The organism is Teichococcus aestuarii (assembly GCF_003116135.1).
Lineage (GTDB): Bacteria > Pseudomonadota > Alphaproteobacteria > Acetobacterales > Acetobacteraceae > Pseudoroseomonas > Pseudoroseomonas aestuarii.
In genome coordinates this window covers 166,375-220,303 of sequence record NZ_PDOA01000007.1, presented here as the reverse complement: position 1 = coordinate 220,303, position 53,929 = coordinate 166,375, and the positions used below count along the sequence as shown (strand labels likewise).

53 protein-coding genes (2 of these 53 running past the window's edge) are annotated in these 53,929 nt (G+C 72.2%); 20 read left to right on the top strand and 33 right to left on the bottom strand.

What is annotated here, in order from left to right:
- The 7 genes from CR165_RS12870 to CR165_RS12840 all read left to right on the top strand — a co-directional run.
- Positions 1-651 carry the 3' portion of a GntR family transcriptional regulator gene (locus tag CR165_RS12870; RefSeq protein ID WP_181378143.1) on the top strand. It extends 75 nt beyond the left edge of the window, so 651 of the gene's 726 nt are visible here — the last part of the coding sequence; the start codon falls outside the window, past its left edge; it ends in the stop codon at positions 649-651.
- A gap of 69 nt (positions 652-720) precedes the next feature.
- The gene (locus CR165_RS12865; RefSeq protein WP_109517391.1) at positions 721-3,147 is read left to right on the top strand and encodes a CaiB/BaiF CoA transferase family protein; all 2,427 of its coding nucleotides are present in this window, start codon (positions 721-723) and stop codon (positions 3,145-3,147) included.
- A gap of 63 nt (positions 3,148-3,210) precedes the next feature.
- On the top strand, positions 3,211-4,185 hold the full coding sequence (locus CR165_RS12860; protein ID WP_109517390.1) for a Bug family tripartite tricarboxylate transporter substrate binding protein: 975 nt from the start codon (positions 3,211-3,213) through the stop codon (positions 4,183-4,185).
- Between the two features lie 146 nt (positions 4,186-4,331).
- Positions 4,332-5,000 carry a haloacid dehalogenase type II gene (locus CR165_RS12855; protein WP_109517389.1) on the top strand — a complete coding sequence of 223 codons (669 nt, stop codon included), beginning with the start codon at positions 4,332-4,334 and terminating at the stop codon, positions 4,998-5,000.
- 47 nt (positions 5,001-5,047) lie between these two features.
- On the top strand, positions 5,048-6,391 hold the full coding sequence (locus CR165_RS12850; protein WP_109517388.1) for an NAD(P)/FAD-dependent oxidoreductase: 1,344 nt from the start codon (positions 5,048-5,050) through the stop codon (positions 6,389-6,391).
- Positions 6,392-6,398: 7 nt separating this feature from the next.
- A complete protein-coding gene (locus CR165_RS12845) occupies positions 6,399-7,664 on the top strand; it encodes an NAD(P)/FAD-dependent oxidoreductase (protein WP_245906386.1) in 1,266 nt (421 codons plus the stop codon).
- Positions 7,665-7,947: 283 nt separating this feature from the next.
- Positions 7,948-9,612: a peptide ABC transporter substrate-binding protein gene (locus CR165_RS12840; protein WP_109517386.1), complete on the top strand. Its 1,665-nt coding sequence runs from the start codon at positions 7,948-7,950 to the stop codon at positions 9,610-9,612.
- Between the two features lie 39 nt (positions 9,613-9,651).
- Here CR165_RS12840 and CR165_RS12835 read toward each other — a convergent pair whose 3' ends face one another.
- The 5 genes from CR165_RS12835 to CR165_RS12815 are packed head-to-tail and all read right to left on the bottom strand — an operon-like array spanning position 9,652 to position 14,306.
- A complete protein-coding gene (locus tag CR165_RS12835; RefSeq protein WP_109517385.1) occupies positions 9,652-10,389 on the bottom strand; it encodes an MOSC domain-containing protein in 738 nt (245 codons plus the stop codon).
- Positions 10,386-11,390, bottom strand: a complete 1,005-nt coding sequence (locus CR165_RS12830) for an ABC transporter ATP-binding protein (protein WP_109517432.1) — start codon at positions 11,388-11,390, stop codon at positions 10,386-10,388. The genes CR165_RS12835 and CR165_RS12830 overlap by 4 nt, the downstream gene beginning before the upstream one ends.
- Positions 11,391-11,398: 8 nt before the next feature.
- Positions 11,399-12,445: an ABC transporter ATP-binding protein gene (locus CR165_RS12825; protein ID WP_109517431.1), complete on the bottom strand. Its 1,047-nt coding sequence runs from the start codon at positions 12,443-12,445 to the stop codon at positions 11,399-11,401.
- Positions 12,446-12,459: 14 nt separating this feature from the next.
- On the bottom strand, positions 12,460-13,353 hold the full coding sequence (locus CR165_RS12820; RefSeq protein ID WP_109517384.1) for an ABC transporter permease: 894 nt from the start codon (positions 13,351-13,353) through the stop codon (positions 12,460-12,462).
- On the bottom strand, positions 13,350-14,306 hold the full coding sequence (locus CR165_RS12815; RefSeq protein ID WP_109517383.1) for an ABC transporter permease: 957 nt from the start codon (positions 14,304-14,306) through the stop codon (positions 13,350-13,352). Before CR165_RS12815 ends, CR165_RS12820 begins: the two co-directional genes overlap by 4 nt.
- Positions 14,307-14,621: 315 nt before the next feature.
- Between CR165_RS12815 and CR165_RS12810 the strand changes: the two genes are divergently transcribed.
- Positions 14,622-15,245, top strand: coding sequence for a cupin domain-containing protein (locus tag CR165_RS12810; RefSeq protein ID WP_109517382.1), 624 nt, complete (start codon positions 14,622-14,624; stop codon positions 15,243-15,245).
- 23 nt (positions 15,246-15,268) lie between these two features.
- On the opposite strand, the gene CR165_RS12805 is transcribed toward CR165_RS12810, so the two are convergent.
- From CR165_RS12805 to CR165_RS12790, 4 genes are all read right to left on the bottom strand, one after another.
- On the bottom strand, positions 15,269-15,766 hold the full coding sequence (locus CR165_RS12805) for an Lrp/AsnC family transcriptional regulator (protein WP_109517381.1): 498 nt from the start codon (positions 15,764-15,766) through the stop codon (positions 15,269-15,271).
- A gap of 87 nt (positions 15,767-15,853) precedes the next feature.
- The gene (locus CR165_RS25995) at positions 15,854-16,723 is read right to left on the bottom strand and encodes a GNAT family N-acetyltransferase (RefSeq protein ID WP_109517380.1); all 870 of its coding nucleotides are present in this window, start codon (positions 16,721-16,723) and stop codon (positions 15,854-15,856) included.
- Between the two features lie 89 nt (positions 16,724-16,812).
- Positions 16,813-17,658 carry a GNAT family N-acetyltransferase gene (locus tag CR165_RS12795; protein WP_109517379.1) on the bottom strand — a complete coding sequence of 282 codons (846 nt, stop codon included), beginning with the start codon at positions 17,656-17,658 and terminating at the stop codon, positions 16,813-16,815.
- 103 nt (positions 17,659-17,761) lie between these two features.
- Positions 17,762-18,238, bottom strand: coding sequence for a DUF1203 domain-containing protein (locus CR165_RS12790; protein WP_109517378.1), 477 nt, complete (start codon positions 18,236-18,238; stop codon positions 17,762-17,764).
- Positions 18,239-18,380: 142 nt separating this feature from the next.
- Here CR165_RS12790 and CR165_RS12785 point away from each other — a divergent pair, with 142 nt between their 5' ends.
- Positions 18,381-19,232, top strand: coding sequence for an SDR family oxidoreductase (locus tag CR165_RS12785; RefSeq protein WP_109517377.1), 852 nt, complete (start codon positions 18,381-18,383; stop codon positions 19,230-19,232).
- Between the two features lie 37 nt (positions 19,233-19,269).
- On the opposite strand, the gene uxuA is transcribed toward CR165_RS12785, so the two are convergent.
- Genes uxuA through CR165_RS12750 form a run of 7 tightly spaced genes read right to left on the bottom strand, consistent with a single transcriptional unit; the run spans position 19,270 to position 26,647 of the window.
- Entirely contained in the window at positions 19,270-20,490 is a 1,221-nt protein-coding gene (gene uxuA, locus CR165_RS12780) for a mannonate dehydratase (RefSeq protein WP_109517376.1), read from the bottom strand.
- Between the two features lie 28 nt (positions 20,491-20,518).
- Positions 20,519-22,003: a mannitol dehydrogenase family protein gene (locus CR165_RS12775; protein WP_109517375.1), complete on the bottom strand. Its 1,485-nt coding sequence runs from the start codon at positions 22,001-22,003 to the stop codon at positions 20,519-20,521.
- A gap of 56 nt (positions 22,004-22,059) precedes the next feature.
- Entirely contained in the window at positions 22,060-23,337 is a 1,278-nt protein-coding gene (locus tag CR165_RS12770) for a TRAP transporter large permease (protein ID WP_109517374.1), read from the bottom strand.
- Positions 23,337-23,837 (bottom strand): TRAP transporter small permease, encoded by a 501-nt coding sequence (locus tag CR165_RS12765; protein ID WP_109517373.1) that lies wholly within the window; start codon positions 23,835-23,837, stop codon positions 23,337-23,339. Before CR165_RS12765 ends, CR165_RS12770 begins: the two co-directional genes overlap by 1 nt.
- A gap of 58 nt (positions 23,838-23,895) precedes the next feature.
- Positions 23,896-24,888, bottom strand: coding sequence for a TRAP transporter substrate-binding protein (locus CR165_RS12760; protein WP_109517372.1), 993 nt, complete (start codon positions 24,886-24,888; stop codon positions 23,896-23,898).
- Between the two features lie 26 nt (positions 24,889-24,914).
- Positions 24,915-25,934: a Zn-dependent oxidoreductase gene (locus CR165_RS12755; protein WP_109517371.1), complete on the bottom strand. Its 1,020-nt coding sequence runs from the start codon at positions 25,932-25,934 to the stop codon at positions 24,915-24,917.
- Between the two features lie 26 nt (positions 25,935-25,960).
- Positions 25,961-26,647: a GntR family transcriptional regulator gene (locus CR165_RS12750; RefSeq protein WP_109517370.1), complete on the bottom strand. Its 687-nt coding sequence runs from the start codon at positions 26,645-26,647 to the stop codon at positions 25,961-25,963.
- A gap of 149 nt (positions 26,648-26,796) precedes the next feature.
- Between CR165_RS12750 and CR165_RS12745 the strand changes: the two genes are divergently transcribed.
- Positions 26,797-27,723, top strand: coding sequence for an alpha/beta hydrolase family protein (locus CR165_RS12745; RefSeq protein WP_109517430.1), 927 nt, complete (start codon positions 26,797-26,799; stop codon positions 27,721-27,723).
- Between the two features lie 3 nt (positions 27,724-27,726).
- Here CR165_RS12745 and CR165_RS12740 read toward each other — a convergent pair whose 3' ends face one another.
- From CR165_RS12740 to CR165_RS12730, 3 genes are all read right to left on the bottom strand, one after another.
- Positions 27,727-29,625 (bottom strand): TRAP transporter permease, encoded by a 1,899-nt coding sequence (locus tag CR165_RS12740; protein ID WP_109517369.1) that lies wholly within the window; start codon positions 29,623-29,625, stop codon positions 27,727-27,729.
- A 7-nt stretch (positions 29,626-29,632) separates the two neighbouring features.
- Positions 29,633-30,622, bottom strand: a complete 990-nt coding sequence (locus CR165_RS12735; RefSeq protein WP_181378141.1) for a TAXI family TRAP transporter solute-binding subunit — start codon at positions 30,620-30,622, stop codon at positions 29,633-29,635.
- A 148-nt stretch (positions 30,623-30,770) separates the two neighbouring features.
- Positions 30,771-31,484 carry a GntR family transcriptional regulator gene (locus CR165_RS12730; RefSeq protein ID WP_219929739.1) on the bottom strand — a complete coding sequence of 238 codons (714 nt, stop codon included), beginning with the start codon at positions 31,482-31,484 and terminating at the stop codon, positions 30,771-30,773.
- Between the two features lie 148 nt (positions 31,485-31,632).
- Between CR165_RS12730 and CR165_RS12725 the strand changes: the two genes are divergently transcribed.
- On the top strand, positions 31,633-32,628 hold the full coding sequence (locus CR165_RS12725; protein ID WP_109517367.1) for a Bug family tripartite tricarboxylate transporter substrate binding protein: 996 nt from the start codon (positions 31,633-31,635) through the stop codon (positions 32,626-32,628).
- Between the two features lie 7 nt (positions 32,629-32,635).
- Here CR165_RS12725 and CR165_RS12720 read toward each other — a convergent pair whose 3' ends face one another.
- Positions 32,636-33,352 (bottom strand): hypothetical protein, encoded by a 717-nt coding sequence (locus CR165_RS12720; RefSeq protein WP_109517366.1) that lies wholly within the window; start codon positions 33,350-33,352, stop codon positions 32,636-32,638.
- A gap of 102 nt (positions 33,353-33,454) precedes the next feature.
- Between CR165_RS12720 and CR165_RS12715 the strand changes: the two genes are divergently transcribed.
- Positions 33,455-34,240, top strand: coding sequence for a GGDEF domain-containing protein (locus CR165_RS12715; protein WP_109517365.1), 786 nt, complete (start codon positions 33,455-33,457; stop codon positions 34,238-34,240).
- Between the two features lie 14 nt (positions 34,241-34,254).
- Here the strand turns inward: CR165_RS12715 and CR165_RS12710 are convergent, their stop codons facing one another.
- Complete coding sequence (locus tag CR165_RS12710; RefSeq protein WP_109517364.1) at positions 34,255-35,364, bottom strand: NAD(P)/FAD-dependent oxidoreductase; 1,110 nt, start codon at positions 35,362-35,364, stop codon at positions 34,255-34,257.
- 128 nt (positions 35,365-35,492) lie between these two features.
- Here CR165_RS12710 and CR165_RS12705 point away from each other — a divergent pair, with 128 nt between their 5' ends.
- Positions 35,493-36,392: a LysR family transcriptional regulator gene (locus tag CR165_RS12705; protein WP_109517363.1), complete on the top strand. Its 900-nt coding sequence runs from the start codon at positions 35,493-35,495 to the stop codon at positions 36,390-36,392.
- On the opposite strand, the gene CR165_RS12700 is transcribed toward CR165_RS12705, so the two are convergent.
- The 8 genes from CR165_RS12700 to CR165_RS12665 are packed head-to-tail and all read right to left on the bottom strand — an operon-like array spanning position 36,389 to position 42,460.
- Complete coding sequence (locus CR165_RS12700; protein WP_109517362.1) at positions 36,389-37,312, bottom strand: PfkB family carbohydrate kinase; 924 nt, start codon at positions 37,310-37,312, stop codon at positions 36,389-36,391. The genes CR165_RS12705 and CR165_RS12700 overlap by 4 nt on opposite strands.
- 25 nt (positions 37,313-37,337) lie before the next feature.
- Complete coding sequence (locus tag CR165_RS12695) at positions 37,338-38,153, bottom strand: transporter substrate-binding domain-containing protein (protein ID WP_109517361.1); 816 nt, start codon at positions 38,151-38,153, stop codon at positions 37,338-37,340.
- A gap of 31 nt (positions 38,154-38,184) precedes the next feature.
- On the bottom strand, positions 38,185-38,937 hold the full coding sequence (locus tag CR165_RS12690) for an amino acid ABC transporter ATP-binding protein (RefSeq protein WP_109517360.1): 753 nt from the start codon (positions 38,935-38,937) through the stop codon (positions 38,185-38,187).
- A complete protein-coding gene (locus CR165_RS12685) occupies positions 38,934-39,608 on the bottom strand; it encodes an amino acid ABC transporter permease (RefSeq protein ID WP_109517359.1) in 675 nt (224 codons plus the stop codon). Before CR165_RS12685 ends, CR165_RS12690 begins: the two co-directional genes overlap by 4 nt.
- Before the next feature lie 10 nt (positions 39,609-39,618).
- On the bottom strand, positions 39,619-40,302 hold the full coding sequence (locus CR165_RS12680) for an amino acid ABC transporter permease (protein WP_109517358.1): 684 nt from the start codon (positions 40,300-40,302) through the stop codon (positions 39,619-39,621).
- 19 nt (positions 40,303-40,321) lie between these two features.
- Positions 40,322-41,209: an NAD(P)-dependent oxidoreductase gene (locus CR165_RS12675; RefSeq protein WP_109517357.1), complete on the bottom strand. Its 888-nt coding sequence runs from the start codon at positions 41,207-41,209 to the stop codon at positions 40,322-40,324.
- Between the two features lie 40 nt (positions 41,210-41,249).
- Positions 41,250-41,696 (bottom strand): ribose 5-phosphate isomerase B, encoded by a 447-nt coding sequence (gene rpiB, locus CR165_RS12670; RefSeq protein ID WP_109517356.1) that lies wholly within the window; start codon positions 41,694-41,696, stop codon positions 41,250-41,252.
- A complete protein-coding gene (locus CR165_RS12665) occupies positions 41,693-42,460 on the bottom strand; it encodes a FadR/GntR family transcriptional regulator (RefSeq protein WP_109517355.1) in 768 nt (255 codons plus the stop codon). The genes rpiB and CR165_RS12665 overlap by 4 nt, the downstream gene beginning before the upstream one ends.
- 161 nt (positions 42,461-42,621) lie before the next feature.
- On the opposite strand from CR165_RS12665, the gene CR165_RS12660 reads away from it, so the two are divergent.
- Positions 42,622-44,223 (top strand): ABC transporter substrate-binding protein, encoded by a 1,602-nt coding sequence (locus tag CR165_RS12660; protein WP_109517354.1) that lies wholly within the window; start codon positions 42,622-42,624, stop codon positions 44,221-44,223.
- 18 nt (positions 44,224-44,241) lie between these two features.
- Here the strand turns inward: CR165_RS12660 and CR165_RS12655 are convergent, their stop codons facing one another.
- A complete protein-coding gene (locus CR165_RS12655; RefSeq protein ID WP_109517428.1) occupies positions 44,242-45,204 on the bottom strand; it encodes an alpha/beta hydrolase fold domain-containing protein in 963 nt (320 codons plus the stop codon).
- A gap of 64 nt (positions 45,205-45,268) precedes the next feature.
- Positions 45,269-46,444 (bottom strand): amidase, encoded by a 1,176-nt coding sequence (locus CR165_RS12650; RefSeq protein WP_109517353.1) that lies wholly within the window; start codon positions 46,442-46,444, stop codon positions 45,269-45,271.
- A gap of 167 nt (positions 46,445-46,611) precedes the next feature.
- Between CR165_RS12650 and CR165_RS12645 the strand changes: the two genes are divergently transcribed.
- A complete protein-coding gene (locus tag CR165_RS12645; protein ID WP_109517352.1) occupies positions 46,612-47,484 on the top strand; it encodes a manganese catalase family protein in 873 nt (290 codons plus the stop codon).
- A 58-nt stretch (positions 47,485-47,542) separates the two neighbouring features.
- Complete coding sequence (locus CR165_RS12640) at positions 47,543-47,992, top strand: DUF892 family protein (protein ID WP_109517351.1); 450 nt, start codon at positions 47,543-47,545, stop codon at positions 47,990-47,992.
- A gap of 49 nt (positions 47,993-48,041) precedes the next feature.
- Here the strand turns inward: CR165_RS12640 and CR165_RS12635 are convergent, their stop codons facing one another.
- Complete coding sequence (locus CR165_RS12635) at positions 48,042-48,869, bottom strand: ornithine lipid ester-linked acyl 2-hydroxylase OlsC (RefSeq protein WP_109517350.1); 828 nt, start codon at positions 48,867-48,869, stop codon at positions 48,042-48,044.
- 324 nt (positions 48,870-49,193) lie between these two features.
- On the opposite strand from CR165_RS12635, the gene CR165_RS12630 reads away from it, so the two are divergent.
- The 3 genes from CR165_RS12630 (at position 49,194) to CR165_RS12625 (ending at position 52,400) form a co-directional block, all read left to right on the top strand.
- Positions 49,194-49,505, top strand: a complete 312-nt coding sequence (locus CR165_RS12630; RefSeq protein WP_146201898.1) for a hypothetical protein — start codon at positions 49,194-49,196, stop codon at positions 49,503-49,505.
- 107 nt (positions 49,506-49,612) lie between these two features.
- A complete protein-coding gene (locus tag CR165_RS25040) occupies positions 49,613-49,771 on the top strand; it encodes a hypothetical protein (protein WP_181378140.1) in 159 nt (52 codons plus the stop codon).
- A 133-nt stretch (positions 49,772-49,904) separates the two neighbouring features.
- Entirely contained in the window at positions 49,905-52,400 is a 2,496-nt protein-coding gene (locus CR165_RS12625; RefSeq protein WP_109517348.1) for a glucose/quinate/shikimate family membrane-bound PQQ-dependent dehydrogenase, read from the top strand.
- A 51-nt stretch (positions 52,401-52,451) separates the two neighbouring features.
- Here the strand turns inward: CR165_RS12625 and CR165_RS12620 are convergent, their stop codons facing one another.
- The gene (locus tag CR165_RS12620; RefSeq protein WP_109517347.1) at positions 52,452-53,621 is read right to left on the bottom strand and encodes a zinc-dependent alcohol dehydrogenase; all 1,170 of its coding nucleotides are present in this window, start codon (positions 53,619-53,621) and stop codon (positions 52,452-52,454) included.
- Positions 53,622-53,849: 228 nt separating this feature from the next.
- Here CR165_RS12620 and CR165_RS12615 point away from each other — a divergent pair, with 228 nt between their 5' ends.
- Positions 53,850-53,929 carry the start of a pirin family protein gene (locus CR165_RS12615; RefSeq protein WP_109517346.1) on the top strand. 892 nt of this gene lie beyond the right edge of the window, so 80 of the gene's 972 nt are visible here — the first part of the coding sequence; the start codon lies at positions 53,850-53,852; its stop codon lies off the right edge, out of view.

Sequence of the window (53,929 nt, the reverse complement as noted above, 5' to 3'; positions counted from 1 at the left end):
CGCACCGAGCTGATGCGCAGCCGCTTCCGCCCCGGCGAGAAGCTGAAGCTGCGGGACCTGGCGCAGGAGCTGGGCGTCAGCGCCACGCCGGTGCGGGACGCTCTGGCGCGGCTGGTGAGCGAGGGCGCGCTGGAGCAGTTCGACCACCGCTCGGTGCGCGTGCCGGTGCTGTCCGACGAGCGCTTCCGCGAGATCGCCGAGCTGCGCGGCGAGCTGGAGGGCAAGGCCGCAGCCCGCGCCGCCGAGCGCGCCACCCCCGCCGATGCCGAGCGCCTTGCCGCCATCCATGCCCGCATGACCGAGGCACGGCTCAGCGGCGAGGGCGTCGCGATGCTGGTGGAGAATGAGCGCTTCCACATGGAGATCTGCGCGCTCGCCAACATGCCGGTGCTGGCGCGCATCATCGAGGGGCTGTGGCTGCAATGCGGGCCGCTGGTGGCGGGGCTGCGGCAGGTGCGCTTCCTGCACCACCCGGACGCGCATCCGCACAACGACATCATCCGCGCGATGCGCACGCAGGACGGGGCGCTGGCGCGGCTCGCCATCCAGCGGGACATCAGCGTCTATGCCGAGGTGCTGCTGCGGCGGCTGCCGGAGATCAATGTCGGGGCGCTGCCGCGGCCGCGCCCGGTGCTTGACGCGGCGGATTAGGCGGGATTTAGTTGTCACAAATCACAAAATAGGCCGCCCGCCTCGCACCGCGGCCTCGGGAGGATGCGCATGCCCCGGCCGCCGGACGCCCCCCTGCCCTTCGCGCATCTGCGCGTGCTGGAGCTGGGCGAGGGCGTCGCCCTCTCCTACCTCGGCAAGCTGTTCGCCGATTTCGGTGCCGAGGTGCTGAAGCTGGAGCCACCGGGGGGCGATGCGCTGCGCCGCGAGCCGCCCCTGGTGGAGAGCGGGGAGGGCGCGGAATCGGCGCTCTTCGGTTGGCTCAGCACCAACAAGCGCAGCCTCACCGCCGATCTCGCCGGCCATGCCGGGCTGGAGCGCGCCCGCGCCCTGCTGCCGGGCTGCGACGTGCTGCTCGACGGCCGCGCCCCGGCGGCGCGGGAAGGCACGCGCCTCGGGCTCGACCAGCCGCATCTGGTCGCCGCCGAGATCTCCTGGTTCGGCGAGAGCGGACCCTACCGGGATCTCGCGGCCACCGATGCGGTGGTGCGCGCGCTGGCGGGCGTCTTCGCCTGCACCGGCCCGGCGGAAGGGCCGCCCTCCCTGCTGGGCGGCATCGCCGGGGCGGTGACGGGCGCGCTCGCCGCCTTCAACGCGGTGGCCGCCGCGCTGTGGTCCGGCGCCGGGCGCCGGCTGGAGATCAGCCTGCACGAGGCCAACATCGCGGTGGCCGAGTACCAGGCGGCGCAGAGCGTCACCAACCCGGAGGTGGAGCGGCGCTACGGCGTCAACCGCTTCGCGCCCAGCTCCCCCCTCGGGGTGTATCGCTGCCGCGAGGGCTGGCTCGGCGTCACCATCGTGACCCCCGCGCAGTTCCGCGCCTTCTGCGAGATGGTCGGCCTGCCGGAGCTGGCGGAGGACCCGCGCTTCGTCATCGGGCTGGACCGGCTGCGCCATGCCGATGCGCTGGAGGCCCTCTTCGCGCCGCGCCTCGCCGCGCGCAGCGCCGAGGAGTGGTTCGCCGAGGCCATCCGCCGCCGCTTGCCCTTCGCCGTGGTGCCGGAGATGGCGGCGCTGCTGGCCACCCCCACCCATCGCGCGCGCGATGCCTTCGGCACGGTCACGCTCGGCGCGGCGCGCTTCGAGGGGCCGACGCTGCCGCAGCGCCTGACGCGCACCCCGCCCCTGCCTGGCGGCCCTGCCCCGCGTGCCGGGGCGGATGACGGCCGGCTGCCCCCGCCCGCCTCACGCCCCCGGCCTACGCTGAAGCCGGCACCCCTGCCGCTCGCGGGGCTGCGCATCCTGGACCTTTCCATGGGCTGGGCCGGACCGCTCTGCACCCGCCAGCTGGCCGATCTCGGCGCCGAGGTGATCAAGGTGGAGGCGTGCCAGTATCCGGACTGGTGGCGCGGCGTCGATCCGCGCCCGGCTTTCTTCGCCGAGCGGCGCTACGAGAAGGATGTGCGCTTCGGCATCCTCAACCGCAACAAGGCCGGCATCACGCTCGACCTCGCCACGCCCGAGGGCAAGGCGCTGCTGAAGCGGCTGGTGCGCGACGCCGACGCGGTGGTGGAGAACTATGCGCGCGAGGTGCTGCCCAAGCTTGGGCTCGATTATGCCGCCCTCTCGGCCGAGCGGCCGGGGCTGGTGATGCTCTCCATGCCCGCCTTCGGGCTGGAAGGGCCCTGGCGCGATGCCCGCGCCTATGGCTCCACGCTGGAGCACGCCTCCGGCCTGCCCACCGTCTCCGGCGCGCCGGACTGGCCGCCCACCACCAACCAGCTCGCCTATGGCGACCCGATCGGCGGGCTGAACGGGGCCGCCGCGCTGCTGGTGGCGCTGCTGCACCACCGCCGCACCGGCGAGGGACAGCAGATCGACCTCGCCCAGGTGGAGTGCCTGTTCCCCCTGGCGGCGCCCTGGATCGTCGCCACCTCGGCCACCGGCACGCCCGGGCCGCGCCTGGGCAACCGCCACCCCACCCAGGCGCCGCACGGCGCCTTCCCCTGCGCGGAGCAAGGCTGGGTGGTGGTGGCCACGCAGGATGATGCCGCCTGGCCCGCCCTGGCCCGCACCATCGGCCGCCCCGACCTGGCCGGCGACCCCGCCCTGGCCACCGCCGAGGGCCGCCGCGCCCGCGAGGCGGAGCTGGAGGCGGCGCTCGCCGCCTGGACACGGCCGCGGGCGCCAGAGGCCGCCATGCAAGCGCTGCAGGCGGCGGGCGTCGCCGCCGGCGCGGTGCTGTGGCCCAGCGCGCTGAAGCGCGACCCGCACCTCGCCGCGCGCGGCTTCTGGCAGGTGGTGGAACGGCCGCATCTTGGCCGGCACGAGCAGCCCTCCGCCCCCTTCCGCGAGGCCGGGCGCGGCCCGTACCCGGTGCAGCGCCCGGCGCCGACGCTGGGGCAGGACAATGCCGCGGTGCTGGGCGGGCTGCTCGGCCTCGGCGCGGCGGAGCTGGCGCGGCTGGAGGCGGCGCGGATCATCGGCCAGGAGGCGGTGCCGGTCTCGGAGCGCCGCGCCCGCGCGCCCGCCGGCTGAAGGAGGCTTTTCGGACACGGCCCCCCGCAAGCCGCGAGAGAGGGCCGGCACGGAGGAGGAAGCATGTCCATCACCCTGGCCCGTCGGGCGCTGCTCGGCGCCCTGGCCCTGCCTGCCCTGGCCACCCCGCGCGCGCGGGCCGAGGCGGCGCCGTTCCCCAGCCGCCCGGTGCGGCTGATCTATCCCTTCGCCCCCGGCGTGGGCGACGGGCTGGCCCGGGCCGTGGCCGAGGCCGCGCGCGAGACGCTGGGCCAGCCCATCGTCGTGGAAAACAAGCCCGGCGCCAACACCATGATCGGCGCCGAGGCGGCGGCGCGGGCGGCGAAGGATGGCTACACGCTGGGCTGGGTCGCCACCAGCACCCTGGCGCTGAACCCGCATTTCTACCCCAACATCACCTACCAGCCGGCCGATTTCGCGCCGCTCACGCTGGTCTACCGCGCGCCGGTGGCCTTCGCCGCCGCGGCGGAGGTGCCGGGCGGCGGCCTGGCCGGCACGCTGGCCTGGCTGAAGAACAACCCGGGCCAGCCCTTCGGCAGCGTCGGCAATGGCAGCACGCCGCATCTGGTGATGGAGATGCTGCAGGGGCGCACCGGCCTGCGCATGGTCAATGTCGCCTACCGCGGCGAGCAGGCCGCGCTGGCCGACCTGATGACGGGCCGCATCCCCTTCTATGCCGGCTCGCTGAACACGCTGCTGCCGCATATGGAGAACCGGCGCTTCCGCGTGCTGGCGCTCTCCGCCCCCGAGCGCCTGGCGGCGACACCGGAGGTGCCCACCTTCCGCGAACTGGGGCATCCCGACCTCGTGCTGCGCTACTGGCACGGCATCTGCGCCCCCGCCGGCACGCCGCCGGAGGTGCAGCGCATCCTGGCCGAAGCCCTGCGGAAGGCGGTGCGGAGCGAGATGGTGCGGCAGCGCGCCACCCCCGACATGACGCTGGACCCGCTGACCCTCGAGGAGTTCGCGCGCCTCATCCGCACGGATCACGAGAGCTATGGCCGCCTGATCCGCGAGCGGAACATCAGCGTCGGCTGAGCAGCCGCACAATGTGCCGGCGGGGCGGGGCGAAACGGCACGATCTTCGCTCCGCCCGGCGGCGACGGCGCTTCCATGCCCGGCGGCGCCTCCTAGCATAGCGGCATCGGACAACCCGGCGGCGCCGGACCGGAAGGATGCCCCTGATGCCCCTGCGGCCCAAGTTCATCACCTTCGACTGCTACGGCACGCTGACGAATTTCCAGATGGGCCCGGTGGCCCGCGCGCACTTTGCCGGCCGCGTGCCGGAGGCGCGCATGGAGGCGTTCCTGCGGGACTTCACCGCCTACCGGCTGGACGAGGTGCTCGGCGCCTGGAAGCCCTATGCCGAGGTGCTGGAGAACGCCATCCGCCGCGCCTGTGCCCGGCACGGCATCGGCTGCGAGCCGGGCGATGGCCGCGTCTTCTACGACGCCATACCGGGCTGGGGCCCGCACGCGGACGTGCCGGCGCCGCTGACGCGGGTGGCGAAGGAATTCCCCCTCGTCATCCTCTCCAACGCGATGGACGAGCAGATCCACCACAACGTGGCGCTGCTGGAGGCGCCGTTCCACGCCGTCTTCACCGCCGAGCAGGCGCAGGCCTACAAGCCGCGCATGCAGGCCTTCGAATATATGCTGGGCCAGCTCAACGCCCGGCCGGAGGAGCTGCTGCACGTCTCCTCCTCCTTCCGCTACGACCTGATGACGGCGCACGACCTCGGCATCCGCGACAAGGCCTGGGTCAACCGCGCGCACGAGCCACGTGGCAACGCCTTCTACGGCTTCCATGAAATCCCGGACATCGGCGGGCTGCCGGGGCTTCTCGGCCTCTGAGAAAGCCGCCACCCTCTCCGCCACGAACACAGGAACGGTCCCGCCCCATGTCGCCTCCCGTCGATCCCGTCGCCAGTGACACCGCCCTGCCGCAGGAGGTGGATGTCGCGATCATCGGCGGCGGCATCGCCGGCGTCTGCGCCGCCTACTTCCTGGCCCAGGCCGGGCAGCGCGTGGCGCTGCTGGAGAAGGGCGTGATCGCCGGCGAGCAGTCCAGCCGCAACTGGGGCTGGTGCCGGGTGCAGAACCGCGACGAGCGAGAGATCCCCGTCATGCTGAAGAGCATGGAGCTGTGGGACACGCTGCCGCGCGAGGCGGGCATCGATGTCGGCTTCCGCCGCACCGGGCTGACCTATGTCACGCGCAGCGAGGCGGAGCTGAAGAGCTGGCGCCGCTGGGTGGAGATGGCGCGCGGCTACCAGGTGCACAACCAGATCCTCACCGCCGCCGAGGCGGAAGCGAGGAACCCGCACCACGCCCCGGGCGGCGGCTGGATCGGCGGCGTGCATTCCCCGCGCGACGGCATGGCCGAGCCGCGCAAGGCCGCGCCCGCCATCGCCGCCGCGGCGCGCCGCCTCGGCGCGACCATCCACCAGCGCTGCGCGGTGCGCGGGCTCGACATCCAGGGCGGCCGGGTCGCCGGCGTCATCACCGAGCACGGCACGCTGCGCGCGGGCGCGGTGCTGCTGGCGGGTGGCGCCTGGTCGTCGATGCTGCTGCGCCGGCACGGCATCGACCTGCCGCAGTCGAGCATCCGCTCCACCGTCTTCCTCACCGAGCCGGCGGCGGAGGTGACGCCCGGCGGCCTCTACACGCCGGACGTGACGATCGGCCGGCGGGAGGATGGCGGCTACATCATCGCCGCCAACAACCGCGGGCAGATCGAGATCACGCCGCAGGGCATCCGCTACGCGCGCAAGTTCTGGCCGACCCTGGTGGCGCGGCGGAAGATGGTGAAGTTCGGCCTCGGCGGATCCTTCTTCCGCGGCCCGCAGGCGATCACCGGGCGCTGGCGGATGGACCGCCCCACCATCTTCGAGGCGGAGGACATGCGCACCCTCGACCCCACGCCGAACGCGGCCATCGTGGCGCCGGCGCTGGCGCAGCTCGGCCGCTCCTACCCGGCGCTGGCGGGGGTGAAGATGGCGAAGCTGTGGGGCGGCTGGATCGATTCCACGCCGGACGCCGTGCCGGTGATCGGCGCGGTGGACCCGCTGCCGGGGCTGTTCCTCTCCACCGGCTACAGCGGGCATGGCTTCGGCATCGGCCCCGGCGCGGGGCGGCTGGCAGCCGATCTCGTTCTGGGCCGCGCCCCCGTGGTGGACCCCACGCCCTTCCGCTACGCGCGGCTCGTCGATGGCTCGCGCATCCAGAAGCCGGGGATGATGTGACGTGAGGATGCTGCCCTACTGGCTGGACACCGCCCCGCCCTTCACCGGCGCGGAGCCGGGCCCGGCCGAGGGTGGCGTCGATGTCGCCGTCATCGGCGGCGGCTTCACCGGCCTCTCCGCCGCGCTGCACCTGGCGCGCAAGGGCGCCAGCGTGGCGCTGCTGGAGGCCGGGCGCGTCATGGGCGCGGCCTCGGGCCGCAATGGCGGGCATGTCAACAACGGCACGGCGCACGACTTCGCCGGCCTCGCCGCCAGCCTCGGCCTCGACCACGCCCGCCGCCTCTACCACGCCTTCGACGATGCGGTGGACACGGTGGAGCGCCTCGCCCGCGAGGAGCAGATCGCCTGCGACTTCCGCCGCTGCGGCAAGATCAAGCTGGCGGCGAAGCCCGCGCATTACGAGAAGATGGCGCGCGGCTTCGACCTGCTGCACCGCGAGGCCGATGCGGAGACCGAGCTGGTGCCGCGCGAGCGGCTCGGCGCCGAGATCGGCTCGGAGCGCTTCTTCGGCGGGCTGGTGTTCCGCCGCAGCGCGCAGATGCATGTCGGCCGCTTCGGCACCGGGCTGGCCGAGGCGGCGCGCCGCCAGGGCGCGCGCATCTTCGAGAACACGCCGGTGCTCTCCCTGAAGCGGCAGGCGGGCGGGCACGCGGTCGCCACGGCGCGCGGCACGCTGCGGGCGCGGCAGGTGCTGCTGGCCACCGGGGCGAGCCGGCTCGGCCCCTTCTACTTCCGCCGCCGGCTGGTGCCGCTCGGTTCCTTCGTCATCGTCACGGAGCCGCTGGGCGCGGCGCGGCTCGCCGCCCTCATGCCCACGGGCCGCAACGGCACCACCACCCGCATCATCGGCAACTACTTCCGCACCACGCCGGACGGGCGGCTGGTCTGGGGCGGGCGGGCGCGCTTCGCCCTGCCCTCCCGCGCCTCGGACGCAAGGAGCGGCCGCGTGCTGGAGCGCGGCCTGCACGAGACCTTCCCGCAGCTCGGCCGCGTCGGCATCGACTATTGCTGGGGTGGCATCATCGACGCGACGCAGGACCGGCTGCCGCGCGCCGGCGAGCAGGACGGGCTGTTCTATGCCACCGGCTACAGCGGCCATGGCGTGCAGATGTCGGTGCACATGGGGGGCGTGATGGCCGCGGTGATGGATGGCAGGCCGGAAGCCAACCCGTTCCGCGGCCTGGCCTGGAAGCCGGTGCCCGGGCATTTCGGCCCGCCCTGGTTCATGCCGCTGGCCGGCCTCTACTACCGGCTGCAGGACCGGATTTCCTGAGGGCGCGCGGCGGCAGGGCCTGCCGCGCCGCCGGCCGGAATCGGTATTTTCTTCGCAACGATCCGCCGCAATCGGCATGATCCTGGCCGCACGCGCGGCGCACAATCGCCGCGTTGCAGATGCAAGCCGGCGGCAAGCCCGGCGGCCTCTGCGGGGGACGATCCCGTCACGCCGCGCCGCCTCCGTGGCCGTGCGGCGCGTGTCGGGCACAGGGCAAGAACGAGCGCGCTCCCGGCCGCGGCTTGCGGCCCGGCCGCGGGCGCCACAGCGGGGGCTGACCATCATGGACAACATCCGGAACATCCTGTCACGCCCGGCGCTGGGCCGGCGCGGGCTGCTGGCGCTGGGCGCGGGCGCCACGCTGGCGGGCAACGGGGCGCGGGCGCAGCGCGCCGTGCCGCCGCCGCCTGCCACCCGCAAGGGGCAGGCGGTCGTCGGCATCTCGCAGGAACCCACCGTCTTCAACCCGCTGATGCCCGGCATCGAGGTGGACGAGACGGTGTGGATGAACGTGTTCAGCACGCTGTGGTACCCGGAGCCGGACGGCACGCTGGTGCCGGACCTGGCGGTGGAGGTGCCCTCCACCGCGAATGGCGGCATCAGCGAGGATGGCCTAGCCTGGACGGTGAAGCTGCGCGAGGGCGTCGTCTGGCACGATGGCGCGCCCTTCACCGCCGAGGATGTGCGCTACACGCTGGAGCTGATCAACAACGCCGCCTTCCGCACCCGCACCCGCCAGGGCCACAGCCTGGTGCGCGAGATCGTGGTGAAGGGGCCGCACGAGATCGCCTGGCGGATGGAGAAGGCCTATGCGCCCTATCTGGCGCTGCTCTCCAACACCTACATCGTGCCCCGGCACATCCTGGAGAAGGCGGCGGACCCGAACACGGCCCCCTTCAACGCGGCGCCGGTCGGCACCGGACCGTTCCGCTGGAGCAGCCGCGTGCCGGGCGACCACATCCAGCTCGCGGCCAATGAACGCTACCACGGCAAGGGGCCCTACCTGGAGCGGGCCATCCTGAAATACATCCCGGACCAGACGGCGCTCTACGCGCAGTTCCGCACCGGACAGGTGGACCTGATCATCGGCACCGGCATCCCGGCCAATTTCTACGCCGAGGCGGTGAAGCTGCCGGGCCGCAAGGTGACGACCATCCCGAACGCCTCGCTCGAGGTGCTGATGCCGAACCTGGAGCTGCCCGCTCTCTCCGAGAAGGCGGTGCGGCAGGCGCTGTACCACGCCATCAACAAGAAGGGCATCATCGACATCATCTACTACGGCCTGCACAAGCCGACCGAATCCTTCGCCCCCCGCGAATCCTGGGCCTACAACCCGGACCTTCCGGCGCACAGCTTCGACATCGGCCGCGCCAACGCGCTGCTGGACGAGGCGGGCTGGGCGCGCGGCGGCAACGGCATCCGCCAGAAGAACGGCGTGCCGCTGGAATTCGCCGTCTCCACCACCACCGGCGCGGCGCTGCGCGAGCAGTGCCAGCAGCTGATGATGCAGGACTGGCAGAAGATCGGCGTCTCCATGAAGATCAACAACATGGCGGCGGCGGTGATCTGGGGCGAATTCTATGTGCGCTCCAAGTTCCAGTCGCTGCTGGTGGGCACCGCCTTCCGCACCGGCATCGACCCCGACCCGGCGACGCGCTTCGCCAGCGACGCCATCCCCGTGCGCGGCGGCAGCGGCGGCAACTACATGCAGTGGGTCAACCCGGAGGTGGACAGGCTGCTGATCGAGGGCCAGACGAGCTTCGACCAGGCACGCCGCAAGGCGGTGTATTTCCGCCTGCAGGAGATCGTGCGCGAGGAGTTGCCGATCCTGCCCATCTTCCAGTACGCGCCGGTGGAAGGCACCAAGGACCAGCTGATCGGCTACCGCCCCAACATCAACGCGCGCCAGAACACCTGGAACATGCGCGAATGGTACTGGGCCACGTAAGGCCGCGTGCGGGCCGGGAGGCGCTCCCTCCCGGCCGCGTCAGGCGGAGGCCGCTTCCGGCAGCGTCACGGCATCGCCCGCCGTGATGGGGCCGGGCCGCACCACCTCACAATAGAGGCCGAGATCGCGCCCGAAGCGGTGCAGCAGGGCGCGCAGCACCTCGCGGTCGTCCGGCAGGCCCGGCTGCTCCAGCGTGGTGAAGGCGCAGCGGGCACAGGGGATGGTGCCGCGCAGCACGGCGCCGCCGAGCTGGAACTCCCGCCCGACCCAGCCATATTCCGGGATGCCCTGCACATCCTCCGGCGTGTCGATCAGGATGTTGGGGCGGAAGCGCCGCTCATCCAGCACGCTGGCCGGAATGGCGGCCTGCAGGGTGCGCAGCGCGGCGGTGGTCAGCAGATGCAGCGGCGCCCGTGCGTAGCGCGGCCGCGGCCCCGCCTCGCCTTCCCCGGCATAGGGGCGGATGGCGGCGGGGAAGCCATAGAGGGCGGAGAGCGGCGCGAGACCGCCCGGATCGTCGATGCCGGCCCAGCCCTGCCCATCCGTGCTGATCTCCACCGCGCCATCCGCCGCGCGGCGGGAGAAGGCGCGCGGCAGCGCCATCCATTCGCGCTTCCGGCCGGGATAGGCGATCTCGCCCGTCCCGGCATGGAACACGCCATGGGTGCGGTCGCCCGCCGCGCCAGAGGGCAGCAATTCCATCCGCTCCAGCCGCTCGCCGCCCATCGAGCTGACCGGGTAGCGCCACAGCGCCGAGACGCGCCCGGCGGCGCTCATGCGTCGAGCCCCGTCGGCGCCACGAGGTGCAGGTCGTCGCGGATGCAGGCCTTGAGATGGCCCGGCGCCACCTCGCGCAGCGCCGGCACCGCGCCCGCGCAGGCCGGCAGGGCGTAGCGGCAGCGCGTGCGGAAGCTGCATCCCGACGGCGGATCGAGCGGGCTCGGCATGTCGCCCGCCAGCATGATCCGCTCCCGCTGGATGGTGGGGTCGGGGATCGGCACGGCGGAGAGCAGCGCCTCGGTATAGGGGTGGCGCGGCATGGTGAAGAGGGCGCGCGTCGGCGCCACCTCGACCAGCCGGCCGAGATACATCACCGCGATGCGGTCCGAGATGTGCCCGACCACGGCGAGGTCGTGCGAGATGAAGAGGATGGTGAGGCCGAGCCGCTCCTTCAGCTCCAGCAGCAGGTTCACCACCTGCGCCTGGATCGAGACGTCGAGCGCCGAGACCGGCTCGTCGGCGATCAGCAGCTGCGGCTGCATGATCAGCGCGCGGGCGATGCCGAGGCGCTGCCGCTGGCCGCCCGAGAACTCATGCGGGTAGCGCGCCGCGTGCGACGGCAGCAGCCCGACCAGCGCCAGCGTCTCCGCCACGCGCTGCCGCCGCGCCGCCGCGGACAACTCCGGCGCATGGATCTCCAGCGGCGCGCCGACGATGTCCTCCACGGTCATCTTCGGGTTGAGCGAGGCGTAGGGGTCCTGGAAGACGAGCTGCATCTTCTGGCGGAAGGGCCGCAGCGCATCGCGCGAGAGGCTGGTGATGTCGTCGCCGGCGAAGCGGATCTGGCCGGCGGTCGGCCGGGCCAGCCGCAGCACGGTGCGGCCCACCGTGCTCTTGCCGGAGCCGGATTCGCCCACCAGGCTCAGCACCTCGCCGTGCCGGATGTCGAAGGAGACGCCATCGACGGCCTTCACCACCGCCCGCTTGCGGAACAGGCCCGGGCGCGGCCCGTCGAACCATTTGCGCAGGTCGCGCACTTCCAGCAGGGGGGCGGTCATGTCCGGGATCATGCCGCCTCCCCCGTCAGGGCGGACCAGCGCACGCAGCGCACCTGGTGGCCGGGCAGCGCCTCCTGCAGGGGCGGTATGGCGGTGTCGCAGCTTCCCGGCAGGAAGGCGCCGCAGCGGGGGCCGAAGCTGCATCCCGGCGGCGGTTCCAGCGGGTCCGGCACGGTGCCGGGGATGGCAGCCAGCTTCTCCCGCCCCAGCCCCGCGAAGTCGAGCCGCGGCACGGAGCGCAGCAGGCCGCGCGTGTAGGGCATCAGCGGCGCCCGGAAGAGCGGGCGCACCGCCGCCTGCTCCACCACGCGGCCGGTGTACATCACCATCACCCGGTCGGCGATCTCGGCGACGACGCCGAGATTGTGGGTGATGAAGATGACGGCCATCCGCGTGCGTTCCTGCAGGCGGCGCAGCAGGTCGAGGATCTGCGCCTGGATGGTGACGTCGAGCGCCGTGGTCGGCTCGTCGGCGATCAGCAGGCGCGGCTCGCAGGCCAGCGCCATGGCGATCATGACGCGCTGGCGCATGCCGCCCGACATCTCGTGCGGGAAGGCGCCGAGCCGCCGGCGCGCATCGGGGATGCCGACCAGGTCCAGCAGGTCGGCCGCCTTGCCGAGCGCGGCGCGGCGGCTGAGCCCCTCGTGGAAGCGGATGGATTCCGCGATCTGGTCGCCGACGCGGTGCACCGGGTTCAGCGAGGTCATCGGCTCCTGGAAGATCATCGCCGCGTCGCGCCCACGCACGCCGCGCATCTCCGCCTCGGGCAGAGCGACGAGGTCGCGCATCGTGCCGTCCCGGCCGCGCAGCAGCACCTGGCCGCTGATCGAGCAGAAGGGCGGCTTCGGCGTGAGGCGCAGGATGCCGAGGCTGGTGACGCTCTTGCCCGAGCCGGATTCGCCCACCAGCGCCAGCGTCTCGCCGCGCCGGACGCGGAAGGAGACGTCGCGCACCGCCGGGATCTCGCCGGCCGGGGTGTGGAAGGAGATGTTGAGGCCGCGCACCTCGAGGACGTCGTCCTCGCCGGCGGCCGGGCGGGCGGGGGCCTGTGTCATGGTGGCCGTCTCCATCACCGGCCATCCATGCGCGGGTCGAGCGCGTCCCGCAGCCCGTCGCCGATGAAGTTGAAGCTGGTGACCGCGAGGGTGATGGCGGCGCCCGGCAGGATGGCGAGCCAGGGTGCGCTGGTGAGGTAGCTCTGCGCGCTGTCGAGCATGTTGCCCCAGCTCGGCGTCGGCGGCTGGATGCCGTAGCCGAGGAAGCTGATGTAGGATTCGGCGAGGATGGCGTGCGCCACGTTCAGCGTGGCGGCGACGACGATGGGCGCAATGGCATTGGGCAGCAGCTCGCGGAACATCACGCGCCGGTCGCTGGCGCCCAGCGCCTCGGCGGCCACGGCGAAGTCGCGCGCCCGCAGCGCGCGGATCTGCGCCTCGACGATGCGCGCCACCTCCATCCAGGAGGTGACGGCGATGAGGATGATGATGGAGCTGACCGAGGCGTTGATCAGCGCCGAAATGGCCAGCAGCAGGAAGATGCTGGGGAAGCACAGCATGGCGTCGACGAAGCGCATCAGCACCGTGCCCAGCACGCCGCCGTAATAGCCCGACACAATGCCCACGGTGATGCCGATGACCATGCTGATGGCCATGGCCGAGAAGCCCACCAGCAGCGAGATGCGCCCCGCCATCAGCAGCCGCGCCAGCATGTCGCGCCCCAGCGCGTCGGTGCCCAGCACATGCGCGCCGGAGAAGGGTGGGGCGAAGCGCTGCATGATGTCGATATAGGTATCGGTGAAGGGCAGCAGGTAGGGGCCGATGGCGCAGGCCAGGGTGAGGAAGAGGATGATGCCGGCGCCGAACACCGCCAGCTTGTGGCGGGCGAAGCGGCGCAGCGCGCCGCCACGGCGGCGGGCGGGCTGGGGCGGGGCGGCGGGCGCCACCACGCTGCTCGATGCGCTCATGTGGGGTTCGCTCCGAGGCGGGGGTCCGCGACATGGTAGAGGAGGTCGGCCAGCAGGCTGCCCAGCAGCACCAGCACGGCGGTGAACATCAGGATGCCCATGACCACCGGATAGTCGCGGTAGTTGATGGAATCGAGGAACAGACGGCCCATCCCTGGCCAGGTGAACACCGTCTCCGTCACCAGCGCGCCGCTGAGCAGCGTCGGCAGGTGCAGGCCGGTGATGGTGATCATCGGCAGCAGCGCGTTGCGCACGGCATGGTGGATCAGGATGCGCCGCTCCGGAATGCCCTTGGAGCGCGCGGTGCGGATGTAGTCCTGGTGGATCACGTCGAGCATCGAGGAGCGCATGTAGCGGCTCCACACCGCCGTGCTCACCAGCGCCAGCACCATGCAGGGGCCGATCAGGTGGTGGATGCGGTTGGCCAGGGATTCATCGCCGATCGTGTAGCGGTTGCCCGAAGGCAGCCATTCGAGGCCGACGGAAAACACGTAGATCACCACCAGGCCGAACCAGAAGGTCGGGATGGACAGGGCGATCATGGCGCCGATGGTCGCCAGCCCGTCGAACAGCGAGTAGCGGCGGATGGCGCCGAGGATGCCGACCCAGGCGCCGATCGCCATGGCCAGCAGGGTCGAGGTCAGCATCAGCTCCAGCGTCGCGCCCAGATGCGAGCCGATGACGGAGAGCACCGGCTGCTGGTCGCGGTAGGAAACGCCCCAATCCCCCTGCAGCATCCGCCACAGCCAGTCGAGATACTGGATCGGCAGCGGCCGGTTCAGGCCGAGCTGCTCCGCGACGCGGTCGAGATCCTCCTGCGTCATGTCGCCGCCGGCGGCGAATTGCGAGAGCGGGCCGCCGGGCGCCAGATGCAGGATGGCGAAGCCGATCATCGAGACAAGCAGCAAAAGGCCGGCACCCTGCAGCAGGCGGCGTATCACGTAGCTGCTCATCGTCCGGGCATTCCACTATCCAGGGTTGGCCACGCGGCATGGCGGGCCGCATCGCGGTTCGCGCGGTGTCGCAACAAGGCGGAGACGCTGCTCAAGCCCGTTTCCTTCGGCATGGCGTTGCGCCGCGTGACACAGGCCTCCCCCGCCTTCCGCCCCTCCGCGCGCATCCGGCGCAGATCGGCCCGAAAGACGGAATGGATCGTTTCATTATATTGAAACACCGGTCAAGCCGTGTTCTGCATCCCTGGCGCGGCAAAATGGCGGAAGCGCCCGATTCGCGACTCTCCCGCCGCGCAGAGGAAAGGATCGCACGGGATGACAGTGGCGGAGACAGCAGCGCTGGGCGCGGATGGCGCGGTGCGCATCGGCATCCGGCTGCGCGCGCTGCGTGCCGAGCAGGGGCTGACCATCCCCGCCCTGGCGGCGAAGGCCAGCCTCTCCGCCGGGCTGATCAGCCAGATCGAGCGCGGCCAGTCCAATCCCTCGATCAAGACGATCCAGCGCCTGACCTTGGCGCTCGGGGTCAATCTCTGGGCCTTCCTCGGCGCGGCGGAAGCCGAGCCCGGCGGCGAGCCCGGCCCGGAGGCGGCGGAGACGCCTCCCTTCGTGCAGCGCCGCGCGCAGCGCCCGCGGATGCTGGTCGGGCCGTCGCGGATGGTGAAGGAGCTTCTCTCGCCACGCGGCGAGCGCGGGCTGCGCTTCCTGATGGTGACGCTGCCGCCCGGCGCCGCCGCCGAGGAGATGCTGACCGGGCCGGGCGAGAAGGGCGGCTATGTCGTCTCCGGCCGCGTCGTGCTGACGGTGGACGGGCAGCAGGCGGAGCTGGCCGAGGGCGACAGCTTCCAGTTCGACAGCCGCCAGCCGCACGGCCTCGCCAACCGCTCCGGCCGCGAGGCCACGATCCTCTGGATCATGAGCATCCTGCAGCCGGACCCCTGAGCGGGCGCCTCATTCCGCGCGCCTCATTCCGTCCGGTTGAGGAAGCCCTCCAGGTCGTGGTGCTGCTTCACGAAGACCGGCTTCATCACGACGTAGGAGAAGTACTTCTCCACGCCGATGTTCATCGCCAGCATCCGCTCCATCGTCTCCTGGTAGTGCTGGATGGAGAAGGCGACGAACTTGATCAGGTAGTCGTAGCCGCCGCTGACGAGGTAGCACTCCGTCACCTCGCTCATCTGCCGCACGCGGGATTCGAAGCGGGAGAAATCCTGGCTGCGGTGGTCGGCCAGGGTGATCTGCGTGTAGATGATGACGGTGCTGCCGAGCTTCTGCAGCTGCACCTGCGCGCTGTAGCCGGTGATGTAGCCCGCCTTCTCCAGCCGCTTGACGCGCGCCAGGCAGGGGCTGGCGGAAAGCCCTACCGCCTCGGCCAGCTCGACATTGGTGGCGCGGCCGTTCTTCTGCAGATGCGACAGGATGCGGATGTCGATGCGGTCCAGCTTGGGGGCGCCAGGCACCATGCGGCGTGTTTCCGGTTGTCGGGGAGACCCTCCGGGGGCCAGGCCCGACTCTAGCGAGGCGGCGGCGCGGCTGACAAGGCCGCGGCCTCAGCCGAGGCTCTGGCTGGCCAGCGCGTAGCAGCGCGGCGCATCCGCCGCCGGGCGCGGCACATCGCCCAGCGCCATACCGGTGACGATGCCGGCATCGTCGAGGCCGAGCGCCTCCAGCCAGGCCGGCAGGCCGCTCTCCGCCGGCACGTCCAGGCGCACGAACTGCCCCTGCTGCACGCCCAGCCAGTGGCCGATCAGCGCCTTCGCCGTCGCCTCGTCCGGCGCCACCACGGGGCCGATCACCTGGCCCTGGCCGAAGCGGCGCAGCAGCGCGAAGCCCGCCACCTCCCCCTCGCGGTCCAGCGCCACGCCCTTGGCGCCGTCCAGCAGCGCCCCGACCAGCGCGGGACGGGGGAGCCCTGTCGCCGCCGCATCGAGCGCCGCCAGCGCCGGGTGGTCCCGCCGGCCGATGGGCCGCAGCCGGTGGCCTGGCGGCAGCGGCACGAGGCCGATGGAGAAGGAGGCGCCCTGGTACTGCCGCACCACGCCGGTGGGCGTGAAGCCCAGCGCGGTGTAGAGCGGCAGCCCCGCCGGCGTGGCGTTGAGCAGGATGCCGGGCCGCTCCAGCCGCGCCACCAGCGCCTGCATCAGCAGCCGGGCCAGCGCCGCGTCGTAGCCGGGCGGTTCGGCCAGTACCATGCCGATGCGCGCGAAGCCGGCGCCAAGGCTCCAGCCCATGGCGGTGCCGACCAGCCGCCCGCCGCGCTCGGCCGCCAGACCCTCGCCGAGGCGGCGCAAAAAGGCCCAGTCCTCCAGGCGGTGCGGCCAGCGCATCCGCGCGCTCAGCCGCTGCGCGGCGGGCAGGTCCTCCGGCGCCAGGGGGCGCAGCGTGGCGGCCGGCGTCCCGCTCTGGGCTGTTGTCGTCATGCCTCGCGCCTCCTGCCGTGATCCTGCCAGCATAGCCGCCCGTGGCTGCCGCGCACCCCCTGCCGGGCGTCCGGCGCCGCCCGCCGCCTTCAGCCCAGCGACTGGCTGACCAGCCCGTAAACACCAAGCTCCGGCGAGCGTGCCGGCGGCGCGCCGCGCATCATGCCAATGACGCCGCTCACCTCGGGCAGGCCCTGCGCCGCCAGCCAGGCGCCGAGGCCGCTTTCCGGGGGCACGTCGAGCCGCAGGAAGCGCCCTGTGCGCGCCGCCAGCCAGTGGCCGATCAGCGCCCGCGCCGCCGCCACGCCGGGCGCCACCACCGGCCCCACCACCTCGCCCCGGCCGAAGGGGCGGATCAGCGCGAAGCCCGCCGCCCGCCCGGCCCGCTCCAGCACCACCCCCTCGGCCAGCGGCAGCACGGCGTGCAGCAGGGCGGCGCGCGCCATGCCGGTGGCCTCGGCGTCGAGCGCCAGCAGGTCCGGCACGTCCTCCGGGCGCAGCGGCCGCAGGCGGAAGCCGGGCGGCGGCGCTTCCCCGCCCGCGGCCACGACCAGGCCATTGTGCTGGCGAATCTCCCCCACCGGCCGGAAGCCCAGGCTGCGATAGAGCGGCAGGCCGGGCTCGGTGGCATGCAGCAGCACCCGGCAGCCCTCGCCCAGGCGGTCCAGCACGCCCTGCGTCAGCCGGCGGCCGATGCCCCGGCCCTGCAGGGCATCGTCCACGATCACCAGGCCGAGCGTGGCGAAATCCGCGCCATGCCGCCAGCCGAAGGCGGTGCCGGCCAGCCGGCCCTCCACCTCGGCCGCCAGCGCCTCGCCCAGGGCCAGGGCGAAGGCCCAGTCCTCCACCCGGTGCGGCCAGCGCAGCGCGGCGGTGAGGGCCTGCGCCGCCGGCAGGTCGTCGGGCGTCAGCGGGCGCAGCGAGAAGGCGGCCATGCAGGGGTGTCCTCGTCCATCCATCCGGGGGATGGCGCCGATCCTGGCCCACGCCGCGCGGCAGGAGCTTCCGTTCTGCGCGGCAAATCGGCAGCTTCCACCGCTAGCCCAGCCGCTCCACCGCGGTCAGCAGGCAGCCGGGGCGGGCGGTGTGGATGTTGACGAAGCGGGTGCGCGGATCCTCCAGGGCGCGCGCCAGCGGCGCGGCCACCGCCGCGCCCTCGCAGACATGGCCGAGATCGTAGAGGCACAGCTCCGCCGCGTCATAGGCGCGGATCGAGACCAGCCCGTTGGCCAGCACGATGGGGGCGATCTCGTCCTCCGCCGCGTAGCGCGGGCATTCATCCGCGTGCAGGAAAATGGGGCTGGGCGTCCAATAGGTGCCGAGCGGGTGCGGCAGGTCGTAGCTGCCGAGCAGCATCGTCTCGCCGGGCAGGCCGAGGCGCAGGCAGTGGCGGCAGGGAAAGCCGGGGCCGTCCACCGCCCGGCGGTGCAGCGTCAGGCCGCGGTCGTCGCGGCCGGTCTGGCGGAAGCGGCGCGCCGTCCCGGTCGGCATCGGCACGCAGCGGAAGCGGGGCATGGGGTCTCTCCCGGAGGTCTGGAGCCGGGAGGATGGCGCCCGGGCGGGGCCCCCGGCCATCCGGCCATTGCGCCGGCATGCGGCCGGAACTCTCGCGCGGCGCGCTGGTTAGCCACGCAGCCCCTATGCGAGGAAGACCGACATGACCATCGAGAACCCCCTGCCGAAGCAGCAGCAGGAGATGCCCGGCAGCACCGAGGCGATGCGCCCGCGCCCGGACCATGGCGAGGAAAGCTACAAGGGCAGCGGCAAGCTGCAGGGCCGCGCGGCGCTCATCACCGGCGCAGATTCCGGCATCGGCCGCGCTGTCGCCATCGCCTATGCGCGCGAGGGGGCGGACGTGCTGATCTCCTACTACAACGAGGAGGAGGATGCGCGCGAGACCGCCCGCTGGGTGGAGCAGGCGGGGCGCAAGGCCGTGCTGGTGGCGGGCGACATCAAGCAGGAGGCGCATTGCCAGGCGCTGGTGCAGCGCGCGGTCCAGGAATTCGGCCGGCTCGACATCCTGGTGAACAACGCCGCGCACCAGGCGACCTTCTCCGGCATCGAGGACATCAGCGCGGAGGAGTGGGACGTCACCTTCCGCACCAACATCTACAGCCAGTTCTACCTGTGCAAGGCGGCGATGCCGCACCTGAAGCCGGGCGCCGCCATCATCAACACCAGCTCGATCAACGCCAAGACCCCCTCGCCCAGCCTGCTGGCCTATGCGACGACGAAGGGCGCCATCGCCAACTTCACGGCCGGGCTGGCGCAGCTGGTGGCGGAGAAGGGCGTCCGCGTGAACGCCGTGGCGCCCGGCCCGATCTGGACGCCGCTGATCCCCTCGACGATGGATGGCGAGACGGTGCAGAGCTTCGGCGAGAACACGCCGATGGGCCGCCCCGGCCAGCCGGCGGAACTGGCCGGCGCCTATGTGCTGCTGGCTTCCGACGAGGGCAGCTACATCAGCGGCGCGCTGATCCCGGTGACCGGCGGCCGCCCGATGCTCTGAGGCCCGGCGGGGGAGGCCTCCCCCGCCCTTCCCGGCCTCAGACCGGCAGGTTCTTCACCGCGGCAAGGGCCGCGATGACGCCACGCAGTTCGGCCAGCCCGCGCATCCGGCCGATCGCCGGGTAGCCCGGGAAGGTCGGCTTGCCGACATCGTCCAGCAGCTCGTGCCCGTGGTCCGGGCGGAAGGGGATGCGCCAGTCGGCGATGCCGGCCTCCTGGCGGCGCTTCTGCTCGGTGAGCAGCGCCTCGACCACGGCCACCATGTCCACGTCGCCGCCGAGATGGTCGGCCTCCATGAAGGAGCCGTCCGGCTCTTTGGCCACGTTGCGCAGATGCGCGAAGCGGATGCGGTCCGCGAAGCGGCGGGCGATGGCCGGCACGTCGTTGCCCGGCCCCGCGCCAAGCGAGCCGCTGCACAGGGCGCCAAGCGAGCCGCTGCACAGGGTCAGCCCGTTGGCCGGGCTGTCCACCATGGCCAGCAGGTCCGCGATGTCCTGCTCGTTGGAGACGATGCGCGGCAGGCCGAAGAGCGGGCGCGGCGGATCGTCGGGGTGCATGCAGAGGCTGATGCCGACCTCTTCCGCCGTGGGAATCACCTCCTGCAGGAAGCGCTTCAGGTTGGCCTGCAAATCGGCGCGCGTCATCTGGCCGTACTCGGCCAGGATGCGGCGCAGGCCGGGGATGTCGTAGCGGTCGAAGGCACCGGGCAGGCCAGCCATGATGGAGGCGAGCAGCGTGTCCTTCTGCGCCGGGGTGGCGGTGTCGACCCATTCCTTGGCATGGGCCAGCAGCTCGGGCGCCACGCCTTCCGCCGCGCCGGGGCGCTCCAGCATGAACACGTCGAAGGCGACATACTGGTGCGCGTTGAAGCGCAGCGCCGTGCCGCCGCCGGGCAGCGGATGCGCCAGTTCGGTGCGCGTCCAGTCCAGCACCGGCATGAAGTTGTAGCAGATGACCTTGACGCCGCAGGCGGCGAGGTTGCGCATCGAGGCGCGGTAGTTCTCGAAGAGCGCCGCGCAGTCGGCATCGCCGCGGCGGATCTTCTCATGCACCGGCAGGCTTTCCACCACGCTCCAGGAGAGGCCGAGCGAGGCGTCCTCCGCCAGGATCGCCTTGCGCTTCTCGATCTCCTCCACCGACCAGACCACGCCATAGGGGATGTGGTGCAGCGAGGTGACGATGCCGCGCGCGCCGGTCTGCCGGATGTGGTTCAGCTTCACCGCGTCGTCGGGGCCGAACCAGCGCCAGGTCTCTTCCATGGGGGAAATCCCTCCTTGCGGGATCGTGTCAGGCCGAGGCGGCGGCGCGGGCGCCGGCGCTCAGCAGGGTTTCATAGGCCGTGGTGACGGCGCTGACGAAGGCCGGGTCGGCCGGCAGGTCGGTACCGAAGAGGGCCTCCACCGCCAGCAGCGCGGCGATGCGCGCGGCGGGCACGGTGCCGGCGGCATCCAGCCGTGCGCGCAGCGCGGCGGCCATTGGGTCGCGCACGTCGATCGGCGCGCCCGTCTCGTCCGTGCCGCCGGCGTAGCGCGCCCAGGCGGCGATGGCGAGCGCCAGGGCCGGGATGGGCAGCCCCGCGGCCCGCCGCTCCCGCACCGTGGAGAGCAGGCGCTGCGGCAGCTTCTGCGAGCCATCCATCGCGATCTGCCAGGTGCGGTGCCGGATGGCGGGGTTGCCGAAGCGCGCCAGCAGCGCTTCGGTGTAGGCTTCGAGATCCTGGCCGGGCGGCGGCGGCACCATGGGCCGGATCTCGGCCCAGAGCCGCCGAAGATAGGCGGCGAAGACCGGGTCCGAGACGGCGTCGACGATGGTCTCGTGCCCGGCGAGGTAGCCGAGATAGGCCAGCGCCGAATGCGCGCCGTTCAGCAGGCGCAGCTTCATGTGCTCGAAGGGCGCCACATCGGCCACGAGCTGGGCGCCCGCCATCTCCCAGGCCGGGCGCCCGGCGGGGCCGAAGCGGTCCTCGATCACCCATTGGCGGAAGGGCTCGTGCCCCACCGGCGCATGATCGGCCAGGCCCGTGGCGGCCTCGGCGGCGGCGAGGTCGGCCTCCGCGAGGGCGGGCACGATGCGGTCCACCATGGTGGCGGGGAAGCGCACCTCGGCGGCGATCCATTCGGCGAAGGCCGGGTCGCGCCGCGCCGCGAAATCGCGCACCAGCCCGGCCACCAGGGCGCCATTATGCGGCAGGTTGTCGCAGCACAGCACGGTGAAGGGTGCCTGCCCCGCCTCCCGGCGGCGGCGCAGCGCGGCGGCGAGGAAGCCCACCGCGCTGCGCGGCGCTTCGGGGTTCTCCAGGTCGTGCGCGATGTCGGGGTGGGCGAGGTTCAGCCGGCCCGTGGCGGGGTCGTGGCAGTAGCCCTTCTCCGTCACGGTCAGGCTGACGATGCGCGTCTCCGGGTCGGCCAGACGCGCCACCACGGCGGCGGGGTCCTCGGGCGCCACCATCACGCCCAGCAGGCAGCCGACGATGCGCGCCCGCTCGCCGTCCGGCCCGCGTTCCAGCGTGGTGTAGAGGCCGCCCTGCGGCGCCAGCCGGTCCCGCTGGTCCGGCCGCTGGAGGGAGACGCCGAGGATGCCCCAGTCGCCGCCGGCCTGGTTCAGCACATCCTCGGTGTAGTGGGCGCCATGGGCGCGGAAGAAGGCGCCGAGGCCGAGATGCACGATGGCGGGGCGCAGCGCCGCGCGGTCGTAGCGCGGCAGCAGCACGGCGCCGCCCGGCGCGAGGCGGCCGAGGGTCGCGGGGGAGAGGCGGGGCGCGGCTTCGGTCATCGGGGCACCGGAGGGAAGGAGGTGGGACGGCGGCCCCGGCGGGACCGCCACGCGGCTCACTTGAAGTAGAGGCTCGGCAGCCAGAGCGAGATGCCGGGGATGAAGCTGACCAGCATCAGCACGATGATGTTGCAGATCAGGAAGGGGATGATGGCCCGGCTGACCGCGCCCAGCGATACCTTGGCGATGTTGGCGGCGACGAAGAGGCAGACCCCCACCGGCGGCGTCGTCAGCCCGATCATCAGGTTCAGCACGACGACGATGGCGAAGTGGATCGGGTCGATGCCGACCGCCGTGGCCACCGCCAGCAGCGGCGGGAAGAGGATGATCAGCGCCGCGATCGTCTCCATGAAGGTGCCGACGATCAGCAGCAGCACGTTCACCATCAGCAGGATGAGGTACTTGTTGTCGGTGACCGAGAGCATGGCCTCGGCGATGCGCTGCGGAATCTGCTCGCTGGTCAGGATCCAGCCGAACACGTTGGCGAAGCCCACCAGCAGGATCAGCGCGCCGGAGCCGATGGCGCTCTCCAGCAGGATGCCGGGGATGTCGCGCAGGGTGAAGCCCTTGTAGATGAACAGCCCGACGACGAAGGCGTAGAGCGCCGCGACCACCGAGGCCTCGGTCGGCGTGAACAGGCCGCCCACGATGCCGTAGAGGATGACGGCCGTCATCAGCAGCGCCCAGAAGGCGCCGCGGCTGGAACGCAGGATCTCGCCGAAGCCGGCCCACTGACCCTTCGGGTAGCCGCGCCGGCGCGACAGGATGTACACCGTGATCATCATGCCGAGGCCGAGCAGCAGCCCGGGGATGGCGCCGGCCAGGAACATCTTGCCGACCGAGAGGCCGGAGAGGGTGCCGACGATGATCATCGGCACGCTGGGCGGGATGATCGGGCCGACGGTGGAGGCGGCGGCGGTGACGGCGGCGGCGAAGGGCGCATCGTAGCCCGAGCGGCGCATGGCCGGGATCATCACCGAGCCGATCGAGGCCGTCTCGGCGACCGCGGTGCCGGAGATGCCGGCGAAGATCATCGAGCCCGTGACGTTGGCAAGCCCGAGGCCGCCGCGGATGTGGCCGACCAGCGAATTGCCGAAGCGCACGATCTGGTCGGTGATGCCGCCGCCATTCATCAGGTTGCCGGCCAGCACGAAGCCGGGGATGCAGAGCAGCACGAAGCTGTCCATGCCCGCATAGGTGAACTGCGCCACCACCGAGAGGTCGATGTCGGCGCCGATCAGGTAGACGGCGCCGGCGAGGCCCAGGGCGATGCCGACCGGCGCGCCCAGCACCAGGCAGAGGGCGAAGGTGGCGAAGAGCAGCGTGACGAGCATCAGGTGAGCTCCCCGTGCGAGGCGGGCGGGGTCTCGGCATGGCCGAGCAGCCGGAAGGCGGAGAAGAGGGCCAGCGACACCGGGATCAGCAGCATCACCGCGTAGATCACGATCATCGGCATGTCGATGGAGCGGGCGCGCTCGCCCATGCTGAAGGTCACGTAATCCCAGGCGCCGGGGATGATGAGCAGGCTGAAGGCCAGCACGATCGCGTCCACCAGCCGCTCGATGGCGCGGCGCAGGCCGGCCGGCAGCGGCGCCACGAAGAGGTCGACATTGACCATCTCGCCGCGCAGCAGCGCCAGGCCGCAGGAGAAGCCGACCAGATAGACCAGGGCGAAGCGCGCCACCTCCTCCGTCCAGGAGAAGGAGGGGAAGCCGGGGATGCGGCCGAGCACCTGAATGGTGACGACGCCGATCAGCACGGCGAAGGCGAGCAGCGTGCCGGCGCGGCACACCGAGCGGATGGCCGCCAGCACGGCGGCGAGGACGAGGCGCATGGAGTTTCCTTCCGCGCGGGAGGCGACGGGGGCCGGCCCCCGCCGCCCCGGCCGGGGCTCAGGCGGCGATGATCTGCTCGTAGAGCGGGCGGATCTCGGCGTTCAGCGCGCCGGCCACCGCCTCCTTGCCCTTGCTGGCGAAGGCCGCCTTGTCGACGTCGACGAACTTCATGCCCTTGGCGGTCAGCTCGGCGGCGAGGTTCTTCTCGTCTTCCAGGAACAGGGCGCGCTCATATTCCTGCGCGGCCTTGGCCGCCTCGGCGATGGCCGCCTGCTGCTCGGCCGGCAGGCGGCCCAGCTTGCGCGTGCCGCCGACGATGTAGATCCAGCTCAGCACATGCTCGGTGCGGTTGATGGTGCTCTGCACCTCGCTGAAGCTGGCCGACTTGATCAGCGCCAGCGGGTTCTCCTGCGCGTCGATGGTGTGGTTCTGCAGCGAGGTGAACACCTCGGAGAAGGCCATCGGCGTCGGCTTGGCGCCCAGCGCCTCCCAGAACTTGACGAAGAGCGGCACGTTCGGCACGCGCAGCTTCAGCCCGTTCAGCTCCTCGGGTCGGGTGATCGGCCGGTTAGAGGTGAGGTAGCGCGGGCCGCGGGCGAAATAGGCCAGCGTCTTCAGCTGCGTCTTGGCCGCGATGTCCTCGGCGATCTTGGCGCCGATCGGGCCGCTGACGACGCGGTCCATGTGCGCGAGGTCGCGCACCGCGTAGGGCACGGCCAGCAGCGCGGCGGAGGGCGCCCAGTTCTGCAGCGACTCACCGGTGATGGTGAAGTCCACCGTGCCGAGCTGGATGCCCTTGATGAGGTCCGTCTCCTTGCCGAGCTGCTCGTTCGGGAAGACGCGGATCTCGATGGCGCCCTTGGTGCGGCGCGCCACCTCCTCGGCGAACTTCAGGCTGGCCTTGTGCCAGGTGTTGTCCTCGTTGCCGAGATGGCCGAGCTTCAGCGTCGTCGCCGCATGGGCCTTGTGGGCGGGGGCGACGCCCGCGGCGAGGATGCCGGCGAGGCCGCCCAGCACGGTGCGGCGGCGGGGGGCGAGGGTGATGGCCATTCTTGCTTTCCTCCGAAGGGCGGATGTCAGGCGTCGAAGGCGAGCTGCACCTTCACGGTGCTGCCCGGGTCCTTCTCGATCAGCTCGAAGGCGGCGGGCGCGTCGGCCGCCGCGAAGGTCTGGGTGATCATGGCGGCGGGGCGCAGGCGGCCCTCGGCCAGCCATTGCACCACCTGCGGCAGCAGCCGCCGGTTCAGGCGGGAGCCGACCAGGGTCAGCTCCTTCTTGACGATCTCCTGCTGGCTCACATTGCAGGGCGCGGGCGAGAAGCCGAGGATGCCGATGCGCGCGGCGGGGCTGGCCACGCGGCAGGCCTCCTCCAGCAGCGTGGGCACGCCGGCGCCGTCGATCACCAGCGAGGGGCCGAGCCCGTCATGCTCGCCGGCCACCGCCTCGGGCACGGAGTGCGTGGCGGAGTTCACCACCACATCGGCGCCGAAGCTCCGCGCCCGCTCCAGCCGCGCCGCGTCGAGGTCGGCCACGATGCAGCGGGCGCCGTGCAGCTTCGCCACCTGCAGCACCGTCAGCCCCACCGTGCCGGCGCCGTAGATCAGCACGGAATCCCCCGCGTCGATGCCGGTGCGCGTCAGCACGTTGGCGGCGATGGAGAAGGGCTCGGCCAGGGCGGCGAGTTCGATGGGCAGCCCGTCCGGCACCTTCACGGCGTTGGCGGCGGGCACCGTCACGCGGTCGCGGAAGCCGCCGTCGCGATGGACGCCCAGCACCTCCAGCCTGCCGCACACATTGGAGCGGCCGATGCGGCAGGCGTAGCAATGGCCGCAGGAGACCACCGGGTCCACCACCACGCGGTCGCCGGGCGCCAGGCCCTCGACGCCCTCGCCCACCGCCTCCACCTGCCCCGCGAATTCATGGCCGATGATGCGCGGATACTTCGCGAAGGGGTTGCTGCCGTGGAAGATGTGCAGGTCCGAGCCGCAGATGCCGGCGCGCTGCACGCGAATCTGCACCTCTCCCGCCTGCGGCGGCAGGGGGGCGTCGTCGAAGAGTTCCAGCACATGCGGCCTGGCGACCGAGATGGCGACCATGGGGATTCGTCCTGGCTGCGCCGCTGTCAGCGGCTGGGCGCGAAGAAATGGGGCTTGCTCGCCATCAGGCGCTCGATGGCGGTGAAGACGGTGCGCAGGTGCTCGCGCATGATCGCCTCGGCGCCGTCGGCGTCGCGGGCGATGACGCGTTCCACGATCCGCTCATGCTCGGCGAAGATCTTGCCGAGCCAGTCGCGGCTCTCGAAGGAGAGGTAGCGGACGCGGTCGAGCTGCGTCTTGACGTCCTGGATGACGCTCCAGATGGCGGCGCGTCCGGCCATGCGGATCAGCTCGACATGCAGCGCCTCGTCGGCGGGGAAGAAGGCGATGTAGTCGCCCGCCAGCACGGCCGGGCGCTGCCGCTCCAGATGCGCGCGGAGGGCCGCGTCATCCTCGGGCCGGGCACGCTCCACCGCCATGCGCACGGTGCGGCATTCCAGCGTCTCGCGCACGAACTGGCTGTCATGCACCGCGGTCAGGCTGATGGCGGCGACATAGGTGCCGACCTGCGGCCGGACCTCCAGCAGCCCCTCATCCGCCAGGCGGCGGAACACCTCGCGCACCGGGGTGCGGCTGACGCCCATCTGCCCGGCATAGGAGGTCTCGGAGATGGTGGTGCCGGGTTCCAGCGCGCCGGTGAGGATGCGCTGGCGCAGCACCGCGTACAGCTCGCGGGCGATCGGCGCACGGTGCTCCAGCACCAGACCCGTCATGGTCCCTTCCCTCACTCTTGGACTTGTATACTAGTATTCTTGTATCCAAGGTGCGTCAAGCGCCCCCCTTTTGATCCTACCTTGACCGTCGCCGTCATCCCGCCGCATGGCCAGGAGACCGGCACGCGGAGCGGGAGGACAGGATGGGCATGGCGTCTGGGCAGGCGGGCGAGCCTCTCCGCTTCCAGGCGGCGGATGGCATGATGCTGGGCGGCCATCTCTGGCCGGCCAGGCAGCCGGTTCCGGGCCGCTCCGTGGTGGTGGTCAGCCCCGCCACCTCGGTACGCAGCCGCTACTATGGCCGCTTCGCCGCCCATCTCGCCGGGGCCGGCTTCGATGTCGTCACCTTCGACTACCGGGGCATCGGTGAATCCCGCCCCGCCCGGCTGCGCGGCTTCCGCGCGGACTGGCGGGACTGGGGCGAGCTCGACCTGGAGGCCGCGCTGCGCCTGGCCATGGCGCGCTTCCCAGGGCGGCCGGTGGATGTGGTGGCGCATTCCATCGGCGGCTTCGCGGTGGGGCTGGCACCCTCGGCGCGGCAGGTGCGGCGCATCGTCACCGTCGGCGCGCAGTATGCCCATTGGCGGGACTACGCCCCCGCCGCCCGCCTGCCCATGCTGCTGCGCTGGCATGTGGCGATGCCGGCGCTGGCCGAGCTGTTCGGCTACCTTCCCGCCCGCCGCCTGGGCTGGATGGAGGACACCCCCGCCGGCGTGGCGCGGGACTGGAGCCGCATGGCCGCCCGCTTCGAGTGCACGCTGCGGGATGGCGCCGCCCTGCCCGCCCGCTTCGCCGCCATCGGCGCGCCGATCCTGGCAATCGGGCTGGAGGACGACCCCTTCGGCACCATCCCCGCCATCGAGCGGCTGCTGGCCTATTACCGCGGCAGCGCGCGGACGCATCTGCGGCTGGCGCCCGAGGAGGCCGGGGTGGCCGCCATCGGCCACTTCGCCTTCTTCCACGAGCGCTTCCGGGAGACGCTGTGGCCGCTGGCATGCCACTGGCTGGAGACGGGCGCCCTGCCCCCCGGCGCGCCCGGGCGGATCGTCCCGGGCGGGGCCGCCCGCCCGGGGTGAGGCTCAGCCCGGCGGGGCGGCGCCACGGGCCGGCAGCGGCGCCGCGGCGCGGCTGATCGTCCAGGCCAGGGCCAGCACCGCCAGCACCACGGCCAGCCGCCCCGGTGCCGGCAGCACGTGGACGAAGGCGGCGACCATCCCCGACGCCCCCAGCAGCAGGCGCAGCGGCAGGGCCAGCGGTCCGGCGAGGAAGCCGGCATAGGACGCCGTCAGCGCCGTCAGCGCCGCCATCTGCACGCCGAAGGCGAGCAGGATGTCGGGCAGGCTGCCCTGCATCATGATGCCGGGGTCGTAGACGAAGGCGAAGCCCACGGTGAAGCCGGCGATGCCGAAGCGCGTGGCGTGCAGGCTGGTCAGCGTCGGCGGCGCCTTGGCCACCGAGGCTGCGGCGAAGGCGGCGGCCGCCACGGGCGGCGTCGCATCCGCCAGCACCGCGAAGTAGAACAGGAACAGGTGCGCCGGCAGCATGCCGACCCCCATCTCCATCAGCTGCGGCACGCCGATGGCGGCGGCGATGATGTAGGAGGGGGTGGTGGGCAGCCCCATGCCCAGCACCAGCACGGTGAGCGCCAGCAGCACCAGCAGCAGCGGCAGCGAGCCGCCGGCGATGTCCTTGATGATGCCGCCGAAGGCCACCACCATGCCGGTGGCCGTCAGCGCCGAGACGACGATGCCGGCACCGGCGATGGCCACCGCCAGCGGCGCCATGGTCAGCCCCGCCTGCACCAGGCTGTCGAAGATGGCGTGCGGCGACATGCGGGTGCGCCGACGCAGCATGGCCACCGCGATCATCGCCATGGTGGCGCAGAAGGCGGCGAAGTTGCCGCTCCAGCGCTCCATCATCAGCCAGACCAGCACGGCGATGGGCAGCAGCAGGTGGCAATCGGCCAGCACCTCCCGCCAGGAGGGGATGTCGGCCTCCGCCATGGCCGAGACGCCGAGGCGCCGCCCCTCGAAATGCACCGCCACGTAGATGGCGAAGTAGTAGAGCACCGCCCCCAGCGTCGCCGCGATCAGGATCTCGCCATAGGCGATGTTGGTGATCTCGGCCATGACGAAGGCGGCCGCCCCCATCACCGGCGGCATCAGCGCGCCGCCGACGCTGGCCGCGCTCTCGATGCCGCCCGCGACCGCCGCCGGATAGCCGATCCGCTTCATCAGCGGGATGGTCATGGCGCCGGTGGTGATGACGTTGGAGACGGAGGAGCCGCTCATCGTGCCGAACAGGCCGGAGGTGATGACCGCCACCTTGGCCGGCCCCGCCGTGTAGCGCCCCGCCGCCGCGGCGCCGAGATTGCTGAACAGCCGCCCCGTGCCGCTGCCCTGCATGAAGGCGCCGAAGGTGATGAACACCGCGATGGTGGTGGCAACGATGCCGGTGAGCGGGCCATAGACGCCGCCCGCCGTGGGCACCAGCCAGGAGGCTTCCAGGATCTCCTCCAGGCTGAACACGCGGGTGTTCAGCACGCCCGGCAGGTGGTTGCCGAACACCATGTAGCCGATGCTGACCAGCACCATCACCGCGAGGCCGGGCTCCACCGCGCGCCGCGTCGCCTCCAGCAGCGTGACGATGGCGAGCAGGGCGAGCACCACCATCTCCTGCCCGAAGGGATCGACATACTCCATCCGGTCGGAGACGGCGGCGGCATTCAGCCACACCCACAGGTGCGGCGCCGCCGCCAGCGCCGCCCACAGCCAGTCGAGCGCGCTCGGCCTGTCCTTCGGGCTGCTGGCGAGGGCGGGCCAGAGCAGGAAGATCGGCGGCACGAAGGCCAGCAGGTGGAAGCCGCGCATGGCGATCGGCTCGGGGAAGCCGAAGCCGCCGAAATAGAGATGGAGTGCCACCACCCCGGCCAGCCAGGCCGGGAGGATGACGCCGAGCGGGCCGCGAAGCTGGCGCACGCCTCCTTCAGCCCTGCATCACGCCGGCTTCGCGGTAGGCGCGCTCGGCGCCCGGGTGCAGCGGCACGCCGGCATACTTCCAGGCCACGGCGGGGTCGTAGGCGCCCATCGAGGCGTGGATCTGCGTCAGCCGCGCGCCCTTGGCCTTGATCAGGGTGCGCGTCACCGCATAGGCCACCGGCTCGGGCAGGGTGTCGTGCACCAGGATGACGCTGTCCATGGTCGTCACCGGCACGTCGGCATCCTGCAGCGCCGGGTAGGTGCCGGCGGGGATGACGCCCTGGTTGTAGGCGTAGGTGTCGATCAGGTGCTTGCGCACATCCTCGGGGAAGGCCACCAGCTTCGCCGCGCGCCGGCCCTGGCCGATCTCGGTGAGGATGGCGGCGGGCTTGGCCAGCGCCACGTAGAGGTAATCCACCTGCCCGTCGCCGAAGGCGCCGGCGATGTCGTTGTAGGAGCCGTTCAGGTAGCGGCCGCCCTCGTCGCGGATCTTCTCGGGCGAGGTGCCGCAGAACTTCAGGATGCGCTGCAGCGTCATCTCGTCGGTCGAGGAGCGCTGCGGGCAGCCGATGCGCACCCCCTTCTGCGTCAGGATCGCCTTCATGTCGGCCGGGCCGCCATCGGCGCGGCGGAGGAAGTTGTGCTCGGTGGGCGAGTAGCCGGTGCCGAGCGAGCGCAGCCGCTCATGCTTGGCCTTGTAGGGCTCCTCGCCGCGCGCGGCGGCGGCGGTGAAGGCATCGATGCCCCAGCCCATCTGGCTCTGCCCGTTGTTGACGCGCGTCGGGTTGGCCAAGCCGCCGCCGGGCACGACGCGGATCTGGATCTCGGGGTTCTCGTCGCGCACCAGGGCGGCGACGCCAGCGGCCATGGTGTACCAGCCGCCGCCCAGCGAGCCGGCCACGAATTCCAGGGTCTGCTGCGCGGCGGCGCTGCGGATGAAGGGCAGGGCGAGGGCGGAGCCGGCCAGCGCCGCGCGGCGGGAGATCCGGAAATCCATGGGGAAGCCTCCTGAGCAACTGTTTCCGCATGATGAACAGAGTTCGGAAGGCGGGGCAATCGGCGGGAGGGCGGGCACCAGCCGGCGCGGCGCCGGAAATGCCCCGGAAAGGCGCATCGCGCGGCGCGCCTGCCGGCTTGCGCGGCGCTCAGAAGAATTCGGGGAAGCGGTCGCGGATGCGCGCGAGCTCGGCGAAGGTGTTGGAGAGGTGGTCCCGCAGCAGCCGCTCGGCCTCCGCCGGCTGGCGGCGCAGGATGGCAGCGGCCAGCTCCGCGTGCTGGCGCAGCACGGCCTCGGCCTTGCCGGGGCTCGGCAGGTGCAGGCGGCGCAGCCGGTCCAGGTGCCCGCTGCGGCTGCGCACCAACTCGTGCAGCCCCGGCACGCCGGCGGCGGCGTAGAGCACGCCGTGGAAGGCCGCGTCGGCGGCGGTGAAGCCATCCTCGTCGGTGCTGGCGCGCATCCGTGCCAGCTCGGTCTGCAACGCCGCCTCCAGCCCCGGCGGCGGCGCCTCCGCCAGGCGCCGCACGACCGCCAGCTCCAGCGCCAGCCGCAGGAAGCCAGCCTCGCGCGCGCTGGCGAGGTCGATGCGGGCGACGCGTGTGGCCGATTGCGGCACCACCGCGATCAGCCCCTCCTCCTGCAGGCGGATCAGGGCTTCCCGCACCGGCGTCTGGCTGACGCCGAGCCGCCGGGCGATGGCGGTGCGCGAGAGGGCGGTGCCCGGCGGCAGGGCCAGCGAGATCACCGCCGCGCGCAGCGAGTCATAGGCATTGTCCGCGGCGGAGCGGCGGCGGGCCATGGGCGCCAGCGTGGCGCCGGCCTCGGGCATGTCGCGGTCCGGCGGGGCGGGAGAGAGGCGCATGGGGACAGGCTTAGCAAAGCGCCGGCCCCAGGGCCACGGAGCGCTTGACGACCAAAATCTAATATATCAGTTTGCATCCGGGCGCCGCCCTGTCGCGTGCGCCGCCCGCAATGCGTGCCGCCAATGGCACCACGAGGAGGAACTCCGCATGTCCCGCCTGTCCCGCCGTGGCCTGAGCCTCGCGCTGATGTCCCTGCTCGCCGCGCCGGCCGGGCTGGCCCTGGCGCCCTCCCCCGTGCAGGCCCAGCCGGCCTACCCGGCGCAGCCGATCCGCCTGATCGTGCCCTTCGCCGCCGGCACCTCCGACACCCTGGCCCGACTAGTCGGGCAGGAGATGAGCAAGGCGCTGGGCCAGCCCATCGTGGTGGAGAACCGCCCCGGCGCCGGCGGCAACATCGGCAGCGAGGCCTGTGCCCGCGCGACGCCGGATGGCTACACCTTCTGCCTCGGCACCATCAGCAGCCACGCCATCAATCCCGGCATCTACCCGAAGATGCCCTATGACGTGCAGAAGGACTTCGCGCCGGTCACGCAGCTCGCCTCGCAGCCCAACGCGCTTGCGGTGAGCAACGACAACCCGGCCCGTACCCTGCCGGAGCTGATCGCGCAGCTGAAGGCCAAGCCCGGCGCGGCCAGCTACGCCACCTCCGGCGTCGGCACCTCGATCCACCTGGCCGGCTCGCTCTTTGCCCAGCTCACCGGCACGCAGATCGAGCACATCCCCTATCGCGGCAGCGGCCAGGTGACGACCGCCCTGTTGACCGGCGAGGTGCCGATGGCGTTCGACAACCTCTCCTCCGTGCTGCCCTTCGCGCGGGAGGGCAAGCTGCGCATCCTCGGCGTCACCTCCACCGAGCCGGCCGCCGTGGCGCCGGAGATCCCGACGGTCGCCAGCGTGGTGCCGGGCTTCGAGAGCCTCTCCTGGCACGGCTTCTTCGCGCCGGCGGCGACCCCGCCCGCCATCGTCGCCCGGCTGCACAAGGAGGCCGTGGCGGCGCTGCACAGCCCCGCCGTCTCCGGCCGGCTGAAGGATCTCGGCATCACCCCGGTGGGCAGCACGCCGGAGGCGTTCCGCAGCTTCGTCGCCGCCGAGACGGCGCGCTGGGCCGAGGTGGCGCGCAAGGCCAACATCCGCATCGAGTGACGCGGGCTCAGCGCCGTTTGCGGCCCCGCGCGGCCGGGGCGGCGCCCTCCTCCTCCCGCTGGTAGTCGGGCCGCAGGTCCCACACCAGCGTGGGCCAGTCCTGGCGCAGGCGCAGCAGCGCGCGCCAGGGCGACCAGTCGGCCGACCAGAACTCCACCGCCATCCGGTCCGTGCGCGTGCTGCGCCCGTCCTCCATGCCGGGCAGGGCGCGAACATGGCGCAGCGCCCGGGTGGTGCCCCACTGCGCCCACAGCCAGCGCCGCGCCGCCGGGTCGTCGGGCCCCAGCGCCAGGATGGCGGCGGGCACCGGCACCAGGCGGTGCAGGTCGAAGGGGCAGCCGCGGTCCGCCGCGGCGCGGGCCAGGGCGGCCTGGTGGTTGGCCGCCGCCGCGTCCCGCAGGCGGCGGGAGAGGATGCGCGCGCCGGCCGGGCTGATCGCCGGCTCGCCCTCCGGCGGCGCCAGCAATTGCAGCCGCCAATCCTCCTCCATGCGCCCGAGATCCAGCACCCAGGGGATCAGCCCCGGCCCCGCCGCCGCGGCGCGGAACCGGGCCATGGCATCGGCCGGGCCGCTGATGGTCAGGCGGTGACGCAGCCAGTCGGTATAGGGCGGCGCGGGCGAGGACATCGGCGCCGCATCGGGGGCGGCAGCCTTGTCCGGGTTCTGGCGGCTGTGCAAGGAGGCCTCCTCATCGGCTTGGCTGCGGCCCGCCTGCTTGGCCATGACCCGGCGCTCCTGGCAAGCCGCGGGACGAAAAGACAGGTCTTGGAAAGGTCACGCAAAGGTGTGCTACCAACCGGATCTCTCTCCCAGAGGGTTGTGGTCATGCGAAGCCCTCTGAGGCTGATTGTCGCCCCCCAGATCCAGGACCGGCGCGGGCTGCGCCGCTACGTGGCCGGGGCCACCACCGCCGCCGTGGTCGCGGCGCTGCTGATGGATGTCGTCAACCAGCTCGTCTTCTTCATCGACTGGACCGCCGCACTGCGCTCCTGGGCGGTGACGATCCTCATCGCGCTGGTCGTCGCCGCGCCCATCCTCTCCTGGATCGGGCGGGCGCATCTGGCGCTCGCCGAATCGCGCCGGCAGTTCGAGCAGCTCAGCCGCACCGATTCGCTGACCGGCCTGCCCAACCGCCGCGCCCTGATGGAGGAGGCCGAGCGCGCCGGCACCGCCTGGATGGTGCTGGTGATCATCGACATCGACCACTTCAAGCGCGTCAACGACACGCATGGCCACCGCACGGGGGACGCCGTGCTGTGCGCCGCCGGCCGGCTGATGGCGGAGATGCTCGGCGAGTTCGGCCTGCTCGGCCGGCTGGGTGGCGAGGAATTCGCCCTCATCTCCACCACCCAGCCCTGCCGGCGGGTGCTGGAGCGGCTGGAGGCGCTGCGCGACCGCTTCGCCGCCCGGCCGATGCTGGCCGAGGGCGCGGCCATGCGGATCACCATCTCGGCCGGTGCCGCCATTGGCGGCCAGCGCGGCTTCGACGCGCTGTATTCCGAGGCCGACCGCGCCCTCTATGCCGCCAAGCGGGCAGGCCGCAACCGGATCTGCCTCTCGGGCGAGTTACAGGCCCTGCAGGCGGTGGAGGAGGGGCGCCCGGCCGCCTGAGCGGCAGCCGGCGCTCAGCGGCGCAGCGGGTCGTAGGGCGCCAGCGGTATGTCGGCGCCGCCCTGCAACAGGTGCTGCGCCAGCAGCCGCCCGGCATAGGGGCCCATGGTCAGCCCGCCCGCGCCCAGCCCGTTGCCGATGACCAGCCCCTCCACCCCCGGCACCGGGCCGAGCAGCGGCTTCAGGTCGGGCCCCATCGGCCGCATGCCGATGCGCATCTCGTGCAGCGTCGCCGTCTCCAGCCCGGGCGCCACGCCCAGCGCCTGCCGCAGCACCTGCATCACGCCGCCCGCCGTCAGCCGGTGGTCGAAGCCCGACCCCACCTCCCGCGTGGCGCCCACCACGATGCGGGAATCGTCGAAGGCCAGCAGGTAGTGGCTGCTCATGGGCAGCAGCACCGGCCAGTCCCGCGTCTGCTGGCCGGGCAGCAGCAGGTGCAGGATCTGGCCGCGCTGCGGCTGCACCGCCAGATCGATGCCGAGCGGCGCCAGCAGCGGCGGCGCCCAGGCGCCGGCCGCGAGCAGCACCGCATCGCCGCCGAACAGCCGGCCGCCCACCCAGGCGCCACAGACCCGGCCGGCCTCGGTGGCCAGCCCCGTCACCACGTCCCGGTGCGCCACGGCGCCGTGGCGCTGCGCCGCGCGCAGCAGCGCCGCCGCCAGCAGCCGCCCGTCCACCCGCGCCGCGCCGCTCAGATGCAGCGCCGGCTCCCCCGGCCGCAGCGGCGGGAACAGCGCGCGTGCCTCCTCCGGCGCCAGGCGGGAGAGGGTGCCGGCCTCCGGCGCCGCCGGCAGGCGGGCGCGGATGCGCGCCTCGGTCTCCTCCAGCCCGGCTTCCTCGCCGGCGATGCACAGCGCGCCGACGCGCCGGTAGCCGAGATCCGTCTCACCATCCTCGGCAAGCTGCGCCACCAGCGCCGGATAGTCGCGCGCGCCGCCGCCAGAGAGCCGGTACCAGTCGGCATCCGTGACGCGGGAGGACCAGGGGCAGACGATGCCGGCCCCGGCCGCCGTCGCGCGTCCCTCCAGCATCGGGTCGAGGATGACGACCTCCGCCCCGCCCCGGGCCAGATGATAGGCCGCGCTGGCCCCCAGGATGCCCGCGCCGACGACGATCACCCGCATTCCGCCTGCTCCCCTGCTGTCGCCCCATATCCTGCGCCGAATGGCGCCCCGCGCAAGCCGGCGGCAGTGGATTGCCAGCCCGCCGGCAGGGCCGCAGGATGCCGCCGCATGAGCCCCCTGCCCCGCCGATGAACCCGCGCGCGCTGCGCTACTTCCTGGCGGTGGTGCGCGCCGGCTCGGTGCGCGGCGCGGCGGAGGCGCTGCATGTGGCGGCCTCGGCGGTCAGCCGGCAGGTGGCCGAGCTGGAGGCGCATCACGGCACCGCGCTGCTGGAGCGCCTGCCGCGCGGCGTGACCCCCACCGAGGCCGGCCGCATCCTGGCCGAGCATGCCGAGCGGCAGGCCGAGGAAGCCGCCTTCCTGGAGGATCGCCTGCGCCGGCTGCGCGGCGCGCCGCAGGGCACGGTGCGGCTGCGCTGCGGCGCCGGCTTCCTGCCCGACCTGCTGGAGAACGGGCTGGCCGGCTTCGCCACGGCGCATCCTGGCGTCGCCTACCGCGTAGCGCTCGGCACCACGGGCGAGATCCTGCGCGCCGTGGCCGAGGGAGAGACGGATCTCGGCCTGGCCTACAACCCGCCGGCGCATGCGGGGGTGGTGTCGCGCCGTCTGGCGCCGCAGCCGCTGGCGGCGCTGCTGCCACCGGGCCACGCTTTGGCCGAGGATGGCACGCCCCGGCCGCTGCGCGCCTTCGCCACCCTGCCCGCCGCCCTGCCGCCCGAGGACCATGGCGTGCGCCGCCTGCTGGCGCGGGTGGAGGCGGATGAGGGTTTCCGCCTCTCACCCCGGCTGGAGACGGAGGCGTTCGAGCTGCAGCGGCGCTTCGTGCGGGCGGGGCTGGGCGTCGCCTTCCTGCCCGGTTTCGCCGCACTGGAGGAGCTGCGCGCGGGCCAGCTCGTCGCCGTGCCGCTGGCCGACCCGCTGCTGCGCCACGCCACGGCACACCTGCTGGCGCGCGCCGGCCGCCGCCTGCCCGATGCGGTGGAGCGGCTGGCAGGCTGGCTGGAAGGGCGGCTGGCGGCGCTTTCCTAGCCGGCCGCGTCCAGCGCCGCCGCGTTTGGCATGCCGGCCTGCGCGCCCGGGTCGAGGCAGGCCATGGAGGCCCCGGCGCAGGCGCGCGAGAGGGCTGGCGCCAGCGGCATCCCCTCCGCCAGCGCGGCGGCCAGGATGCCCATGAAGGTGTCGCCGGCGCCGGTGGTGTCCACCGCTTCCACGGGCAGGGCGGCGGCCCGCAGCGTCTCGCCCGCGCCAGTGAAGGCCACGGCGCCGGCCCGGCCAAGGGTGACGATGCCGGCCTCGCCGCAGCGCATGGCGAGGCGCCGCATGGCCGCTTCCGGGTCCGTCTCCGCCTCGCCCAGCAGCGCCAGCGCGGTGAGCGCCTCGTGCTCGTTCGCCACCAGCAGGTCGGTCTCCGCCAGGAGGGCGGGCAGCAGCGCCGCCTCGGCCTCGCCCGGCGCGGGGGCGAGGTTCAGCAGCACCCGGGCGCCGCGCGCGCGGGCGCGCCGGGCCACCGCCAGCGCCTCGGCCGGCGGCACCTCCATCTGCAACACCAGGACCCGCACCCCCTCCAGCAGCGCATCGGGCAGCGCCGCGCTGGAGACGGCGCGGTTGGCGCCGCTGGCCACGGTGATGGCGTTCTCCCCCGCCGCGCTGACGGTGATGAAGGCGCAGCCCGTGGGCAGGCCGACGGCGCGCACCGCCGCGATGTCCACCCCGTTCCGCGCCAGGTTGTCCAGCGCCGAGCGGCCGAAATCATCCTCGCCCACGGCGCTGGCCATGCGCACGGCGAGCGCCGTGTCTTTCCGGGCGCGCGCCGCGGCCACCGCCTGGTTGGCGCCCTTGCCGCCGAAGGAGAGGTCGTAGCGCTCCGACAGCACCGTCTCCCCGGGGCGGGGAATGGCGCGCACCCGCGCCACGAGGTCGAGATTGATCGAGCCGAAGACCAGGATCATGCCATGCCGCCCCAGGGAGTGATGCTCAGGCGCCCGTGCCGCGCATATGCTCGGGCAGCTCGGCGCCGTGGTACTTCTTGTAGATGGCGTTCAGCTTGCCGTTGCGGATGTTGGTGTCGATCCAGGCATTGACCTTCTCCATCAGCGCCGTCTCGCCCTGGCGCAGCCCCATGGCGAGGTCGAAGTTGCGCAGCACGAATTTCGGCTCGAAGTTCTTGGCCGGGATGCGCTGGCCGATCTGCGCCACCAGGGTGGCGGAGGTGGCCACCATCTCCGCCTGCCCGCTCACCGCCGCCGTCACCATGGTGGCGTCGTCGTCGTAGCGGACGACGCGGAAGCCGTGCTCGCGGGCGAGGCCGGTCAGCTCGGTGTCCTGCGTCGTGCCGCGGGTGACGGTGACGGCGCGGCCGCGCAGGTCGGCCAGGCCCTTCACCGGCAGGTCGCGCGCGCCGCCCACCACCGATTGCAGCGCCGCATACGGCTTGGAGAAGGCGACGACCTTCGCCCGCTCCGGCGTGACGGAGAGGGTGGAGATGATGATGTCGGCCTTGTTGGTCTGCACGTTCGGGATGCGGGTGGCGCCCGTGGTCTGCACGAACTCCAGCTCCAGGCCCCAATCCTGCGCCAGCAGCTTGGCCACCTCCACGTCGGAGCCGATCGGCTCCATCTGCGGGCTCATCATGCCGGAGGGCGGGATGGCGAGGTCGGTGGCCACGCGGATCTTCTTGGCGCGCATGATGTCGTCGAGCTGGTCGGCGCGGGCGGGGCGGCCGCCGAGCGCGACGAGCGCGGCCAGCGCGGCGCCGCCGCCGAGGAACTGCTTGCGTGTGACGTTGCTCATTCTGGAACTCTCCCGTGTCCTGTTTGTGGAATCAGAGGCCGCTGCCGACGAACTGCCGCAGCTCGGCCGTCTCCGGCGCCTCGAGAATCGTGGCCGGCCCGGTCTCCCAGACCTTGCCGCGGTGCATGAACACGATGCGGTCGGCAACGCGCCGGGCGAAGCCCATCTCGTGCGTCACCATTACCATCGTCATGCCGCCGGCGGCGAGCTGCTCGATGACGCGCAGCACCTCCCCGGTCAGCTCCGGGTCGAGGGCGGAGGTCACCTCGTCGAACAGCATCACCTGCGGCTCCATCGCCAGGCTGCGGGCGATGGCGGCGCGCTGCTGCTGGCCGCCGGAGAGCTGCTCGGGGTAGGAATCGAGCTTGTCGCCGAGGCCCACCTGGCCCAGCACGCGGCGCGCCGTCTCACGCGCCTCGGCGCGGCGCCGTCCCTTCACCGTCACCGGCGCGAGGCAGATGTTCTCCTCGATGGTCAGGTGCGGAAACAGGTTGTAGCTCTGGAAGACGATGCCGACATCGAGCCGCAGCGCGCGCAGCGGCAGCTTCGGGTCGCTGACGCGGTGGCCGCAGACGGTGATCTCGCCGGATTCGATGGTCTCCAGCCGGTCGATGCAGCGCAGCGCCGTGCTCTTGCCGGAGCCGCTGCGGCCGATGATGGCCAGCACCTCGCCGCGCGCCACCTCGAAGGAGACGCCGTCGAGCACCTTGAGGCTGCCGAAGCTCTTGTGCACGTCGCGCAGCGCGACGACGGGGCCGGCGGAGGAGGAAGTGGGCTGGCTCATGGGGTCACCACCTGCTGCCGGCGCGCATAGCCGGTCCTGCGTTCGAGCCGCCGGCTCCAGCGGGAGAGCGGATAGCACATCGCGAAGTAGAGCAGCGCGATGATGAGATAGACGAGGAAGGGCTCGAACAGGCTGTTGTTGATGATCTGCCCGGCGCGCGCCAGCTCGACGAAGCCGACCACGGAGGCGAGCGAGGTGTTCTTGACGATCTGCACCAGGAAGCCGACCGTGGGCGGCGTGGCGATGCGCACCGCCTGCGGCAGCACCACGTAGAACATGCGCTGGGTGCGGCTCATCGCCAGGCACTCGGCGGCTTCCCATTGCGGCTTCGGCACGGATTCGATGCAGCCGCGCCAGATCTCGCCCATATAGGCGCTGACATAGAGGATCAGCGAGGCGCTGGCGGCGGTGAGCGGCGAGACGTTGATGCCCAGCGGCGGCAGGCCGAAGAACACCAGGAACATGATGACCAGCAGCGGCGTGCCCTGCACCACCTGCACATAGACGCCGGACGCGATGCGCACGGCGCGGCTGGCGGAGACGCGGCACAGCGCCACCAGGAAGCCCAGCAGCCCGCCGCCCACCAGCGCGATGGCGGAGAGCACCACCGTCCACAGCGCGCCCTGGAGCAGGAACTGGAGATGCGAGGCACCGAGTTGGGTCGCGATCATGGCGTCCTCCTCACAGCGGCGTGCCAAGGCGGCGGCGGCGCGGGAAGAGCAGCAGCCCCAGCCCCCAGAAGCCCAGCCGCATGACGAAGGACAGCGCCAGGTAGAACACCGCCACGGTGATGTAGGATTCGAAGGCGCGGTAGGTGTCGGACTGGATGTAGTTGGCCACCGCCGTCAGCTCCTCCGCCGAGATCTGCGAGGTGACGGAGGAGGCCAGCATCAGCAGCACGAACTGGCTGGTCAGCGCCGGATAGACGCGCTCCATCGCCGGCAGCAGCAGCACGTGCCAGTAGACCTGCCGCTGGGAGAGGCCGAGGCACTCCCCCGCCTCGAGCTGCCCGCGGGGGATGGAGTCGAAGCCCGCGCGCATGATCTCGGTGGTGTAGGCGCCGACATTGATGGTCAGCGCCAACGCCGCCACGGTGAAGGCGGAGAGCGAGAAGCCGAGGCTGGCGAGGCCGAAATACACCAGGAAGATCTGCACCAGCAGCGGCGTGTTGCGGATCGCCTCGACATAGGCGCCGCAGAGCCCGGCCAGCCAGGGCGGGCCGCTGCGCCGCCCCACGGCGCAGAGCGCGCCGAGGGCGAAGCCGAACAGCGTCGCCAGCACCGCCAGTTGCAGCGTCATCCAGGCGCCGTCCACGAACAGCGGCCAGCGCTCCCAGACGACGCCGAAATCGAGCCGGAGGTTCATGGCCGCGCCCCCATCCGGCTCAGCCCGCCGCCTGGTTCGTCATGCGGTCATAGACCTTGAACAGCGCCTGGTTGCCGTTGCCGCCCTCGCCATGCGCGCGGGCCTCGACATACTGCGTCGTCACCAGCGCGGTGCCGGGCAGCGGCACGGCCAGGGCATCGGACAGCTCGCGCACCAGGCGGAGGTCCTTCAGCATCAGGTCGATGCGGAACCCCGCCCCCGTCTCGCCGGCGATCATGGCCGGGCCCAGCCGGTCGAGCATCCAGGAGGCGGCGGAACCGCCCAGCAGCACCTCGCGCATCTGCGACAGGTCGACGCCGGCGGCACGGCCGAGGGCCAGCGCCTCGCACACCGCCTGCAGGTTGATGCCGCAGATGAGCTGGTTGCACAGCTTCACCGTCTGGCCCGCGCCGCTCTCCCCCACATGGTTGATGGTGGTGCCCATGGCCGCCAGCACCGGCCGGGCGCGGGCGAAATCCGCCGCCTCGCCGCCCACCATGATGCTGAGCGTGCCGGCCTTCGCCCCCTGCGGCCCGCCGGAGACGGGCGCGTCGAGGAAGCCGGTGCCGGCCGCCTTCAGCCGGACGTGCATCTCGCGCACGGCGGTGGGGGCGATGGTGCTCATGTCCACCACCAGCCGCCCGGCGGGCGGGTTGGCCAGCAGCCCGCCCTCGCCCAGCACCACCGCCTGCACATGCGGCGTGTCCGGCAGCATGGTGACGACGATGTCGGCGCCCGCGGCGGCCTCCGCCACGCTGGCGGCGGGCACCAGCCCCTCCGCCGCCATGGCCTGCGCCGCGCCTTCGCGCACATCGTGGCCCTGCACACGCCAGCCGGCCTTCAGCAGGTTGCGCGCCATGTCGCAGCCCATGGTGCCGAGGCCGATGAATCCGACGGTTCCCGTCATGCCATTCCCTCCCGTGTCCGCCCCCGCCGGGGGCGGCGGATCAGTCCTCGTTTTCCATGGCGTGCAGCTTCTGCACGCGGCGCACATGGTCCTCGGTCGCGTGGAACTCGGCGGCGAGGAAGCTCGCCACCAGGTCGCGCGCCAGCCAGGGGCCGACGATCTGCGCGCCGATGCACATGACGTTCACGTCGTCATGCTCCACCGACTGGTGGGCGGAATGCGCGTCGTGGCAGACGGCGGCGCGGATGCCGCGCATCTTGTTGGCGGCGATGACGGCGCCGACGCCGGTGCCGCAGACCAGCAGGCCGCGCTCGGCGCCACCCTTCCGCACCGTGTCGCACACCGCGCGGGCGATGTCGGGGAAGTCCACCGGGTCGGGCGTGAAGGAGCCGACATCCTGCACCTCGTGGCCGAGGGCGCGGATATGGGCGATGACGTCCGCCTTCAGCGGAAAGCCGGCATGGTCGCTGCCGATGACGATCTTCATTCGGTGTTCTCCTGCGGCGCCGGGGCCCGGCGCGCCGCCTCCATGGCATTGCGGAGGCGGAATTCATGGCCGATGGCGAAATGCTCGCGCAGCGTCTCGTCCACCTGCCGCTCGTCGCGCGAGAGCAGCGCGATGTAGATGCGGCGGTGGTCCTCGACGAGATGCGCGCGCATCTCGGGGCTGACCCGCACCACCTCGCGCCGGGCGATGTGGGAGCGGGTCAGCAGGTCGCTGATGGCGCTGTAGACGCTGCGCAGCGTGGCGGAATGCGCGGCCTCGACGAGAAGCTGGTGGAAGGCGAAGTCGGCCAGGCCACCGGCCACCGGCTCGTCGATTGTCGCCTCGATCCGCGCCAGCGCCTCGCGCAGCCGGGTGAAGTCGGACTCCATGGCGCGCTGGCAGGCCAGCCGCACCGCCTGGCACTCGATGGCGATGCGTGCCTGCATCACGTCGTCGGTGATGTCGGATTGCTGCGCCAGCACAAAGGTGAAGAACTCGCCGAGCACCGAGACGTCCGGCCGGCGCACCACCGTGCCCATGCCCTGGCGGATCTCCACCACGCCGAGCATGGCCAGCGCCCGCAGCGCCTCGCGCAGGACCGGGCGGCTGACGCCGAGCTGCACGGCCAGCTCGCGCTCCGCGATGAGGCGGTCGCCGGGACGGATGGTGCCGTTCAGCAACTGCTCGCGCAGGAAGGCGAAGACCTTGTCGAAGCCCTTGGCGCCCGCCTCGTCGGGGCGGGTGATGCGCAGCGTTTCCTCCAAGCGTTCTCTCTCCGGGCCATTCGGGGGCCAACTGGTAAGACCACGGTATGGCGCCGGTCAGTGCCCGTCAAGACCAGCCAGCCATGCCTTGACCCTCCGGCGATACGCTGCCTAGCCTCCCGGCAACCGCCCAAAGACGGGGATCAGGGAAGGAATACGCCATGCAACGCCGCTCGCTCCTCCAGGGCGCCGGGCTGGGGGGTCTCGCCCTCGCCCTGCCGCCGCTCGCATCGCCCGGTCTCGCCCAGGCCTCGCGCGCCGCCACGCTGCGCTTCGTGCCGCAGGCCAACCTCACGGCGCTGGACCCGATCTGGACCTCGGCGATCGTCACGCAGATCCACGGCTACCATGTGTACGACACGCTCTACGCGGTGAACGCCGCACAGAAGCCGCAGCCGCAGATGGCCGAGGGCCACACCGTCTCCGACGATGGCCGCGTCTGGCGCATCCGCCTGCGCGAGGGGCTGCGCTTCCACGATGGCGAGCCGGTGCGCGCGCAGGACGCCGCCGCCAGCCTGGAGCGCTGGTCGAAGCGCGACCCCTTCGGGCAGTTGCTGGCCAAGGTGGTGGAGCGCTGGGGCGCCGCCGACGACCGCACGGTGGAAATCCGCCTGACGCGCCCCTTCCCGATGCTGCTGGACGCCATCGCCAAGCCGGACGCCAACGTGGCCTTCGTCATGCCGGAGCGGCTGGCGCGCACCGATGCCAACGCGCAGGTGAGCGAGGTGGTGGGTTCCGGCCCGTACCGCTTCAGGGCGGATGAGTTCGTCGCCGGCAGCCGCGCCGTCTACACGAAGTTCGACGGCTACCGGCCGCGCCAGGAAGCGCCGGAATGGGCCAGCGGCGGCAAGGTGGCGCATTTCGAGCGCGTCGAGTGGCACATCATGCCCGACCCGGCGACCGCCGCCGCGGCGCTCCAGGCCGGCGAGGTGGACTGGGTCGAGCAGCCGCTGATCGACCTGCAGCCCACCCTGCAGCGCAACCGCAACATCAAGCTGGACACGCTGTTCCCCGCCGGCTTCATGAGCCTGATGCGGCTGAACCACCTGCAGCCGCCCTTCAACGACCTGAAGACGCGGCAGGCCGTGGCGCTGGCGGTGAACCAGGCCGACTACATGCAGGTGACGATCGGGCAGGACAAGGCGCTGTGGCGCGAGTGCCGCAGCCTGTTCCCCTGCGGCACCCCCTACGGCACGGAGGATCTCTCCGAACTGACCCGGCCGCCGCGCGGCCTGGACAGCGCCAAGGCCCGGCTGGCGGAATCCGGCTACAAGGGGGAGAAGGTGGTGATCATCAACCCCACCGACTTCCCGCTGATCGGCCCGCACGGCCAGGTGACGGCCGACCTGCTGCGGCAGATCGGCATGAATGTGGAGCTGGCCGAGACGGACTGGGGCACGGTGGTGCAGCGCCGCGTCAGCCGCGAGCCGGTGGAGAAGGGCGGCTGGAGCATCTTCCACACCTATGGCTCGGCCATGGGCTATGCCAATCCGGGCGTGTCCTCGCTGGTGAAGGGGCCGGGGGCGTCGGGCTGGTTCGGCTGGTATGAGAGCCCGCGCATGGAGGCGATGATCCAGTCCTGGCTGGAAGCGCCGGACGAGGCCTCCCGCAAATCCCTGGCCGACCAGATCAACGCCCTGGCGCAGGACGATGTGGCCACCATCCCGCTCGGCCAGTTCGTCGCCCGCACCGCCTACCGCAACAACCTGAGCGGCTTCGTGCAGGGCAGCATGCCCTATCCCTGGGGCGTGCGCCGCGCCTGAGGCCGTGCCGCGCCGCGTTCAGCCCAGAACGCGGCGCAGCCAGGCCCCGGCCTGCGCGAAGGCCCGGTCGGCGGCGCCGACATGGCCGGCGGCGCGCAGGAAGCCGTGCACGGTGCCGGGGAACGCCGCCGCCTCCACCGCCACGCCCGCCGCGCGCAGCGCCCCGGCCATGGCGAGGTTCTCGCTGGCCAGCACGTCGAGCTCCGTCAGCGTCATGTGCACGGGCGGCAGGCCGCGCAGGTCGGCGCGCAGCGGCGCGGCGAAGGGGCCGTGGCGGTCCGCCTGCTGCGGCGCGTAGGCATCCCAGTAGAAGCGCATCCGCGCGCGGGTCAGGCCGTAGCCCTCGGCGAATTCCTCGTAGGAGGGCGTGTCGAGCCGGCTGTCATAGACTCCGTAGCCAAGCAGCAGGCCGCGCAGCACCAGCTCCGGCGCCTGCTGGCGCAGCAGCAGCGCGGCGCCGAGGGCGAGGTTGGCGCCGGCGGAATCGCCGCCCAGCACCATGCGGGTGCCATCCAGCCCCCATTCCGCGCCGCGCGCGGCCAGCTGCCGCGCCACGCCGGCGCATTCCTCCAGCGCCTGCGGGAACACCGCCTCCGGGCTCAGCGCGTAGTCCGGACCCAGCACGGCGCAGCCGGCGGCGGCGGCATACTCGCGCATGGTGCGGTCATGCGTGTCGATGCTGTTCCACACCCAGCCGCCGCCATGCAGATAGACCAGCACGGGCAGCGGGCCCTCGGCGCCGGCCGGCCAGTGCAGCCGGCAGGCGATGCGGCGGCCGCGCACCAGCAGCCAGATGTCGCGGCTCTCGGCCATCTCCGGGCCGCCGCCGAGGGTGAGGTTCAGCGCGTCGTTGCTGGCGCGCGCCGCGTCGAAGGGGCGCTCCAGGCGGATCGGCGGGAAGTCCTTGGCCCGCTCGTCCATCATGGCCTGGAAGGCGGCCATCTCCGGGTCCATGCGGGGGTCGGTGCGGTAATCGGGCATTGGCGGCGCCTCCTCGGTTGCGGCGGCATGGAAGCAGCCGGCGGCCGCGCCGCCAAGCCGCGCCTCAGCCGGCCAGGGCGCGCGCGATGCCGAGCAGCCGCGCATCCTGCCCCCGCCAGGCCAGCAGCGACAGGCCGACCGGACGCCCCGCCACCTGCGCCAGCGGCAGGCTGAGCTGCGGCACGCCGGTCAGCCCGGCGAAGGAGGTCAGCAGCCCGATCCGCTCCGACAGCGCATCCAGCTCCTGCAGCGGCAGGCCCAGGGGCGGCGCGGTGAAAGGCGTGGTGGGGATGCAGAGGATGGCGCCGCCTTCCAGCAGGCTGCGCGCCCGCTCCCGCACCCGGTGCCGCAGCGCGGCGGCGACGGCGATCTGCGCCTCCGTCAGGCTGGCCGCGAAGCTCAGGTTGCGCGCCACGTTGAAGGCGAGGCGCGGATTCACCGCGTCGATCCAGCCGCGGAAGGTCTGCCAGCCCTCGGCGCGCTGCAGCACGTTGCGCTGCGAGCCCCAGGCGGCCAGCTCCCCCGCCTCGCCCAGCGTCATGGCGCGCGGCGCGCCGCCGAGCAGCGCTGCCACCCGCGCCGCCTGCGGGCGCAGCGCCGCCTGCACCGGCCCGTCCGCCAGGGCAAAGGCGTCCTCCGCGAGCAGCAGGGGCGCCGGCGCCGGCTCCACCGGCGCCTCGCCCAGCAGCACGGCGCCGGCCCGCGCGAAGGTCTCCGCGTCGCGGGCGAACCAGCCGGCGGTGTCGAAGCTCGGCGCCTGGGCGCAGACACCCTCGAAGGGGATGCGCCCATGGGTCGGCCGCAGCCCGTACAGGCCGCAGAGGCTGGCCGGCACCCGCACCGAGCCGCCGCTATCCGTGCCGAGCGCGATGTCGGCCAGCCCCGCCGCCACGGCCGAGGCGGAGCCGCTGGAGGAGCCGCCCGGCAGGCAGCCGGGCGCCGCCGGGTTGGGCGGCGTGCCGCAATGCGCGTTGAAGCCCAGGATGCCGAGCGAGATCTCGCAGGTGACGGTCTTGCCCACCAACCTGGCCCCGGCCTCCAGCAGCGCCTGCACCGCCCAGGCATGGCGCTGCGGCAGCGGCCGGCCCCGCGCCCAGTCCGGGTTGCCGGCGGCGGTCGGGTGGCCCGCCACGTCGAACAGGTCCTTCGCGGCGAAGCGCAGCCCGGCGAGCGGGCCCTCCGCGGCGCCGGCGATCTCCAGGCGTGGGCCTGGCAGGAAAGCGCCCGTCTCCGATTCCATCCCTATGTCCCCTCAGCGCCGCACCGCGCGGCGCGCGGCCGGCAGCATCACCGTCCCGCGGCCGCGCGTAAATCCAGGTAGCGCTTTCACGGGAACCTTCGCGGGGCGGCCCGTTTGCTGAGGGGCGATGCCCATGATCAGGGCCACTCGAAGCAAGGGAAATCCGCATGTACTTCCACGACAAGCGACTGCAGTATCCGGTTCGTGTCGAGACGCCGGACCCGCTTTTCGCCCGCCAGTTGCAGCAGGCGATCGGCGGCGTCGAGGGTGAGATCCGCGTCTGCCTGCAGTACTTCTTCCAGGCCTGGGGCGCGCGCGGTCCGAACACCAAGTACCGCGACATGCTGCTGCACACGGCGACGGAAGAGATCGGCCATATCGAGATGCTGGCCACGGCCGTGGCGATGAACCTTGAGACCGCGCCGCTCAGCCTGCAGGAAAGCGCCGCCGAGGCCAACCCGGTGGTGAACGCGGTGATGGGCGGCGAGCGGCCGCGGCACATCGTGGAGGGGATGCTGCAGCGTCACCTGCTGTCCACCGGCCTCGCCGCGATGCCCACCAACGCGGACGGCGTCCCCTTCGACTGCTCGCATGTCTATGCCAGCGGCAACCTGGCCGCCGACATGTACGCCAATGTCACGGCCGAGGCGACGGGCCGCACCCTGGCCGTCCGCCTCTACAACGCCGCGCATGATCCCGGCATGAAGGACATGCTGAGCTTCCTCATCGCGCGCGACACCATGCACCAGCAGCAATGGCTGGCGGCGATCGAGGAGATGGGCGGCAGCGCCGCGCTGCCGATTCCGAACAGCTTCGACCAGGCGCTGGAGCGGCAGGATTTCAGCTACGTCTTCCTGGGCACGGACGCGACGGGCGCGCCGCCGCCGGAGGGGCGCTTCACCACCGGCCCGTCGATGGACGGCAAGGCGCAGTTCAGCGTGATGCAGAACACGGCGCTGGGCGAGGAGCCGGTGCTCGGTCCGGCCCGCGCCGGGTCCGGCGCCCAGGCGGAGCAGATCGGCAAGCCGCCGGGCATGTGAGGGCTGCGCCGCAGCCCCGCCCGCAAGACGACTCCGCAACAACGACAAGGAGAGCACCATGGTCACCACCGTCGGCACCGAGAGCACCCTGCCCAAGCTGGTCAAGAACCTGCTGCTGCTCGAGCATGACGCCATCGCCGCCTATGAGCAGGTGATCGCGCGCCTCGACAACCCGGCCTACAAGCAGCAGATCGCCAGCTTCAAGGGCGACCATGACCGGCATGTGCAGGAGCTGACGCAGATGGCGAACCAGCTCGGCACCGACGCCCCCATGGAAGGCGACATGAAGCAGCTGCTCACCACCGGCAAGGTGGCGATGGCGAGCATCATGGGCGATGGCGCCATCCTGCAGGCGATGCGCAGCAACGAGGAGGACACCGTCACCGCCTATGAGCGCGCCAGCGCGCACAGCGAGGCGCCGGCGGAAGTGCGGCAGGTGTTCGAGCGGGCGCTGCAGGACGAGAAGCGGCACCGCGCCTGGATGATGGAAACCTCGCAGGCCGCCTGAGGGTGAAAACGCGGCGCCGCCCCGGCTTCCGGGCGCGGCGCCGCCCCGCTCAGTCCTTGCGGTTCCGCAGGGCCTCGGCCTCGGCGTAGAACTTCTTCTCCCACGCCTTGTGGTTGTCGAGCCCTTCGCGGATGAAGGGGGTGAACACCGCCATGTTCAGCAGCAGCCAGTTCGCCAGCCGGGCCGGGAAGCGCAGCGGCTTGACGAAATCCACGAACAGCACCACCCGGGTCTTGTCGGTGTGGTTCCACGCCTCGTGCTCGTAGGCGTCGTCGAAGATCAGCGCGTGGCCCTCATGCCAGTGGCAGACCTGCTTGTCGACGCGGATGGCGAGGCGGTCGCTCTGCTCCGGCACGATCAGGCCGAGATGCAGGCGCAGCACGCCGTTATAGGGCCCGCGGTGCGGCGGCAGGTGCTTGCCCGGCTCGAAGATCGAGAACATCGCCGTCTTGAGGCCGGGGATCTTCTGCACGATCCGCCAGGTCTCCGGGCAGCGCCGGATGTTCTCCTGCGAGGACAGGCCATAGCCGGCCAGGAAGAAGGTCTTCCACGCGCTGTCCTTGCTGATGGTCTGCACGTCGGTGGAGATGTCATGGAAGCTCGGCAGCTCGCTCTGCCGCAGCAGCACCTGCTCCAGCTCGCGGCGGATCAGCGGCCATTCGCGCTCGATCTCGGCGGCCCAGGGGAAGGTGGCGTTGTCGTAGACGGGCGGGTTGCCGACCTTGGAACAGCGCAGGTTCAGCCGCTCCGCCGCCGCGACGATGCCCATGAAGAAGCGCGTGGTCGCGCTTGGGCGCTCCAGGGGCGCGATGTTGGCGGTGCCGAAGGTCTGCTGGGGTGCCTCCTGCCGCGCCGCCGCGGCCGGGTCGTGAGTCATGCGGTCGGTCCTTCGTGTCTGGCGTGCCCCGGTGGACGGGGGCGGGCGCTCCGGGCCGCAAATGAAGGCGGCCGGCGCTTCCGTGTCAAAGGACCTTTCCCTCCCGGCCGGTCAAGGGGTGGCGCGCCGCGCGCCATGAAATCTGCGGCAGACGGTAGCCAGAAGCCGGCAATGCTGCGCATCTTGCCGCCGAAGGCGGGCGGTATCCGGGCCTCCATCGGGCCGCGGCCTGGTGGCGGCCGGTCCGGCCCGGGGCACAGGTGCCCAGGGGGCGGGTCGGCCCCGCACCGCAAGCAACCCACCAACGCTGGAGACAGAACTGCCATGTTCACGCTGGAAATCGCCGGCCGGCCCATCGCCGTCATCGGGGCGGATGAGGAGGAGGCCCGCGACATCGTGGAAAGCGAGGCCTTCCAGGCCGACCTGCGCCGCCTGCTGCACGATGCCACGCCGCTCTGGGACGGTCAGGCCGCCCTGACGCTGCGCCCCGCCACGGAGGAGGAGGCCGCCGACTTCCAGTCCGACGAGGGCGAGGACGAGGAGGAGGACGAAGAGGATGAGGATGAGGACGACGAGGACGCCCTCGAGGTGATGTTCCTGGTGCCGATTAACGACCCGGACGAGCCGGAGGCCTGAGGCTACGCCGCGCGGCCCCGGCCGCGCGGCTCCCACTGCTTGACCTGCGTCAAGGCCGCGTGGCCGATGCTGGCGCAGGATGGTCCTGTTTCGGGAAAGGCCGTGCCATGGGGCTTGTCGTGCGCGTGATTCTGCTGCTGGGTGGCGCGCTGGCCACGCTGCTGGTCGGACGCGAGGCGGAGAACTACCCGGTGGTGCAGGCCATGATGGGCCTGCTGGCGGCGGCGGCCGTGCTGGTGGCCTTCGTGCTGCTACGCCGCCGCTGAGGCTTCGCCCGCCGCTTCCCCGGCGCCGAAAAGCCACCCTTCCAAGGAACGAAGTTCCCTCGCCTGGGTTCACAAGCCAGGGCGGCGTCGCGCTTTGTGCGGCCGGCGCCCCGTCATGGAACCTGGGTGCATCATGCAGACATCGCGCACATCATCATCGGGCTGGGCGCCACGGCTGCTGGCCATCCTCCTGGCGCTGCTCGGCCTGGCCGCCCTGGGCGGCGGGCTCTGGCTGATCGTCCTGGGAGGCTCCTGGTATTATTCGCTCGCCGGTGCGGCGATGCTGGGCACGGCATGGCTGCTCTGGCGCCGGCGACCGGCGGCCCTCCTGCTCTACGCCCTGCTGACCCTGGCCACGCTGGTCTGGGCGGTGTGGGAGGCCGGGCTCGACTGGTGGCCGCTGGCGGCGCGCGGCGACGTGATCTTCGTGCTCGGCGCGCTGCTGCTGACCCCGTGGGTGACGCGGGCCCTGGGCGAGCCGGGCGAGGCGCGCCGCGTCAGCGCGCTGCGCGGCAGCGGGCTGGCGCTTTCGGTGGTGCTGGTGCTGGCGCTGGGCGTCGCCGGCGCCGCCCTGTTCAACGACCCGCACCGCATCGAGGGCCGCCTGCCCGAGGCGCGCGCGACGCTGCCGCCCGAGGCCCGCACCATCCCCGAGGGCGAGTGGCACGCCTATGGCCGCACCGGCATGGGCCAGCGCTATTCGCCGCTGGACCAGATCACGCCGCAGAACGTGGACAGGCTGGAGGTGGCCTGGCAGTACCGCACGGGCGACATCCCCGGCCAGCCAGGCGACCCGGTGGAGACCACCTTCCAGGTGACGCCGCTGAAGGTGGGCGGGCGGCTGTATCTCTGCACCCCGCATCAGAACGTCATCGCCCTCGATGCCGATACGGGGCAGGAGATCTGGCGCTACGAGCCGAAGATCCGGGACGGCCTGGCACTGCAGCACCTGACCTGCCGCGGCCTGTCCTACCACGACCCGGCCGCATACCCGGCGGGCGCCGCCGCCGCCACAGCGCCCGAGGGGGCCCGCCCGGCGATGGAGAACACGGCCGCCACCTCCGTCTCCGTGCCCGCGGCCACCGAAGGGGCGCGCGGCGTGGACAACTGCGCGCGCAAGCTCTTCATGCCGACCGCCGACGGCCGGCTGATCGCGCTGGACCCGGAGACGGGCGGCGTCTGCACCAGCTTCGGCGAAGGCGGCCAGATCAATCTCTGGGCCAACATGCCCAACCCCAATCCAGGCGGCTACTACTCCACCTCGCCCGTGGTGGTGACGCGCAACCTCGTCATCGTCGGCGGCACGGTGCTGGACAATGTCTCGACCCGCGAGCCCTCCGGCGTCATCCGCGCCTTCGACGTGAACAGCGGCGGGCTGGTGTGGAACTGGGATTCCGGCAACCCGGAACAGACCGAGCCGCTGCCGGCCGGCCAGACCTATACGCCCAACTCGCCCAACAGCTGGTCGATCTCCAGCGTCGACGAGGCGCTGGGCCTGGTCTATGTCCCGATGGGCAACCAGCCGCCGGACCAGTGGGGCGCCAACCGCGACGAGGACAGCGCCCGCTATTCCTCCGCCGTGGTGGCGCTGGAGCTGGCGACGGGGCGGGTGCGCTGGGTGTTCCAGACCGTGCACCACGATCTGTGGGATTACGACGTGCCCTCGCAGCCCAGCCTGCTGGACCTCACCGTCAACGGCCGGCGCGTGCCGGCCCTGGTGCAGCCCACCAAGCAGGGCGAGCTCTACGTGCTGAACCGCGAGACGGGCGAGCCGGTCCTGCCGGTGACCGAGCAGCCCGTCCCGCAGGGTGCCGTGGAGGGCGACCGCACGGCGCCCACCCAGCCCGTCTCCCGCCTCTCCTACGATCCGCCGCCGCTGACAGGCGCCGACATGTGGGGCGCCACGCTGTTCGACCAGCTCGCCTGCCGCATCCAGCTCCGCCGACTGCGCTACGAGGGGCGCTACACCCCGCCCTCGCTGCAGGGCTCGCTGGTCTATCCGGGCAATTTCGGCGTGTTCAACTGGGGCAGCGTCGCGGTGGACCCGGCGCGGCAGGTGGCCTTCACCACCCCCGCCTACCTCGCCTTCATCTCCCGCCTGGTGCCGCGGCATGACGACACCACGCTCTACGTGCAGGGCAGCAACCGGCCGGATGGCAGCCTGCCGGCGCTGAACGAGAATTTCGGCGCGCCCTACGCCGTGCAGCTCTATCCCTTCACCTCCGCCCTCGGCCTGCCCTGCCAGGCACCGCCCTGGGGCTACGTGGCCGGCGCCGACCTGACCACCGGCGAGATCGTCTGGAAGCACAGGAACGGCACGACGCGGGATGCCGCGCCGGTGCCCCTGCCGTTCCGCATGGGCGTGCCGAACCTCGGCGGGCCGATGGTCACGGCCGGCGGCGTCGCCTTCCTCTCCGGCACCATCGACTACTATGTGCGGGCCTATGACGTGACGGATGGCCGCCAGCTCTGGGAAAGCCGCCTGCCAGCGGGCGGGCAGGCCACGCCGATGACCTATCGCGGGCGGGACGGGCGGCAGTACCTGCTCGTGGTGGCCGGCGGGCATGGCTCGCTGGGCACCAAGACCGGCGACCACGTGATCGCCTACGCGCTGCCGCGCGGGTCATGAAGAAAGGGCGGGGGGATCGCTCCCCCCGCCCTTTCCATCTCGCCCCTCGGCTCAGGGCTTGAGGACGACCTTCACGCAGCCATCCTGCTTGTCGCGGAACTTCTTGTAGAGCTCGGGGCCGTCTTCCAGGCCGGCGCGGTGGGTGATGATGAAGGAGGGGTCGATCTCCCCCTTCTCGATGCGCTCCAGCAGCTTCGGCATGTAGTGCTGCACCGGGGTCTGCGCCATGCGGAAGGTGAGGCCCCGGTTGATGGCCGAACCCATCGGCACCTTGTCCAGCAGCCCGCCATAGACGCCGACAATGGAGACAGTGCCGAAGTTGCGGCAGCAATGGATGGCCTGGCGCAGCACATGCGGCCGGTCGGTGCCCAGATAGACGGCGGCCTTCACCCGGTCGACCACGGAATCGATGCTGGCCGTGCCATCCGCCTCGGTGCCCACCGCGTCGATGCAGGCATCAGCGCCGCGGCCATTCGTCAGGTCCTGGATGCGCTCGTAGATGTCCTCGTCATGGAAGTCGAGGGTGAGCGCGCCGGCCTGCCGCGCCATCGCCAGCCGCTCCGGCACCGTGTCGATGGCGATGACGCGCCCCGCGCCGAGCAGGAAGGCGCTGCGGATGGCCATGAGGCCCACCGGCCCGCAGCCCCAGATGGCGATGGTGTCGCCCTGCTGGATGTTGCAGAAATCCGCCGCCATGTAGCCGGTGGGGAAGATGTCCGACAGGAACAGCACCTGCTCGTCCGTCAGGTGCGAGGGCACCTTGATCGGGCCGACATCGGCATAGGGCACGCGCAGGTATTCCGCCTGCCCGCCCGCATAGCCGCCCAGCATGTGCGAGTAGCCGAACAGGCCCGCCGGCGAGTGGCCCCACATCTTCTCGGCCATGGCGCGGTTGGGGTTGCTGCGCTCGCAGCCGGAGTAGAAGCCGCGCTTGCAGAAGAAGCACTCGCCGCAGGAGATGGTGAAGGGCACCACCACCCGGTCCCCCACCTTCAGGTTCTTGGTCTCGGGCCCGACCTCGACCACCTCGCCCATCGTCTCATGGCCGAGCACGTCGCCGCTCTTCATCGAGGGCATCACGCCGTCGAACAGGTGCAGGTCCGAGCCGCAGATCGCGCAGGCCGTGACCTTGATGATGGCATCGCGCGGATGCTCGATCCGGGGGTCCGGCACGCTGTCGCACCGGATGTCGCCCTTGCCATGCCATGTCAGCGCTTTCATCGGCAGCTCCCTTGCTTGCGGGGGGTTAACCCACGGCGCAGCGCAAGGTTCACGTGGCCTGCCAGTCCCCGTTTCCAGGCGCTGGGGCTCGTGTCCCATGGCCTCCCGCACCGGTGCCCGCCGGCGCCCCCCCGGTTCTGAGCGGAAGCGGAACAGACCGGCCGGCGCCGGGCTTGCGGGGCGGGCGCCGCCTCCCCCATGCTGGGCCTTCGCACGGGAGGGCTGGTCATGAGCGTTGAGAACGACCCTGCCGGGAAGCTGCCGCCCCTGCCGGCGGGGGTGGAAGCCGTGCTGCTGCCGCGGGCGCA

What these genes read in the sequence shown, in the direction of transcription:
- CR165_RS12865 (WP_109517391.1), top strand. Translation starts at nt 721, where the DNA reads ATGCCCCGGCCGCCGGACGCCCCCCTGCCCTTCGCGCATCTGCGCGTG.
- CR165_RS12860 (WP_109517390.1), top strand. Translation starts at nt 3,211, where the DNA reads ATGTCCATCACCCTGGCCCGTCGGGCGCTGCTCGGCGCCCTGGCCCTG.
- CR165_RS12855 (WP_109517389.1), top strand. Translation starts at nt 4,332, where the DNA reads ATGCCCCTGCGGCCCAAGTTCATCACCTTCGACTGCTACGGCACGCTG.
- CR165_RS12850 (WP_109517388.1), top strand. Translation starts at nt 5,048, where the DNA reads ATGTCGCCTCCCGTCGATCCCGTCGCCAGTGACACCGCCCTGCCGCAG.
- CR165_RS12845 (WP_245906386.1), top strand. Translation starts at nt 6,399, where the DNA reads ATGCTGCCCTACTGGCTGGACACCGCCCCGCCCTTCACCGGCGCGGAG.
- CR165_RS12840 (WP_109517386.1), top strand. Translation starts at nt 7,948, where the DNA reads ATGGACAACATCCGGAACATCCTGTCACGCCCGGCGCTGGGCCGGCGC.
- CR165_RS12835 (WP_109517385.1), bottom strand. Translation starts at nt 10,389, where the DNA reads ATGAGCGCCGCCGGGCGCGTCTCGGCGCTGTGGCGCTACCCGGTCAGC.
- CR165_RS12830 (WP_109517432.1), bottom strand. Translation starts at nt 11,390, where the DNA reads ATGACCGCCCCCCTGCTGGAAGTGCGCGACCTGCGCAAATGGTTCGAC.
- CR165_RS12825 (WP_109517431.1), bottom strand. Translation starts at nt 12,445, where the DNA reads ATGACACAGGCCCCCGCCCGCCCGGCCGCCGGCGAGGACGACGTCCTC.
- CR165_RS12820 (WP_109517384.1), bottom strand. Translation starts at nt 13,353, where the DNA reads ATGAGCGCATCGAGCAGCGTGGTGGCGCCCGCCGCCCCGCCCCAGCCC.
- CR165_RS12815 (WP_109517383.1), bottom strand. Translation starts at nt 14,306, where the DNA reads ATGAGCAGCTACGTGATACGCCGCCTGCTGCAGGGTGCCGGCCTTTTG.
- CR165_RS12810 (WP_109517382.1), top strand. Translation starts at nt 14,622, where the DNA reads ATGACAGTGGCGGAGACAGCAGCGCTGGGCGCGGATGGCGCGGTGCGC.
- CR165_RS12805 (WP_109517381.1), bottom strand. Translation starts at nt 15,766, where the DNA reads ATGGTGCCTGGCGCCCCCAAGCTGGACCGCATCGACATCCGCATCCTG.
- CR165_RS25995 (WP_109517380.1), bottom strand. Translation starts at nt 16,723, where the DNA reads ATGACGACAACAGCCCAGAGCGGGACGCCGGCCGCCACGCTGCGCCCC.
- CR165_RS12795 (WP_109517379.1), bottom strand. Translation starts at nt 17,658, where the DNA reads ATGGCCGCCTTCTCGCTGCGCCCGCTGACGCCCGACGACCTGCCGGCG.
- CR165_RS12790 (WP_109517378.1), bottom strand. Translation starts at nt 18,238, where the DNA reads ATGCCCCGCTTCCGCTGCGTGCCGATGCCGACCGGGACGGCGCGCCGC.
- CR165_RS12785 (WP_109517377.1), top strand. Translation starts at nt 18,381, where the DNA reads ATGACCATCGAGAACCCCCTGCCGAAGCAGCAGCAGGAGATGCCCGGC.
- uxuA (WP_109517376.1), bottom strand. Translation starts at nt 20,490, where the DNA reads ATGGAAGAGACCTGGCGCTGGTTCGGCCCCGACGACGCGGTGAAGCTG.
- CR165_RS12775 (WP_109517375.1), bottom strand. Translation starts at nt 22,003, where the DNA reads ATGACCGAAGCCGCGCCCCGCCTCTCCCCCGCGACCCTCGGCCGCCTC.
- CR165_RS12770 (WP_109517374.1), bottom strand. Translation starts at nt 23,337, where the DNA reads ATGCTCGTCACGCTGCTCTTCGCCACCTTCGCCCTCTGCCTGGTGCTG.
- CR165_RS12765 (WP_109517373.1), bottom strand. Translation starts at nt 23,837, where the DNA reads ATGCGCCTCGTCCTCGCCGCCGTGCTGGCGGCCATCCGCTCGGTGTGC.
- CR165_RS12760 (WP_109517372.1), bottom strand. Translation starts at nt 24,888, where the DNA reads ATGGCCATCACCCTCGCCCCCCGCCGCCGCACCGTGCTGGGCGGCCTC.
- CR165_RS12755 (WP_109517371.1), bottom strand. Translation starts at nt 25,934, where the DNA reads ATGGTCGCCATCTCGGTCGCCAGGCCGCATGTGCTGGAACTCTTCGAC.
- CR165_RS12750 (WP_109517370.1), bottom strand. Translation starts at nt 26,647, where the DNA reads ATGACGGGTCTGGTGCTGGAGCACCGTGCGCCGATCGCCCGCGAGCTG.
- CR165_RS12745 (WP_109517430.1), top strand. Translation starts at nt 26,797, where the DNA reads ATGGCGTCTGGGCAGGCGGGCGAGCCTCTCCGCTTCCAGGCGGCGGAT.
- CR165_RS12735 (WP_181378141.1), bottom strand. Translation starts at nt 30,622, where the DNA reads ATGGATTTCCGGATCTCCCGCCGCGCGGCGCTGGCCGGCTCCGCCCTC.
- CR165_RS12730 (WP_219929739.1), bottom strand. Translation starts at nt 31,484, where the DNA reads ATGCGCCTCTCTCCCGCCCCGCCGGACCGCGACATGCCCGAGGCCGGC.
- CR165_RS12725 (WP_109517367.1), top strand. Translation starts at nt 31,633, where the DNA reads ATGTCCCGCCTGTCCCGCCGTGGCCTGAGCCTCGCGCTGATGTCCCTG.
- CR165_RS12720 (WP_109517366.1), bottom strand. Translation starts at nt 33,352, where the DNA reads ATGGCCAAGCAGGCGGGCCGCAGCCAAGCCGATGAGGAGGCCTCCTTG.
- CR165_RS12715 (WP_109517365.1), top strand. Translation starts at nt 33,455, where the DNA reads ATGCGAAGCCCTCTGAGGCTGATTGTCGCCCCCCAGATCCAGGACCGG.
- CR165_RS12710 (WP_109517364.1), bottom strand. Translation starts at nt 35,364, where the DNA reads ATGCGGGTGATCGTCGTCGGCGCGGGCATCCTGGGGGCCAGCGCGGCC.
- CR165_RS12705 (WP_109517363.1), top strand. Translation starts at nt 35,493, where the DNA reads ATGAACCCGCGCGCGCTGCGCTACTTCCTGGCGGTGGTGCGCGCCGGC.
- CR165_RS12700 (WP_109517362.1), bottom strand. Translation starts at nt 37,312, where the DNA reads ATGATCCTGGTCTTCGGCTCGATCAATCTCGACCTCGTGGCGCGGGTG.
- CR165_RS12695 (WP_109517361.1), bottom strand. Translation starts at nt 38,153, where the DNA reads ATGAGCAACGTCACACGCAAGCAGTTCCTCGGCGGCGGCGCCGCGCTG.
- CR165_RS12690 (WP_109517360.1), bottom strand. Translation starts at nt 38,937, where the DNA reads ATGAGCCAGCCCACTTCCTCCTCCGCCGGCCCCGTCGTCGCGCTGCGC.
- CR165_RS12685 (WP_109517359.1), bottom strand. Translation starts at nt 39,608, where the DNA reads ATGATCGCGACCCAACTCGGTGCCTCGCATCTCCAGTTCCTGCTCCAG.
- CR165_RS12680 (WP_109517358.1), bottom strand. Translation starts at nt 40,302, where the DNA reads ATGAACCTCCGGCTCGATTTCGGCGTCGTCTGGGAGCGCTGGCCGCTG.
- CR165_RS12675 (WP_109517357.1), bottom strand. Translation starts at nt 41,209, where the DNA reads ATGACGGGAACCGTCGGATTCATCGGCCTCGGCACCATGGGCTGCGAC.
- rpiB (WP_109517356.1), bottom strand. Translation starts at nt 41,696, where the DNA reads ATGAAGATCGTCATCGGCAGCGACCATGCCGGCTTTCCGCTGAAGGCG.
- CR165_RS12660 (WP_109517354.1), top strand. Translation starts at nt 42,622, where the DNA reads ATGCAACGCCGCTCGCTCCTCCAGGGCGCCGGGCTGGGGGGTCTCGCC.
- CR165_RS12655 (WP_109517428.1), bottom strand. Translation starts at nt 45,204, where the DNA reads ATGCCCGATTACCGCACCGACCCCCGCATGGACCCGGAGATGGCCGCC.
- CR165_RS12650 (WP_109517353.1), bottom strand. Translation starts at nt 46,444, where the DNA reads ATGGAATCGGAGACGGGCGCTTTCCTGCCAGGCCCACGCCTGGAGATC.
- CR165_RS12645 (WP_109517352.1), top strand. Translation starts at nt 46,612, where the DNA reads ATGTACTTCCACGACAAGCGACTGCAGTATCCGGTTCGTGTCGAGACG.
- CR165_RS12640 (WP_109517351.1), top strand. Translation starts at nt 47,543, where the DNA reads ATGGTCACCACCGTCGGCACCGAGAGCACCCTGCCCAAGCTGGTCAAG.
- CR165_RS12635 (WP_109517350.1), bottom strand. Translation starts at nt 48,869, where the DNA reads ATGACTCACGACCCGGCCGCGGCGGCGCGGCAGGAGGCACCCCAGCAG.
- CR165_RS12630 (WP_146201898.1), top strand. Translation starts at nt 49,194, where the DNA reads ATGTTCACGCTGGAAATCGCCGGCCGGCCCATCGCCGTCATCGGGGCG.
- CR165_RS25040 (WP_181378140.1), top strand. Translation starts at nt 49,613, where the DNA reads ATGGGGCTTGTCGTGCGCGTGATTCTGCTGCTGGGTGGCGCGCTGGCC.
- CR165_RS12625 (WP_109517348.1), top strand. Translation starts at nt 49,905, where the DNA reads ATGCAGACATCGCGCACATCATCATCGGGCTGGGCGCCACGGCTGCTG.
- CR165_RS12620 (WP_109517347.1), bottom strand. Translation starts at nt 53,621, where the DNA reads ATGAAAGCGCTGACATGGCATGGCAAGGGCGACATCCGGTGCGACAGC.